The organism is Streptomyces sp. CRN 30 (assembly GCF_034105845.1).
This window is the reverse complement of record NZ_JAVRHI010000138.1, coordinates 1-56907: the sequence shown is the minus strand read 5'-3', so window position 1 is coordinate 56907 and position 56907 is coordinate 1. Positions and strand designations below refer to the sequence as shown.

The following is a 56907-nucleotide window of genomic DNA, read 5'->3' as shown; positions in this document are numbered from 1 at the left end:
CAGTGCAGGTCGGCCAGGACCGTGGAGTAGGGCAGGGCCGTGAACTCCTCGTGGGTCCAGCAGTGTTTCCCGCCGTCCGCGGTGGCGCCGAAGACCCGGAAGTCCCAGCGCTCGGGCCGGAACTTCGGGACGGGCCCGTAGTGGGTGACCGGCCAGCCGCGCTGGAGTCGCTGTCCCGGCGGGAGCTGCGGCCGCGTCGCACCGTCCGGGGCGCGATCTCCGGGTGTACGAGCTCCAGATTCGCGTTCCACCGGCTGACCCATGGCTCCATCCTGACAGACACGGAACGGTGGAGATGACCCGGGTCTCTGTTATTTCAGGACAATCCTGATCAATCCGACTAAGCATGCCCTTACTAACTAAGTATGCACTTACTGGACGCCCCTCCACCGCGGTGCAATCATGCGGCGCAACCGGCCCCTCTTCCCACGTCCGGAAGGAGCCTCTGCCATGCAGGGCGACCCCGAGGTCCTCGAATTCCTCAACGAGCAGCTGACCGCCGAGCTGACCGCGATCAACCAGTACTTCCTGCACTCGAAGCTGCAGGACCACAAGGGCTGGACGAAACTCGCCAAGTACACGCGGGACGAGTCCTTCGACGAGATGCGCCACGCCGAACTGCTCACCGACCGCATCCTGCTCCTGGACGGCCTGCCGAACTACCAGCGGCTCTTCCACGTCCGGGTCGGACAGACGGTGACGGAGATGTTCCAGGCCGACAAGCAGGTCGAGGTCGAGGCCATCGACCGGCTGCGGCGCGGCGTCGAGGTGATGCGGAACAAGGGCGACATCACGTCCGCCAACGTCTTCGAGGCGATCCTCGCCGACGAGGAGCACCACATCGACTACCTGGACACCCAGCTGGAGCTGATCGACAAGCTCGGCGAGGCGCTGTACATCTCGACCGTCATCGAGCAGTCCCAGCCGGACCCCTCGGGACCGGGCACCGGCGGTTTCACGACGCCCTAGGTGTACTGATCGGGCACGCCGCGGCCGCTAGGCCGCCTCGGGCAGCTCCGCGAGGCTGGACCCGCCCTGGTCGATCAGCTGCCTGCGGGGGCACGCGCCACGGCCCAGCAGCGCCTGGATGCGCCGGACGCAGCCACCGCAGTCGGTGCCGGCCTTGCAGGCGGAGGCGATCTGCCGGGGGGTGCAGGCACCGGCTTCCGCGTGCTTCCTCACCTGCTCCTCGGTCACACCGAAACAGCTGCAGACGAACACGCGGTCCACCTCCCGACAGGTTCCATGGTCATGATCGTGCCGTACCGATGGACCGCGGGCGACTGACCAGGGCCCCGAACTGTTCGGTGAGGCAAACCTAACCTTACCCGTCACGCAAGTGCCGCAAAAGCCGGAAGGGGCGCGGATCGTCTGTGATCCGCGCCCCAGTGGACACTTCGGTAACGGGCGACGCCCCTACTGGTCCCGGTACATCTCGGCCACGAGGAACGCCAGGTCCAGCGACTGGCTGCGGTTCAGCCGCGGGTCGCAGGCCGTCTCGTACCGCTGGTGGAGGTCGTCCACGAAGATCTCGTCGCCGCCGCCCACGCACTCGGTGACGTCGTCGCCGGTCAGCTCCACGTGGATGCCGCCCGGATGGGTGCCCAGCGCCTTGTGCACCTCGAAGAAGCCCTTGACCTCGTCGAGCACGTCGTCGAAGCGGCGGGTCTTGTGCCCGGAGGCCGCCTCGAAGGTGTTGCCGTGCATCGGGTCGGTGACCCAGACCACGGTCGCGCCCGAGGCGGTGACCTTCTCGACCAGCTCGGGCAGCCGGTCGCGGACCTTGTCGGCGCCCATCCGGACGATGAAGGTCAGCCGGCCGGGCTCCCGCTCGGGGTCGAGCCGCTCGATGTACTGGAGCGCCTCCTCGGCCGTCGTCGTCGGGCCGAGCTTGATGCCGACCGGGTTGCGGATCTTCGACGCGAACTCGATGTGCGCGTGGTCCAGCTGCCGGGTGCGCTCACCGACCCACACCATGTGGCCGGAGACGTCGTACAGGTGTCCGGTGCGCGAGTCCACCCGGGTCAGCGCCGACTCGTAGTCGAGCAGCAGCGCCTCGTGCGAGGCGTAGAACTCGACGGTCTTGAACTCCTCCGGGTCGGTGCCGCAGGCCCGCATGAAGTTCAGCGCGTTGTCGATCTCGCGCGCCAGCTGCTCGTAGCGCTGCCCGGACGGCGAGGACCGCACGAAGTCCTGGTTCCAGGCGTGCACCTGCCGCAGGTCGGCGTAGCCGCCGGTGGTGAAGGCGCGCACCAGGTTCAGCGTGGAGGCGGACGCGTGGTACATCCGCTTCAGGCGCTCGGGGTCCGGGACACGGGCCGCCTCGGTGAAGTCGAAGCCGTTGACCGAGTCGCCGCGGTAGGTCGGCAGGGTGACGCCGTCGCGGGTCTCGGTCGGCTTGGAGCGCGGCTTGGAGTACTGGCCCGCGATCCGGCCCACCTTCACCACGGGCACGGAGGCCGCGTACGTGAGGACGGCGCCCATCTGCAGCAGCGTCTTGAGCTTGTTGCGGATGTGGTCGGCGGACACGGCGTCGAAGGCCTCGGCGCAGTCGCCGCCCTGGAGCAGGAACGCCTCTCCCTTGGCGACAGACGCCAACCGGGCGCGCAGCTGGTCGCACTCGCCCGCGAAGACGAGCGGCGGATACGACTCGAGGTCCGCGATCACTGCGCGCAGAGCCTCGGGGTCGGGGTACTCGGGCTGCTGCGCCGCGGGCAGGTCTCGCCAGGTGTTGCCGGCGCTCGCGCCGGTCTTAGCGTTCACGGTCACGACGTCAACATTACGGGGTCGGGTCGGGCGTCCATCCCCGTGCTCATCAAGTGAGACACGTTCCGCCCGTGGGGAACGGCCCGTTTCCGGTAGGGTGCCCACCATGTACGCGCATCCGATCCCGCACCGGAACTGGTGGTGGACCGCTCACCCGGCGGCCCGCTGATCGCGCGTACTCGAAGACTTCGCGAAGGCCGCCCGAGGGGCGGCCTTCGGCGTTTCCCGCCGGAACGCGGCCGCTTCCCTCCCCACCGGGCTCAGTGAGCCCCACCGAGAGGAACCAGCCATGCACCTGCTCGACCTGCTGGACGACCCCCGACCGTTCGCCCTGCTGCACCGCCGTACCCCCGGACACGACCACAACACGGTGGAGCTGCTGGTCGGGCCCGTCACCGCGTACGAGCACCTCGCCGACCTGCCGAGCGAGGGACTCGCCCTCGTGCCGTTCCGCCAGATCCGCGAGCGCGGTTTCGACGTCCGCGACGACGGCACCCCGCTGGCCTTCCTCACCCCCGAGGAGACCCACCGCCTGCCGCTGGAGCGAGCCCTCGCCGAGCTGCCCGGGCACCGGGTCCGGGTCGAGGACGGCGGCTTCGACGTGAGCGACGAGGAGTACGCCGAGACCGTCGGGCGGGTGCTGCGTGAGGAGATCGGGCGGGGCGAGGGCGCGAACTTCGTGATCCGGCGGACGTACGAGGGGCGGGTCCCCGGCTTCGGCCGGGCGGACGCGCTGGCGCTGTTCCGGCGGCTGCTGGCGGGCGAGCGGGGCGCGTACTGGACGTTCGTCGTGCACACCGGTGACCGCACCCTGGTGGGGGCCAGCCCCGAGGTGCACGTGCGGATGTCGGGCGGGACGGTCGTGATGAACCCGATCAGCGGGACCTACCGCTACCCTGCGGACGGGCCGACGCCGGAGCACCTGCTGGACTTCCTCGCCGACGGCAAGGAGATCGAGGAGCTCTCCATGGTCGTCGACGAGGAGCTCAAGATGATGTGCACGGTCGGCGACATGGGCGGGGTCGTGGTCGGCCCCCGGCTGAAGGAGATGGCCCACCTCGCGCACACCGAGTACGAGCTGCGCGGGCGGTCCTCGCTGGACGTGCGGGACGTGCTGCGGGAGACGATGTTCGCGGCGACGGTCACCGGCTCGCCCGTGCAGAACGCGTGCCGGGTGATCGAGCGGTACGAGTCGGGCGGGCGCGGCTATTACGCGGGCGCGCTGGCGCTGCTCGGGCGGGACGCGGGCGGCGCCCAGACCCTCGACTCCCCCATCCTCATCCGTACCGCCGACATCGCCGCCGACGGCCGGCTGGAGGTGGCGGTGGGGGCCACGCTCGTCCGTGGTTCGGACCCGGCGGGCGAGGTCGCCGAGACGCACGCCAAGGCGGCGGGCGTGCTGGCCGCGCTGGGCGTACGCCCCGGCAGGCCGCGTACGGAGGGGGCGCGGCCGCGGCTGGCGGACGCCCCCCGGGTACGGGCGGCACTCGACGGACGGCGGGCCTCGCTGGCGCCGTTCTGGCTGCGGATGCAGGCCCCGTCCGCGGACCTGTCCGGGCACGCGTTCGTGGTGGACGCCGAGGACACCTTCACCGCGATGCTCGCGCACGTGCTGCGGTCGAGCGGCCTGGACGTCACCGTCCGGCGGTACGACGCGCCGGGGCTGCGGGAGGCGGTGCTCGCGCACGAGGGCCCGGTGGTGCTGGGCCCGGGTCCCGGCGACCCCTCCGACATGGACGACCCGAAGATGCGGTTCCTGCGCGGACTGGCCGCCGACGTCATCAGGGGGCGGGGGGCGGACCGGCACGGTGTGCTCGGCGTCTGCCTGGGCCATGAGCTGATCGCGGCCGAGCTGGGGCTGGACATCGTGCGCAAGGAGGTCCCGTTCCAGGGGGCCCAGACGGAGATCGACCTGTTCGGACGCACCGAGACCGTCGGCTTCTACAACAGCTTCGTGGCGGTGTGCGACGACGCGGCGGCGGCGGAACTGGCGGCGCACGGGGTGGAGGTCAGCCGAAGCGGGTCGGGCGAGGTGCACGCGGTGCGCGGTCCCGGGTTCGCGGGGATCCAGTTTCATCCCGAGTCGGTGCTGTCCCTGCGGGGCGCGGCCGTCGTACGGGAGCTGATCGGGCAGCTGAGCGGCACGGGCGCGGTGCCGCGGTAGGCGGCGGACACGGATGCCCGGGTGCCGTACGGGACGATCTCGCGTCCCGTACGGCACCCGGGCGAGCTCTGCGGGAGGGGGCCGGCGGGCCGGCCTCAGCCGAAGAACACCCCGACCTCCTCGTACAGCTTCGGGTCGACCGTCTTCAGCTTCGCCGTGGCCTCCGCGATCGGGACGCGCACGATGTCCGTGCCGCGCAGGGCGACCATCTTGCCGAAGTCACCGTCGCGGACGGCCTCGATCGCGTGCAGGCCGAAGCGGGTGGCGAGCCAGCGGTCGAAGGCGCTCGGGGTGCCGCCGCGCTGGACGTGGCCGAGCACGGTGGTCCGCGCCTCCTTGCCCGTGCGCTTCTCGATCTGCTTGGCCAGCCACTCGCCGACGCCGGACAGCCGGACGTGCCCGAAGGAGTCGAGGGTCTCGTCCTTCAGCACCATCTCGCCGTCCTTCGGCATGGCGCCCTCGGCGACGACCACGATCGGCGCGTACGAGGCCCGGAACCGTGAGGTCACCCAGGCGCACACCTGCTCCACGTCGAACCGCTGCTCGGGGATGAGGATGACGTTGGCGCCGCCGGCGAGGCCGGAGTGGAGGGCGATCCAGCCGGCGTGGCGGCCCATCACCTCGACGACGAGGACGCGCATGTGGGACTCGGCCGTGGTGTGCAGCCGGTCGATCGCCTCCGTCGCGATGCCGACCGCCGTGTCGAAGCCGAAGGTGTAGTCCGTGGCCGAGAGGTCGTTGTCGATGGTCTTGGGGACGCCGACGACGGGGACGCCGTAGGAGTCCGTCAGCTCGGCCGCCACCCCCAGTGTGTCCTCGCCGCCGATGGCGACGAGCGCCTCGACCTCCTGCTTGGCGAGGTTCTCCCTGATGCGCCGGATGCCGTCGTCCCGCTTCAGGGGGTTGGTGCGCGAGGAGCCGAGGATGGTGCCCCCGCGCGGCAGGATCCCGCGCACGGCGGGGATGTCGAGCCGCACGTTGTCGTTCTCGAGGGGACCCCGCCAGCCGTCCCGGAAGCCGGTGAAGTCGTAGCCGTACTCCTGCACGCCCTTGCGCACGATGCCCCGGATGACGGCGTTGAGCCCGGGGCAGTCGCCGCCTCCGGTCAGTACTCCGACCCGCATGGAAATGTCCCTTCGCCATACGCGTGCCTGACGCGCGTCATGGACGCACGACACCTGACACCGGTCACGCTAATAGTGATCCAGCTCACTCGGGCATGGTGCGAAAGGTCAATTCCGATGCGATTTGGGCGAGTTGATCAGTCGCGTATCACTCTATGAGGTGAAACCGACGGTTTACGCCTCGTCGAGCCCTCTCTCTATGGCGTAGCGCACCAGCTCCACGCGGTTGTGCAGCTGCAGCTTGCCCAGGGTGTTCTGCACGTGGTTCTGGACCGTGCGGTGGGAGATCACCAGCCGCTCCGCGATCTGCTTGTAGCTCAGCCCCTTGGCGACCAGCCGGAGCACCTCCGTCTCGCGCTCGGTGAGCCGGGGCGCGTCCGGCTCGTCCGCTCCCGGGGCGGGCGCCGGCTCGGAGGCCAGGCGCCGGTACTCGCCGAGGACCAGGCCCGCGAGGCCGGGCGTGAAGACGGGGTCGCCGACGGCCGTCCGGCGCACCGCGTCGATCAGGTCCGTCGTGGAGGCGGACTTGAGCAGGTAGCCGGTGGCCCCGGACTTCACCGCCTCCAGCACGTCCGCGTGCTCGCCGCTGGCCGACAGGACGAGGACGCGCAGCGCCGGGTCGGCGCCGACCAGCTCCTTGCACACCTGCACGCCGGGCTTGGCGGGCAGGTTCAGGTCCAGCACCAGGACGTCCGGCGCGACGGCCCGGGCACGGCGCACCGCCTGCTCGCCGTCGCCGGCGGTGGCGACCACGTCGAAACCGGCCTCGGCCAGGTCGCGGGCGACGGCGTCGCGCCACATCGGGTGGTCGTCGACCACCATGACCCTGAGGGTCTCCTGCCGTCCGTCCCGCCGCTCGTCCGCCCGGCGCTCCGTGCCGCCCGTCATCCCCGCTCCGCCTTCCCCCGTGTGCCGCCGGTGCCCGTACGGGCCCTCGGTATCTTCAGTTCCACTTCGGTGCCCTGCCCCGGGACCGAGATGACCTCGGCCGTGCCGCCGATGTCGCGCAGCCGTCCCCGGATGGACAGGGCCACGCCGAGCCGCCCCTCGCCCTCGGCCTGGGCGAGCCGCCCGTCCGGGATGCCGGGGCCGTCGTCGCGCACGGTCACGATCACCTCGTCCGGCTCGTCCTCGACCAATATCCAGGCGCTGGCGTCCGCGCCGGCGTGACCGCGGACGTTGTCCAGGGCGGCGCCGACCGCGGCGGCCAGCTCGCGCGCGGCGTGCGGGCCGAGCGGCACCGGGGCGCCCGGCTCCGAGAGGGTGACCCGGGCGCCGGCGTACGGGGTGAGCAGCGCCCGCAGGTCCACCGGGCCCCGGGCCGCCCCCGCCCCGTCCGCCCCGTCCCGCTCCCCGGGGTCGTCGGACTCCTCGACCACCCGGACCACCGCACCCTCGGACGCGTCCTCCGACGCGTGGGAGACGGGGACGAGCCCGCCCGAGACCAGGCTGCGCAGCGCCACCTCCTGCTCGCCCGCCATCCGGCCCAGCTCCGCCGCCTCGCCGCCGAGCGCGTTCCCGCGGCGCTGCACCATGGCGAGGACCTGGAGCACGCTGTCGTGGATGTCGCGGGCCAGCCGCTCCCGCTCCCGCGTCGCGGCCTCGATCTCCAGGGCGCGGGCGAGGGTGCGCTCGGAGGCGCGGGCGACCTCGACCACGTAGCCGATGGCGACGGAGGCGATGCAGACGAGCAGCACGTTGTGGACGGTGTCGCGGGTCGGGGCGCCGCGCTCGACCAGGTTGGCGACGGCGACCAGCGTGGAGGCGAAGGCGGCCCAGCGCCAGCCGCCCTTGATCGCGAACGCCAGCACGGCGCCGGCGGTCCAGATCGACGGCAGCGTGGGTCCGCCGGCCTCGATCCGGGACGCGTCGTCGGCGACCCGGGTGAGCAGGATGCCGGCGAGCGCGATGGTGAGGTCGGCGGCGAGGAACCGCTTGGTGCAGCCGGCCGCGTTCGCCACCTTGGGCAGGGTCGCCAGCGTCCACCCGGCCAGGACCGCGAAGTAGGCGATGGCCACCCAGGGGCGCACGAACGCGTCGTACGCGCTGATGAACAGGCCGATCGCGTACAGCAGGGTGAGGATGCGGTAGCCGGTCAGGGCCCGCCACAGCGGCTGCTCGACCGACATCCTCATGACTCTCTCGCGCCCGGGCACCCGGTTCCCCCTTCTCGGCCGCTCGCTCCCCTCCCCTGACGGACGCGGCTACGAACCGGAGCGTTCCCTCTCCGCGCCCGCCTCCTGCTCCTTCGCCGGCTCCCGGTGCGCCTTCTCCGCTTCCTTCTGCGCCTGCTTCTCCGCCTTGGCCGCCTCCGCGATCTGCCGCTTGGCGGCGGTCGCGTAGATGTCGACGTACTCCTGGCCGGAGAGCTTCATGATCTCGTACATGACCTCGTCGGTCACCGCGCGCAGCACGAACCGGTCGTGCTCCATGCCCTGGTAGCGGCTGAAGTCGAGGGGCTTGCCGATCCGGATGCCGGGGCGCATCAGCTTGGGGACGACCTTCCCCGGCGGCTGGATCTTCTCGGTGTCGATCATGGCGACCGGGATCACCGGGGCGCCGGTGGCGAGCGTCACCCGCGCGAGACCGCCGGGCTTGCCCCGGTAGAGGCGGCCGTCGGGCGAGCGCGTGCCCTCGGGGTAGATGCCGAACAGCTCACCGCGCTCCAGGACCTCGATGCCGCTCTTGATCGCCGCCTCGCCCGCGCCGCGCGTACCGGAGCGGTCCACCGGGAGCTGGCCGACGCCCTTGAAGAAGGCGGCGGTCATCCGGCCCTTGACGCCGGGCGTGGTGAAGTACTCCGCCTTCGCGATGAACGTCACCTTGCGGTCGAGGACCGCGGGCAGGAAGAACGAGTCGGAGAACGAGAGGTGATTGCTCGCGAGAATCGCCGGGCCCTCGGCGGGAACGTTCTCCAGGCCCTCCACCCAGGGCCTGAAGGCGAGCTTCAGCGGCCCCCCGATGCCCACCTTCATCGCGCCGTACAACAACCGAGTGCCTCCTGTGTCTGTCGGTCAGACCTTAACCCGGCGCGGGGCCCCGGGGCCGGACGGCCCGTATCGCGGACCGCGCGGAGCCGGTCCGGCGCGGTTCCGGCACGGTCGCCGGCGGTCGTCCCGGGTGGGCGAAACCCCTGGTCGGTGTCAGTGGGGTCGCGTACGGTGAAGTACGCCTCGTCGGCCCGCGACGCCTCGGGGCGGCGTCCCGTGGCCCGTGCGCCGCAGGGCGTGTACCGGTCCCCGACCGGCGAAGCTCTGACCACCCCCGTTCCGACCGCCCCACCTCACCGAACAGGAGACCGAACGTGCGGGTCCTCCCTGGAGCCGAGCCGTACCGCCACGAGGGCGGGGAGGTCGGCGTCCTCCTCTGCCACGGCTTCACCGGTTCCCCGCAGTCACTGCGCCCCTGGGCCGAACACCTCGCCGAGCGCGGTCTGACCGTCTCGCTGCCGCTGCTGCCCGGGCACGGCACGCGCTGGGAGGACATGCAGCTCACCGGCTGGCAGGACTGGTACGCGGAGGTGGACCGCGAGCTGCGCGCCCTGCGTGAGCGCTGCGCGCGGGTCTTCGTCCTCGGGCTGTCCATGGGCGGTGCCCTGGCGCTGCGGCTGGCCGCGCGGCACGGCGACGACATCTCCGGGATCGTCCTCGTCAACCCGGGGAACAGGGTGCACGGCCTGGCCGCGCACGCCCTTCCCGTGCTCCGCCACTTCGTCCGTACGACGAACGGGATCACCAGCGACATCAGGAAGGAGGGTGCCGCCGAGGTGGGCTACGCCAAGGTGCCGCTGCACGCGGCGCACTCGCTGCGGACCTTCTTCCAGCTGGTCGACAAGGAACTTCCGCAGGTCACCCAGCCGTTGCTGCTGTTGCACAGCGTCGAGGACCACGTGGTGCCGCCGGCCGACTCGGCGCGCGTCCTCGGCCGGGTCTCGTCCACGGACGTCACCGAGATCCTGCTGGAACAGAGCTACCACGTCGCGACGTTGGACAACGACGCAGACCTGATCTTCGAGGAGAGTCACGCCTTCATCGGCCGGCTCGCCCCCTCGGCCGACGCCGGCGAGGAGGCGACCGCGACGCCGGCGGAACAGCGGGAAGGGACGGCCACTGGTGGCTGAGCACGACTCCGAGCGCGAGCCGGAGGAGAAGGAGGCGCCGCCGGGCGGGGACCGCGGCGACTTCGGCGGCTCCTCCCCAGGCGACTCCTCCGGCACCTCCGGCGCCGGCGGCACCCCGTCCGCCGGTCTTCCTTCCGCCGTGCCGCCCGGCGACACGCCTTCCGGTACGCCGGCCGGTACGCCGCCGCCCGGTGCGGAGCCGGGCGTTCCGTTCGACGAGGACGCCGCCTGGCGGGCCATCGTCGCCGGGTACGGGGACGAGCCGCCGGACCCGCCCGGGGCGAAGCCGTTCAAGTCGGTGGAGGACCTGGCACTGCTGGAGACGGACCCGAACGACTCCGCCGAGGAGTCCGCCGGAGAGCCCGGCGGGGGACGTCCCGGCAGATCCGCCGAGAAGAAACCCTCCGGGACGTCCTCCGACGAGCCGTCCGAGCAGTCCGCGAGGTCCGAGGACGCCGAGAAGGGCGGGGACTCCGCCGAGCAGGGCGGTCCCGCCGCGACCCTGCCCCTGGGCGGCTCCGTCGCCTTCGCGCCCGGCGTCGGCGGCCCGCGTGACTACCGGCTGGCCGAGCCCGAACCGGACAGGTCCGGCAAGGGCGGCGCGGAGGACGACGACGAGGACGGCGAGGGCCACTTCGTGCCGCCCGAGCCGCCCCCGCTGCCCGCCGCCGACACGACGGCCAAGTTCGCCTGGCTCGGGGTGGTGGGCGGCCCCCTCCTGCTGCTGCTCGCCGTGCTCCTCGGCTGGCACATGACCTGGTGGCTGGCCACCCTGGGCATCGGGGGCTTCCTCGGCGGCTTCGCCACGCTGGTGCTGCGCATGCAGGACGACGACGAGGAGAACGACGACCCGGGACGCGGGGCGGTCGTCTGAGCGGTCGCGGGACCGCGCGCCGCCCGCGCCGCCCGCGCCGGTCAGGATGCGGCGGGCACCCTGAGGGCGGCCAGCACCGGCAGGTGGTCGGTGGCCGCCCGCAGGTCCGCCTCCGTCACTCCGGGGTGCTCCCGGGGCACGCCGCAGCCCAGGACCTCGACGCCCGGGGTGGCGAGGACCGCGTCGATCCGCTTGACGGCGTCCGTCGCCGTGGAGGTGTACTCCCCGCCCCACGGGGCCGTCGCCCAGCCGTCCTGGAGCTCGGCGGCCAGGCGCTGGAAGCTCCGCCCGTCGGGGGTGTCGTTGAGGTCGCCGCCCGCGACCGCGTGCTCCACGCCCATCCCGGCCAGCCGGTCAAGGAGCATGCCGGACTGCTCGTACCGCTCGTCCTTCCGCAGGCTCAGGTGCGTGCTGAGCACCCCGAGCCGGGCGCCGCCGAACCGGACGACCGCCGTGGCGAGGCCGCGCCGGTGCAGGCCGGGGGTGAGGGGCAGCAGCACGTCCTCGGTGCGTTCGACCCGCGCCCGCAGCGAGCACAGCAGGGCGGGGCCCGCGGCGGTGGCGCCGCCCGAGAGGTGGACGAGCCCGGAGGCCGCCGCCAGCCGCGCCAGCTTCTTGCGCCAGCGGAAGAAGCGGGGGGCCTCCTGGAGGAGCACCAGGTCCGGGGCGCAGGCGGTGATCACCCGGGCCAGCGCGGCGGTGTCGTCCTGCATCGAGCGGATGTTGTAGCTCAGCACCCGCACGACGGCGGAGCCGTCGGCCTCGGTCCGGGAGCCGGGAAGCACCGTGGTGGTCACCATGACGATCAAGATACGCCGCGCCCGCCGCCCCGGGCGGGGCGGCGGGCGCCGTCGTACGTGTCAGCGTGCGTGGTGAGCCGTCGTCCTACATGATCGGGTCGGGCTCCCGGGCCAGGTCCGCCGCGCCCACCAGGCCCGCCTTGTTGCCGAGCTGGGCGGCGATCACGTCGGCCACCGGACGCCAGTTGCCGCCGACGAGCCAGCGCTTGTAGGACTTGCGGATCGGGTCGAGGACCAGCTCGCCCTCGTCCGACAGTCCGCCGCCGACGATGAACGCGGACGGGTCGAACAGCGAGGCCAGGTCGGCGAGGCCGGCGCCGGCCCAGCGGGCCAGCTCGCGGTAGGAGTCGACGGCCACCGGGTCGCCCTGCCGCGCGGCCATGGAGATGTGCTTGCCCTCGATGCCCTCGTGGGTGCCGTCGCCCAGCGAGAGCAGCACCTCGGCGCGCTCCGGCGTGGCGTTGGCGCGCTGCTTCGCGTACCGCACGAGGGCGCGGCCGGAGGCGTACTGCTCCCAGCAGCCCTGCGAGCCGCAGCCGCACAGCAGGCCGTCGGGCACCATCCGGATGTGGCCGAACTCGGCGGCCACGCCGAAGTGGCCGCGGCGCAGCTTGTTGCCGATGATGATGCCGCCGCCGAGGCCGGTGCCGAGCGTGATGCAGATGACGTTGCGGTGGCCCTTGCCCGCGCCGAACTTGTACTCGCCCCAGGCGGCCGCGTTCGCGTCGTTCTCCACGACGACCGGCAGGCCGACGCGCGCCTCGACCTTCTCCTTGAGCGGCTCCTGGCGCCAGTCGATGTTGGGCGCGAAGTAGACCGTCGAGCGCTGGCGGTTCACGTAGCCGGCGGCGCCGATGCCGACACCGACGATTTCGTGCCCGGCCCGCGCGCCGTCGACGGCGGAGGCGATGGCGTCCACGATGCCCTCGGGCGTGCCCGGGGTCGGCACCTTGTGGGTCGAGAGGATGTTGCCTTCCTCGTCGACCACGCCGGCCGCGATCTTCGTGCCGCCGATGTCGACGCCGATGGTGAGTCCCATGAATCCCTCAGTTCGGTCGAGCCCCGCTACGGCCAACCGTACCCGAGGGGACCCTCAGTCCACGTCGATGCGCTCACTCGGGCCGGGGCCCTCACCCTCGTCCCGGCGCGCGGTCCCACGATCGGTCCAGCGGCGTTCCTGGGCCTGCACCGCGGAGCGGTAGGCGGCGAGCAGTTCGGAGCCGGCCGCGGCCAGGTGGTCGAAGACCTCAGGGTTGCGTTCGATCACGGGTTCCACCGCGGCCTTCGCCTGGCGCACCACCTGGTTCACCACCTGCTGGGCGGTGCCCGAGGCGGCGGCCCCGAGGAGCGGCGACTGCAGCCCGGACAGCTTGTCGGCGACGGTCTCGACCAGCTTGCGCAGCTCCTCGGCGGCCGATCCCGGGGGCGGCCCGTACCGGGCGCGGCGCCGGGCCTTCTCCGCCTCGAGGTCCTCCTCGCAGGCCGTCGCCCAGGCGTCCGGGTCGGTCGCGTCGGCGGCTCGCACCTCGTCGGCCGGCTCCTCGCGAGCGGCGTCGGACGGGGGGCGCTCTTCGCTCATGGCGGACTCCTGGGACGGGGATGCGTGCTTTCGACGGTACCCGAACGGCGGCCTCAGCGGCCCCTGGGCCACAGCTCCGGGTCGGGCGCGAACCGGATCCGCAGTGCGCCCTCACGCAGGGCCGCGCCCCGCACCGTGCACCGGCGCAGGGCCGACGGCAGCGGGACGATGCGGCGGAAGCCCCCGGCGGTGACGACGAGTTCGTCGCCGCGCCGGACCAGGTCGAGCTCCTCGCGTATCGCGCCGGGCAGCGGGAGGTGCCAGACCAGGACGCCCTCGTCGGCGAGCCGGTCGGTGACGGGCCACTCCGGCGGGGCGGGCGCCGGGCCGGCCCCGGGCACGTCGAGCGCCGTGAGGTCGTCGCCGCCGCGGGGGTCGCGCCCGAGGTGGGCGACCTCGTGCACCGGGAGGAGGGCGGCCGGTCCGCCGCCGTACGTGTCCCGCCAGTCCTCCAGGGTCTTGCGCTGCTGGGCGACGGGTCCGGCGAGCCAGGTGTCACCGGTGGCGGACGGCAGGACGCGGTTGGCGACCAGCGCGTCGGGGCGCAGGCCCCGCAGGGCGAGGCCGGTGGTGGCGGTGCGCACCTGGTCGGCGCCGCCCGGTCCGGGTTCGGCGACCAGCCGTACGGTCGTGGCGGGCCGTTCCAGGACGGCCTGTACGGCGGCGAGTTCGGTCTCCCAGCGGGCGGCCGTCTCGTACAGCCACTCGGCGGGCATCGGGACGCCCGCGAGGCGGCCGAGCATCGGGCGCAGGGCGCGGGCGGCCTGCCGCTCCGGGGGCAGCAGCCGGCGGAGGTAACGGCGCAGCTCCTCGGGGAGCGCGAGGAGGTCGAGGGCCTGCGGCGCCGGGGGCAGGTCGACGACGAGCAGGTCGTAGGCCCCGGAGAGGACGGAGTCGCGCAGGGCGCGCAGGAGGTTGAGCTCCGCGGCGCCGGGGAGCGGGGTGAGCTCCTCGGCGTCGAGCCGGGAGGCGCCCAGGAGGTCGAGGACCGTGGCCGCCCGTTCCTGGAGGCCGGCCAGGTCCGTGCGGAAGCCCTCGGCCGCGTCGGGACGCCACGCGGTGAGCCCGGGGGCCGCCTCGACGGGCCGGTCGCCGGTGGGGACGCCGAGCGCGGCGCCGAGGCCGTCGGTGCGGTCGGCGCTGAGCACGAGGGTGCGGGCGCCGTCGCGGGCGGCCCGCAGCGCGGTGGCCGCGGCGACGGTCGTACGGCCGCTGCCGCCGGGACCGGTGATCAGGATGGAGCGCATGAGGGTGAACGCTACCCGCGCGCCCCCGGAGGGGTCGTGCGCCGTCCGGCAGGGGGTGAGCGAGCGCCGAAGGGCGCGGGTCGCGCCGTGGGGTCCGTCACCCGCGACCGCCCGGCTACTTCGCCTCCGGGTCCCCCGACTCGACCCGCTTCTTCAGACCGGCCAGCGCGCGGTCGATGATGACCTTCTCCGCCTTGCGCTTGATCATGCCGAGCATGGGGATCTTGACGTCGACCGTGAGCCGGTACGTGACCTCGGTGGCGCCGGGACCGGCCGGCCTCAGCAGGTACGAGCCGTCGAGGGAGCGCAGCATCTGGGACTTCACCAGGGTCCAGGAGACCTCGTGGCCGCCGGTCCAGGTGTACGCGAGGACCTGGTCGTCCTTGATCGCGCCCGCGTCCATGACGAGGCGGACCTGCTCGGCGCGGCCCTGGTCGTCCGTCGCGAGCACGTCCGCCTCCTTCACCTCACCGGTCCAGTCCGGGTAGCGGGCGAAGTCCGCGATCACGCCCATGACGTCGGCCGGTGCCGCCTCGATCGTGATGCTCGAACTGGTGTGTTCCGCCATCGCCGTGGCTCCTCCGCATGCGGTCCGGATCGAACGTCGCCCCGGGCCGGCGGGACCTGGCCCGGGGAAGAAATCGGTACGCACGTGTGTGCAGCGTGAAGGCTACCGCGCGCCCGGTGGACCGTTCTCACCCGACCTGGCGTTCGTCCGGTTCACGGGTACCACCGGGTTCCGGCCGCCGTCCGCCGCGGGCCTCACCACGTGAGCACCCACGGCTTCCCGCTGCTCGCGAAGTGCCCGACGTTGACGCACTCGGTCGCCCCGATCCGCATCCGCCGTGCCAGCGGCTGGTGGACGTGCCCGAAGAGCGAGTAGCGCGGCCGGGTGCGGCGGATGGCGTCCAGCAGGGCGCGGCTGCCGCGCTCGAAGCGCCGGGCGACCGTGTCGTACACGAGTTCCGGCACCTCGGGAGGGATATGGGTGCACAGCACGTCCACCTCGCCGACGGCCTCGATCTTCGCCGCGTACTCCTCGTCACTGATCTCGTACGGGGTCCGCATCGGAGTGCGCAGGCCGCCGCCCACGAAGCCGAAGGTCCGCCCGCCGATCTCGACGCGCTGCCCGTCCAGCACCGTGGTACCCGGACCGGCGTACTCCGGCCACAGGGCCGGCACGTCGACGTTGCCGTAGGTGGCGTACGTCGGGGTCGGGAAGGCCGGAAACAGTTCCGCGTACTGCTTGCGCACCGCCTTCTCCATGACCGTCGCCCGGTCCTCCTCGATGCCCGCCCACAACCGGGTCCCGAAGGCCCGGGCCTCCTCGAAGCGGCGTGCCGTCCGCAGCGCGACGATCCGCCCCGCGTTCTCCGCCCCGAACAGGTCGGGGAAGATGCCCCGCGAGTGGTCGGCGTAGTCGAGGAAGAGGACCAGGTCACCGAGGCAGACCAGGGCGTCCGCGCCCTCGCCCGCCCGGGCCAGGTCCGTCGTGTTGCCGTGCACGTCGCTGACCACGTGGATGCGTGTTGCGGGGTGACCGCCGGTGGTGGATGCCATGACGATCAAGAGTAGGACGCACGGGACAGATGTGAACAGAGGCGGTCGGACCTGCGGTTACTCGCCAGTTGTCAAGGCTGTGGACTACTGTGCGCCGGGGAGGACCGCCGTGTGTGATGGAACAGACATCTCGCCGGGACCCCCTGTCGGAGAGGCCATACCGGCGGGTAACGTCCGGGCAGTCCAGTCGTGCCCGGGATTTCCCATGATTCCGGAGCACCTGCCCGAGCCTTGGACCGCACCGTCGCAGCAACACAGAGTCGTGGCGCCGGCGCCCTATGAGGAGCAGCAGTCTTGCGCGAGTTCAGCCTTCCGGCTTTGTACGAGGTCCCGACGGACGGCAACCTCACCGACATCGTCCGCAGAAACGCCGCGCAGCACCCGGACGTCGCCGTCATCGCCCGCAGGACGGACGCCGGCTGGCAGGACGTCACCGCCACCGCGTTCCTCGCCGAGGTACGGGCCGCCGCCAAGGGCCTGATCGCCGCGGGCGTCCAGCCCGGCGACCGGGTCGGCCTGATGTCGCGCACCCGTTACGAGTGGACCCTGCTCGACTTCGCGATCTGGTCCGCGGGCGCCGTGACCGTGCCGGTGTACGAGACGAGCTCGCCGGAGCAGGTGGAGTGGATACTCGGCGACTCGGGCGCCACCGCCTGCGTGGTGGAGCTGCCGGGGCACGCGGAGACCGTCGAGTCCGTGCGGGAGGGGCTGCCCGCCCTGAAGCACGTGTGGCAGCTCGAGGCCGGCGCGGTGGAGGAGCTCGGCCGGCTCGGCCAGGACGTCACCGACGCCACGGTCGAGGAGCGTGGCTCGCTGGCGAAGGCCGACGACCCGGCGACCATCGTCTACACCTCCGGCACCACCGGCCGCCCCAAGGGCTGTGTGCTCACCCACCGCAGCTTCTTCGCCGAGTGCGGCAACATCGTGGAGCGGCTGCGCCCCCTGTTCCGTACCGGCGAGTGCTCCGTCCTGCTCTTCCTGCCGCTCGCGCACGTCTTCGGGCGGCTGGTGCAGATCGCGCCGATGATGGCGCCGATCCGGCTCGGCTGCCTCCCGGACATCAAGAACCTCACCGACGAACTGGCGGCGTTCCGGCCCACGCTTATCCTCGGCGTGCCGCGGGTCTTCGAGAAGGTCTACAACTCGGCGCGCGCGAAGGCGCAGGCGGACGGCAAGGGACGGATCTTCGACTTCGCGGCGGACACGGCGATCGCGTACAGCCGCGCGCTGGACACCCCGTCGGGCCCGTCCCTCGGGCTCAGGGTCAAGCACTTCGTGTGCGACAAGCTCGTCTACGGCAAGCTGCGGACCGTCCTCGGCGGCCGCGGCGAGTACGCCATCTCCGGCGGCGCCCCGCTCGGCGAGCGTCTCGGCCACTTCTTCCGCGGCATCGGCTTCACGGTCCTGGAGGGCTACGGCCTGACCGAGTCGTGCGCCGCGACCGCCTTCAACCCCTGGGACAAGCCGAAGATCGGCACGGTCGGCCAGCCGCTGCCCGGCTCGGTGATCCGCATCGCGGACGACGGGGAGGTGCTGCTGCACGGCGAGCACCTGTTCAAGGAGTACTGGAACAACCCGGCCGCCACCGAGGAGGCCCTCGCCGACGGCTGGTTCCACACCGGTGACCTCGGCTCCCTCGACGAGGAGGGCTACCTCAGCATCACCGGCCGGAAGAAGGAGATCATCGTCACCGCGGGCGGCAAGAACGTCGCCCCGGCCGTGATCGAGGACCGCATCCGCGCGCACGCGCTGGTCGCGGAGTGCATGGTGGTGGGCGACGGGCGGCCGTTCGTGGGCGCGCTGGTCACCATCGACGAGGAGTTCCTGGCCCGCTGGTGCGCCGAGCAGGGCAAGCCGGCCGGTTCCACGGCGGCGACGCTGTGCGAGGACGCGGACCTGCTGGCCGCGATCCAGTCCGCGGTCGACGACGGCAACGCCGCGGTGTCCCAGGCCGAGTCGGTGCGCCGGTTCCGGGTGCTGACCGCCCAGTTCACGGAGGACTCGGGGCACCTCACGCCGTCCCTGAAGCTCAAGCGGAGCGTGGTGGCGCGGGACTACGCGGACGAGATCGAGGCGCTGTACCGGAAGTAGCCGGTGCTGCGGACCGCTGACGGCGCGCGTCCTCGCCGCGGGTGCGCGCCGTCAGCGGTCCGCAGCGGTGTTCGGAGCGGCGGCGTTCAGAGCAGCTTCTCCAGCCGCTCCGCCAGCAGGTCCCAGCGCCACTTCTCCTCGACCCACGCGCGCCCCCGCTCCCCCATCCGGCGGCGCAGTTCGGGGTCGTCGAGGAGGGCGAGGACGCGCTCGGCGGTCTCCTCCTCCGAGCCGCCGCGCACCACCCAGCCGGTCTCGCCGTCCAGCACCGCGTCCGGGGCGCCGCCCGAGTCGCCCGCCACCACGGGCAGGCCCGTCGCGGACGCCTCCAGGTACACGATGCCGAGACCCTCCACGTCGAGTCCGCCCCGGCGCGTCCGGCAGGGCATCGCGAAGACGTCACCGGCGCCGTAGTGGGCGGGCAGCTCCGACCAGGGCACGGAGCCGGTGAAGCGCACCGAGTCCGCGACCCCGGTGTCCCGCGCGAGGGTGCGCAGCTCCTGTTCGTACGGGCCGCCGCCGACCACGAGCAGCACCGTCTCCGGCTGCCGGGCGAGGATGCGGGGCAGGGCCCGGATCAGGGTGTCCTGCCCCTTGCGGCGCACCAGCCGGGAGACGCAGACGACCACCGGGCGGTCGGTGAGACCGAGCCGGGCGCGGACCTCCTCGCCGCCCGAGCCGGGGTGGAAGGTCTTCTCGTCGACGCCGGGCGGCAGTTGCACCATCCGCGCGGCCGCCTCGTCGCTGAGCGCGCCGGCGATCCGGGAACGCGTGTACTCGCCCAGGTAGGTGAGGGTGTCCGTGGACTCGCCGATCCGGCCGAGCAGTCGGCGGGCGGCGGGCAGCTGCGCCCAGCCGGCCTCGTGCCCGTGGGTCGTGGCCACCAGCCGCTCGGCCCCCGCCCGGCGCAGCGCGGGCGCCATCAGGCCGAGCGGGGCCGCCGCCCCGAACCACACCGAGGCGCAGCCGTGTTCGCGCAGCAGCGACACCGCGCGCCGGGTCGCCGCCGGTGTGGGCAGCAGCATCGTCGTCCGGTCGCGCACGACGGTGAACGGCTGCTCGGCGTCGAAGGCGGCCGTCGCCTCCACCCCCTCCCGGCTCCGCTTCCAGGTGGAGGCGTACACGACGATGTCCGCGGGGTCCAGGCGCAGCGCCATGTTGTGCAGGAACGCCTGGATACCGCCTGGACGGGGTGGGAAGTCGTTGGTCACGATCAGGGTCTTGTGCATCGCCGCCGACCTTAACCGAACCTCCCCGCACGGCCACGCCCGGCCGCGCTGCCGGGCCGCCGACGGACGGCCGGGAGATAATGCCGTCCCACCCGCGACATCTGGAGAACAGGGGCACACGTGGACATGGCGGGCATACGGCGGTTCCCGGTCCTGCTGCTGGTGACCTGGGGCGCGACCAGACTGCTCCTGCTGCTGTTCGTCTTCAAGGCGCTCGTCTTCCCCGGTCCGGACGTCACCACCGACGTGTCGTCCATCTACCGCGGCTGGTACGAGGTCCTGAGCACGGGCACGTATCCGCTGGACGACGTCACCTGGCAGTACCCGCCCGTCGCGGCGCTCCCCATCCTCTCCCCGGCGCTGCTGCCGTTCCTGGACTACGCGGAGGCGTTCTTCGTCCTGTGCTGCCTCGCCGACCTGGTGGTGCTGGCGCTGCTGCTGTCCGCGGGGCGCGGGCCGGGCAGGACCTGGCGCGGTGCCTGGGTGTGGGTGGTGGGCGTGCCCCTGATGGGGCCGACCGTGTACGCCCGGTACGACGTGATGGTGACGGCGGTGGCGGTCGCGGCCCTGGTCGCCGGGGTCCGGCACCCGCGCGTGATGGGCGCGCTCGTCGCGTTCGGCGCGCTGCTGAAGGTGTGGCCCGGGCTGCTCCTGCTGGGCGTGGTCCGGCTCCGGACCTGGGTGTCGGCGGCGGTGACCGCCGTGGTGCTGGCCGCGCTGTGCGCCCTGGCGATGCCCGGCGCGTTCGCCTTCCTGACCTTCCAGCGGGACCGGGGCACGGAGGTGGAGTCCGTGGGCGCGCTGGTGTTCCACGTGGCCCGCCAGTTCGGCTGGGAGGGCGGTGTGGTCTTCAACTACGGCTCGATGGAGTTCATGGGGCCGTACGTCGACGCCGTGAGCCGGGTGGCCCTGCTGCTGAGCGCGGTCGGGTTCGGCTGGCTGCTGTGGTGGCGGCTGCGGGTGCGGCACCTGGCGCCGCACACGTCCGCCGAGGCGGCGTTCGTGGCGGTCCTGGTGTTCACGGTCACGAGCCGGGTGATCAGCCCGCAGTACCTGGTGTGGCTGGTCGGGCTCGCGGCGGTCTGCCTGTGCTTCCGGGACAGCCGGATGGCGCGGCCCGCGTGGCTCGTCGTGGCCGCGAGCCTGGTGACGGTGCTGGAGTTCCCCGTCTGGTTCACGCACGTGGTCACGAGCGACTGGCGGGGCGTCGTCCTGCTGTTCCTGCGCAACGGGCTGCTCGTCGCCGCCACCCTGCTCGCCGCCCGCGAACTGTGGCGCTCCACGGTCACCGCACGGCCCTCGGCGCGGGTCCCCGGACAGACCGCGCGCACCCGGGCGCCGCTCGCGCGCTGAGAGCGCGTGAACGAGTGACGCGCGGGCTCAGCCGAGCTGGGCCCGCAGGTACTCCCGCCACTCACCCGTGAACTCCCGCGGTGTCGTGCCGAGCACCTCCCGCAGCGCCCCCTCCACGGCCCCCGCCCGTTCCCCGTGGTCGCCCACGGCCCGGTAGAACGCGTTCAGGCCGTCCTCGCCCCACCGTTCCGCGATCATCCGGCAGGCCAGCCAGCCACCCTCGTAGGCCACGGCGAGAGCGGTCGCGTCGCCGCCGAACGCGAAGTCCGCGTCCTCGGGCAGCGCGTGCGGCACCCGGCCCTCCCGCACCTCCCGCTGCAGCTCCGGTGCGATCCGGTCCGCGTCACGCCCGGTCGTCCGGTAGGCGGCCCAGTCGGCGTACCCCTCGGAGAGCCACAGGGGCGTGGCCGCGGTCGTACGGTCGCGGGTGGCGACGTGGGCCGTCTCGTGGGTGAGGACGACCTGCCCGCCGAAGGCGCCGAGTTCGCCGTACGCGTCGGGGTTGACGACGATCCGGTCCGCGGGCGCCCGCTCCGAACCGCCCGCCTGCCCCGTCGTGACCGCCGCGATGCCCCGGTACGCCGCGGCGGGCGCCCCGAGCAGCGCCGCCATCTCCTCCAGCGAACCGGGGACCAGCACGACGACGCGGCCCGCCCAGTCGTCGCCCCATGCCTCGCTCACCGCGGGCACGGCGCGGTCCGCCGCGTCGGCGTGGACGCGCAGGGCGGCCTCCGTGCGGCCGACGCCCAGGACGAGGCTGTGCCGCCCGCGCACGGCCCGGACGGCACCCTGTTCCCACAGCTGCTCGGCGGCCTCGGGGGCGGGCTCGTCGGAGGCGACGTACCAGGTGCCGTCGTCGTGGGTGAGGGTCAGGGCGCGCTCGGCGGTCGCGGGCGCCCGGTCGTAGCCGCGGACGCGGTAGCTCAGCTCCGCCTCGGCCGTCGCCCGGTCCCCCGAGCGCGCGAAGCCGGTCAGCCGGTACGCCCAGGAGGCGAGCGGCAGCTCGCGCAGGCGGGCGAACTCCGCCGTGCCCGTGGCCGGCCGGTCCGCGCCGCCGCCGGCCGCCGGCGCCACCGTCCCGCGGTACGCCGCCTCGTCCCGCTCCAGGACCGCCTCGGCCCGCCGGTCGAGCACCCGCTGGACGTCGTCACGGGCCGGATCGGGCGCCGGGTGCCCGCCGCAGCCCGCCAGGAGCACGCACAGCACGGACAGCACCGTCCCCGTCCCACGCCCTCTGCCGGCCACGTCCCGATCGTACGGCGGCCGCGCCGCGGTGTCGCAGCCCAGCCCTTCAGACCCGCGTGACCGCCGCGATCGGCATCATCCCGACCGGGTCGTAGCGGACCGGGGCGCCCGGGTACGGCGCGTGGATCACCTGGCCGTTGCCCACGTACATCCCGATGTGGCTGGCGTCCGACCGGTAGACGACCAGGTCGCCGGGGAGCACCTCGGACAGCGGCAGCCGCCGGCCCGCGAACTGCTGGGCCTGCGAGGTGCGCGGCAGTCCGATGCCGGCCCGGGCGTACGACCACTGCATCAGGCCCGAGCAGTCGAAGCCGTGGGGCCCGCTGGCGCCCCACATGTACGGCTTGCCGAGGGCGGAGCGGACGGCGGCGAGGGCGGCCGCCGCGCGGCCGTTCGGGGCGACGGCGCCGGCGGGGCCGGGCGCGTCGGCACGGTCGGCGCGCGAGGCGCGGTCGTAGGCGGCGCGGTCGGTGCCGGAGAGGGAGTTGAGGAGCCGGCGGGCCTCGGTGAGCTTGCGCTCGACGCTGCGCTTGTGCCGGGCGACGGCCCGGCGGCTGCGCTCCAGTTCCACCAGCTTGCCGGTGGCCTCCTCGCGCTGCCGGGACATCTCCCGCAGGGCCCCGTGCAGCTCTCCCAGCTCGTCCGCCTGGTGGGCGCTGATCCGCTCCAGGGTGGCGGCCCGGTCGAGGTAGTCGTCGGGGTCGGTGGAGAACAGCAGGGCGAGGGTGGGGTCGAGGCCGCCGGAGCGGTACTGGGCGCCCGCGAGCGAACCGATCGCCTCCCGCATGCTGTTGACGCGCTGCTGCTGGCGGGCGATCAGGTCCTGCGCGTCGCCGACCTGTCCCCGCAGGGTGTCGGCGCGCTCGTCGGCCCGGTTGAACGCCTCGGTGGCCCGCTCGGCCGCCTCGTAGAGACGGTCCACCTCGGCGCGGGTGGGGTCGGACGGGGCGGCGGCGGCCGGGACGGCGCCGAGGGCCGCGGCGGCGGACAGCGCGCAGAGGGCGGCACTGACGCCCCGGTCGAACCCGGACGGGGCAAGGCGGCGTTGGAACCCCACAGGTAGCCGCACTCCCTTCGCTGTCGCCACACGGACCGTTCCCGCGACGCCGGGAGGACGGCCCGGCCGGCCGCGGGCGCCCGGCTGCCGGGACCGCGGGCACGGGGGCCGCTGGTGTCGGGGAAACGCGCCAGACAGTAGCCGCGCGTCCCGCGACGGCCAAAGACCTCGGTGTGCACGCAGCGTGACGCCCCGCCGTGGAGCCAGGTGATCAGCGGGGCGTGGGGTCAGCCGGGGGCACCGGATTTCGCCCGTTCGGGCGGCCCGGTGTGGCGAACGAGAAGGCCCCCCGGGGGTGTCCCTCACCCGGGGGGGAGGGGTGCCGCCGGGGGACCGTTCCGCGTCGGGCGGGAGGGATCGGAGCCCGTGTCAGATGCGGACGCCGAACTGGTACGGCATGTTGTTGATCGACTCGTAGCGGACGACCGTGCCGGTGCGCGGGGCGTGCAGGACCTGGCCGTTGCCCGCGTAGAAGCCGACGTGGTGCAGGTCGCCGTAGAAGATGACCAGGTCGCCGACCTTGAGGTCGCTCTGCGAGTAGATGCGCTGACCCGCGTTGGCCTGGGCCTGCGAGGTGCGCGGGATGGACATGCCGGCCTGGGCGTAGGCCCAGGAGGTGAGGCCGGAGCAGTCGAAGGAGCTGGGGCCGGAGGCGCCGTAGACGTACGGCGAGCCGATCACGCTCTGCGCGGCGGCGTACGCGGAGGAGGCGCGTCCGGAGGCGGGCGCGACGCTGCCGCCGCCACCGCTGCCGGTCTGGGCCTCCAGGGCGGTGCGCTCGCTGGCGCGGGTGGCCCGGGACTCCTCCTCCTCGAGCGCCGCCTTCTCGGCCGCCGTCAGGGAGTTGAGGAGCTTCTGCGCCTCGGCGAGCTTGGCCTTGACCTCGTTCTTCTTCTTGCTGAGGGTCTCGCGTGTGTCGGCGAGGCTCTCGAGCTTGGTGGAGGCCTCCTGGCGCTGCTGGGCGAGCGCGCGCTGCTTGTCCTGGATCTTCTTCAGCGCGTCGACCTGCTGGGCGCTGAGCTGGTCCAGGGTGGACGCCTTGTCGAGGTAGTCGTCCGGGTCGGCGGAGAGGAACAGCTGGAGGGAGGAGTCGATGCCACCGGAGCGGTACTGGGCGCTGGCGGCGAGACCGATGTTCTCCCGCAGCTCGTTGAGCTCGTCCTGGCCGCGGGCGACGTTGTCCTGGAGGGTGGAGATCTCCTTCTCCAGCTTCTCCTGGTCCTCCTTGGCGCCGTTGTACTTCTCGGTGGCCTTCTCGGCCTCCACGTACAGCGCGTCGACCTTGGACTTGACCTCGTCCTTGCTCGGCTTCTCACTCGGAGCGGCGTTGGCGGTCTGGGAGCCCAGGGCCACGGCAGCGGCGGCGGCGGTGGTGAGCACGGTCACACGGGCGCGGCTCGGCTGCTTGGGTCGACGGTGGGACGCCACGGGGGCGATCTCCTTCTTCCTCCAGCCGCCTACCGACACGCCGGTGGGCGGTGCCCCTCCGCCGTCACTCCCGATAAGTGATCACCCGAGCGGAGGTTCGACGCCAGACCCTAGTGACCTTCTTGTGATCAGTTCAAATCCTCAGGTGAAAAAAGTATGTGACGCTCGGCATTCTTTGCGCGCAACGCACGGGCAGTGACCTTCTGTTGACGCTGTGTCGCATGATGCGCCGGTCAATTCCGGCATTGCTTGCGTACGTTGCGCTCGGGACCTACGTCACCCATTGGTGTGTACGGGGCGCACGGGCCAGAAGGTGCACGGCGCGCGGAAGGGGTTCGCCTCAGCCCCGCGAGAGGCGCTTGAGCAGCACCACCGACGCGACCGGCCGGGCGCCCGCCCGCGCCACGCCGTCGGCCACCTCACGGTCGGTGGAGACGACGATGACCGGCCGGCCGGGCGGTTCGGCGCGCACCAGCTGGCGGATCAGCTCGTCCGCGGTGACGCCGGGCTTGGAGAACAGCACGCGCACCCCGCGCGGCGGCGCGAGCAGCACCGGGGCGGCCAGTTCGGCCCCGTCGAAGACGCAGGTCGTCTCGGCGCCCGTCTGCGCGGCGAGCTGCGAGAGCTGGCCGAGCAGCCTGAGGCGCTGCTTCTCCAGCGGCATCTGCGGATAGCCGGTCTTGGTGACGTTGTAGCCGTCGACGACCAGGTGCGCCTGCGGCAGCGCGAGCAACTGGTCGAGGATCGCCGGGTCGTGCTCGGACAGCGCGCGGGCGGCGATGTCCTTGGGCGTCATCCGGCCCGGCTCCACCGCGTCCACGGTCTCGGCGGGCCGTACGGACACCGGTGGCAGCGCGAGCTCCCGCCGCAGTCCCTGCGCCGCGTCCAGGACGGTGTCCAGGAGCAGTCGTACGCGCATGTCCTCGACGCTGCGCCCCTCGCGCGCGGCCCGGCGGGCGGCCTCCAGGGCGGCCTCGCTCTCGCCGAGGCGCGCCTTGAGCCGCCGGCCCTCGCTCTCGGCCGCGGACACCTGCGCCTGGCCCTCGGCGCGCACGGTCTCCATCTCGCTCTGGATCTTGCGCATCGCGGCCTCGCCGCGCTTGACGTCGCTGAGGGCGGCGCGCAGCTTCCGGTGAAGCGATTCGGCTTCCTTCTTCGCCGTCTCCAGCTCCGCGCGCAGCCGCTCGGCCTCGGTCCGGGTCTGGGTGCGCGCCCGGTCCAGCTCCTCGCGCAGCCGCTCCAGTTCGGCGCGGCTCTCGTCGTCGGCGCGCTCGGCGTCGGCCCGCTGCGCCTCCTCGCCGGCGGCGGTGACCAGCTTGACCCAGCCGGGGGGCCGCAGCACGTAGGCCGCGGCCGCCACGTCCAGCGGGTCCGCGGCCGGGGGCGGCGAGCCGGCGTCGAGGGCTCCGGTCAGCTCCGGCTGGGCCTCTCTGAGCCGTTCCCCGATGCGCTGCCGGAACAGCGTGTCGGCCTCCAGGGCGGCCGCCATGGCGTTGCCCGCGAACTTGGTCCGGCGGTTCGGTGCGAACCGGGCGTACTGCCGCAGCTGTGCGGGCAGTTCCGCGACGGTCAGTCCGCCGAAGCCGTCGGAGACGATCTGCACGACGCGCTTGCGCACGCCCTCGGGCAGCGGACGGTCGAGCACCTCAGCGGCGCCGTCGCCCGGCCCCCCGCCTGCGCTCTCCACCATCCGTCACCCCACTATCCGTGCGGGACCCGCTCCGTTCAGGAGCCGGCACCCGGCCTGTCCACGAGTTCCACCTGGTCCACCGCGTTGCACCAGCGGCAGCGCACCGACTCGATGGTCTCACTGACCGTCTCGCGCTCCTCGACCTTCGGCTCCCCGGCGAGGTCGAGGTGCACGTACTCGACGACCTTGGCGGAGCGGGTGACGTCGAAGCGGGTCAGGTTGCCGCAGAGGGTGCAGCGCCAGCGGGTCGTCGCGGTCGGCAGGGGAACCGTCATCGTGGCTGTTCTTCCTTCTTCCGGTTCGCGTGACGCACCGGCTTCCCTGGTGCGTGTGGCTCGTAACCCTACGGCCTGCCGGACACTCGACGCCCGTCCGTCCACAGCGGCGAGGCGGTCTGTGCGGTTCGGTCCTGTTACGTCATGCTCTGTTCATGATCGGCAAGTGGAGCGCGGCGCGCGGCCGGGCGGGACGGGAACAGTCGGCACCGGTGACGTACGGACTGATCGCGGCCTGCTCGCTGATCTTCGTGATCGGCCCGGCGTCCGGCCTGAACCCGTCGTACGGCACCGGGGACGCGCTGCTCGCGGCACAGCGGCTGTACTTCCGCCGCTGGGGCGTCGTACCCGCCGAGCTGCTCGCCGGTGACCCGGGCGCGCTGCTCACACCGGTGACCGCGCTCTTCGTGCACGGCACCTGGCTGCACCTCCTCGGCAACATGCTGTTCCTCTACGTGTTCGGGACGATGGCCGAGGAACGGCTGGGCCGCGTCCAGTTCGCCCTCTTCTACGTGGGCTGCGGTTACCTCGCCCTGGTGGGGTACGCGGCCGCCCACGCCGGCTCGTCGCAGACACTGGTCGGCGCGTCGGGCGCGATCTCCGCGGTCCTCGGCGCGTTCCTGTACCTGTTCCCCGGAGCGCGGGTCACGAGCCTGTTCCCGTTCCTTTTCTTCCTGCCGCTGCGCTTCCCGGCCTGGGTGACCCTGCCGTTCTGGGTGGCCCTGCAGTGGGTGGCGGCGGGGCGGGAGGCGCGCGGGCCCGGGGTCGCCTACCTCGCGCACGTCGTGGGGTTCGCCCTGGGCTTCGCGTACGCGTGGGTGCGGTACGGGCGCCGGGCCGCCGCTCCCGCCGCGTCCGGCGAGGGACCCGCGGACGGCCCCGCGGCCGGGCGGCCTCGCCCCGGCGAGGCTGAGTAAGGTGAGAACCCAGCGTCGGCCACCAGGGAGAGAACCAGCCGTGATCACCGCGATCGTGCTCATCAAGACCAGCGTCGACCGGATCCCCGAGATCGCCGAGTCGATCGCCGCGCTGGACTCCGTCAGCGAGGTGTTCTCCGTCACCGGCACCTACGACCTGATCGCCATGGTCCGGGTGCGCGCGCACGACGACCTCGCCGAGATCATCCCGGGGCGGATCAGCAAGATTCCCGGCGTCGAGGGGACGGACACCCACGTCGCGTTCCGCACGTACTCGCAGCACGACCTCGAGGCCGCGTTCGCCATCGGGCTCGACAGCTGACGACCGGGCGCCGGTGGGAGCCGCGGCGGCCGGAGATGAAGAGTTCCTCATCTCCGGCTCATCCTGGCCGCGGGCGGCGCGCGCACGATTCCCGTATGGCCTTCACACGCAGAATCGCGGCCCTGGCCGCGGTCGTGGTGGTCCCGCTGGGGATCGCCGCGACCAGTTTCGCCCTCACCGACAGCCCCGAGTCACCGAAGATCCCACCCAAGGTGGAGGTGGGGAGCAGCTCCCCCACCGCCACGCCCGATCCGGGCCGGCCCACGCCGACGCCGAGTGACGAGGTCGTGTCGCCGCCCGCGGTGACCGACAGCTCCTCGGACGATGACGATGACGACGACCGCGGCCGGGACGCAGGGGACGACGGATCCAGTGACGACGACGGACCCGACAACGAACCCGCCGGACCGGACGACGACGCGTCCGACGACGGACCCGACGACGACAACTGACGGGGCGCGCCGGCGGATCTCCGCCCGGGTCCGCATCCTGCTGTGGCTGCTGCTGGTGATGGCGGTCGCCCTCACCTCGGTGGCCACGACCACCCGGTCGATCCTGCTGCGGGAGGCCGAGCACCGCATCAACGGTCTGCTCGCCCAGGAGACCGGCGAGTTCGCCAACTTCGAGAAGCGGGGTGTCGATCCGGACACCGGCCGCCGGTTCGACGACCCGGCCCGGCTCGTGCGCGTGTTCCTGGAACGCCAGTACGCAGACCCGGACGAGGAACTGCTCGGACTGGTGGGCCGGACCGACCGGGACCCCGCGCAGTTCATCCAGCCGCGCGACATCCCGGTCGCCGTGCCGCTGCACGAGGACGCGGACGCCCGGCGCCGCATCTACGACTCGCCCGACGCGACCGGCGTCCTGGACCGGCCGTCGGGTGAGATCCGCTGGGCCAAGGTGTCCGTCGCCCGGCCCGGCGGCGAGCCGGAGGCCGCGTTCGTCGTGGCCTTCCACCCGGCCCGCGAACTGCGCGGCGCCGACGACGTGTTCCGCGTCCTGCTCGCCATCTCCGCGGTGGCCCTGCTGCTGACCACCGGCATCGGCTGGGTGGTCGCCGGGCGCATCCTGCTGCCCGTACGCCTGGTGCGCACCGCGGCCGCCGAGATCACCGAGCAGGACCTCACCCGCCGCATACCGGTGCGCGGCCGGGACGACGTGGCCGCGCTCGCCGAGACGTTCAACGCGATGCTCGACCGGCTGGAGCGGGCCTTCGCCGCCCAGCGCGAGTTCGTGGACGACGCGGGCCACGAGCTGCGCACCCCGATCACCATCGTCCGCGGCCACCTGGAGCTGATGGGCGACGACCCCGCCGAGCGCGAGGAGACCGTCCGGCTGGTCACCGACGAGCTGGACCGGATGAGCCGCATCGTGGAGGACCTCCTCCTGCTCGCCAAGGCCGAACGCCCCGACTTCGTCACCCCCGAGCCGGTCCAGCTGGCCGAACTCACCGCCGACGTCTACGTCAAGGCCCGCACCCTGGGCGAGCGCGACTGGCAGCTCGCCGAGGTCGCGGACCGGGAGACGCACGCGGTGGATCCGCAGCGGATCACCCAGGCGATGGTGCAGCTCGCGCAGAACGCCGTGCAGCACACCACCGCGGGCCAGACCATCCGCATCGGGTCGCGCGCCGACGACACGCACGTGGAGCTGTACGTCGCCGACTCCGGGCCCGGCGTCCAGCCGCAGGACGCCGAAGTCATCTTCGAGCGGTTCCGGCGCGGCACCGCCCGGCGCGGCGCCCGCGGCTCGGGCGCGGGCCTCGGGCTCTCCATCGTCCGGGCGATCGCCGAGGCCCACGGCGGCCGGGTCCGCCTGCACGACACGGAGGGCGGCGGCGCCACCTTCGTACTCACCCTGGAAGAGGCACGTACGTGAACCGCATCCTCATCGTGGAGGACGAGGACCGCATCGCGTCCTTCGTCGAGAAGGGCCTGCGCGCCAACGGCTTCACCACCACCGTGGTGGGTGACGGCGACGCGGCCTACGAGTACGCCCTGACCGGCGGCTTCGACCTGGTCCTGCTGGACATCGGGCTGCCCGGCCGGGACGGTTTCACCGTGCTGCGCGCGCTGCGCGAGGAGCGGGTGACGGTGCCCGTGATCGTGCTGACCGCGCGGGACTCCGTCCGGGACACGGTGGCCGGCCTGGAGGGCGGCGCCGACGACTGGATGACCAAGCCGTTCCGGTTCGAGGAGCTGCTGGCCCGGGTGCGGCTGAGACTGCGCACGGCGGCCCGGGCACCCGAGGTGACGGTGCTGCGCAGCGGCGAGCTCAGCCTGGACCTGCGCACCCGCCGGGCCCGCGCGGGGGAACGGACGGTGGACCTGACGGCCCGCGAGTTCGTGCTGCTCGAACTGTTCCTGCGCCACCCGGGCCAGGTCCTGTCGCGCGAGCAGATCCTGTCGCACGTGTGGGGGTACGACTTCGACCCCGGCTCCAACATCGTCGACGTGTACGTGCGCGCGCTGCGGAAGAAGCTGGGGGCGCAGCAGGTGGAGACGGTGCGGGGGATGGGGTACCGGCTGCCGGGGTGACGCGCCCCTCGGGGCATCGCGCGTCGCACCGGCCTCGCGTGAAGTTTTCCTCATCCACGGCTCATAAAGGGCTCACCGCTCCCGTGAAGTCTGGATGACGTGACCCTGAACCTCCGCCTCGCCCTCGCCCTGTGCGTGTCGCTGTCCCTGTGCGCGCTGCTCGCGGTGCCCGGCAACTTCCCCTCACTCGGCACCGACGCCCGGCTCACGCTCGCCGTCTTCGCCCTGGCGACCTGTGCCTGGATCGGCACGCCGATCGACGACACGTACATCGCGCTCGGCGCCGGGCTGGCGCTGACGGTGACCGGGGTGATCAGCAGCGACACGCTGTTCGGCACCCTGGGCGACTCGACCGTGTGGCTGCTGATCTGCGCGTTCGTGCTGGCGGCGGCGGTGACCCGGACGGGCCTCGCGGGGCGCGTGGCGGTCTTCCTGGTCGGCGGGGCGCGTACGGTACGGCAGTTGACGCACCTGACCACGGCCGCGCTGGTGGTCACGGCGTTCGCGGTGCCCGCCACCTCGGGCCGGGCCGCCCTCGCGCTCCCGGTGTTCCTCGCCCTCGCCAAGGCCCTCGCCGACCGGAAGAGACTGGTCGTGATGCTGGCCCTGCTGTTCCCGACCGTAATTCTTCTGTCGGCGGTGGCGACCCTGATCGGTGCGGGAGCGCATCTGATCACCGTGTCGGTGCTGTGGGAGGCCACCGGGAACCGGATCGGCTTCACGGAATGGCTGCTGCTGGGGCTCCCGCTGGCGGTCGTCAGCTCCCACCTCGCCGCCGAGTGCGTCCTGCTGACGACCACCCGGCGCGAGGACCGCCAGGGCCCCGTGCACATCACACCCGAGCAGATCCAGGAGCACAGCGACCGGCCGGTCACCGGCGCCTGGTCGCAGGCCGAGATCCGGTGCGCGGCGCTGCTCGGCACGGTCGTGCTGCTGTGGTGCAGCGAGCCGCTGCACCAGGTCTCTCCCGCCGTGGTCGCGCTGATCGGCGCGGTCGTGGCCTCCTCGCCGGCCCTCGGCACCGTCCGCCTGAAGGACGCCCTGAGGACCGTCCCCTGGTCGCTGCTGCTCTTCATGGCCGCGACGATGGCGATGGGTGTCGCGCTCGCCGACTCGGGCGCGGCGAAGTGGCTGGTGGGCGGGTTGCCCGCGGGCGGGGTCCCGCCGGCCCTGTTCCTGACCGTGGTGATCGTCGTCAGCACGGCGGCCCACCTGGTGCTCCAGTCCCGTTCGGCGCGCTCCTCGGTGCTGGTCCCGCTGGTGGTCGCGGCCGCCGTGGGCGCCGGGGTCAACCCGGTCGCGGCCGCCCTCGCCTCCACCGCCGCCGCGGGCTTCTGCCACACCCTGCCGGCCTCCGCGAAGCCGGTCACGCTCTTCGCCGACATCCCCGGTACCCCCACCTACACCCCGCGCGACCTGCTCCGGCTGTCCGCCGTCCTGGCGCCGCTCACGGCCGCCCTGGTCCTGCTCTTCGCCGTCGCGGTGTGGCCGCTGCTCGGCGTCCCCGTCCTCCGCTGACCCATCGTTGGGAGACCGTCCCATGTCGCACTCCATGCTCACCCGTATCGCCGTCGCGCCCAGCGGCTTCAAGGAGTCCCTCTCCGCCCAGGCCGCCGCCGACGCCATCGCGGACGGTGTCCGCCGGGTCCTGCCCGACGCCGAACTCGACCTGATCCCGCTGGTGGACGGCGGCGAGGGCACCGCCGCCGCACTGGCCGCCTCGACCGGGGGCCGGCTGGTCGCGCTCCCCGCCACCGGCCCGGTCGGGGAGCCCCTGGGCACCCACTTCGCGCTGCTCGGCGGCGCCCGGGACACCGCCGTGGTGGAGATGGCGGCGGTCGCGGGCCTCTCCCTCGTCCCGCGCGGCCTGCGCGACCCCGGCGCCACCACCACGTACGGCGTCGGCGAACTGATCCGCGCCGCGCTCGACACGGGCGTACGGCGGATCCTCGTCGGCTGCGGCGACTCGGGTACGTCCGACGGGGGCGCCGGCGCGCTCCAGGCCCTGGGGGCCCGGCTGCTGGACGCGGACGGCCGCGAGCTGCCCCCGGGCGGGCGGGAGCTGAACCGCCTGCGCCGCGTCGACCCGGCCGGCCTGGACCCCCGCCTCGCGGACACCGAACTGCTCGTCGCCTGCAACCCGTACAACGTGCTGTGCGGGGAGCGCGGCGTCGCCCGGGTCTTCGGCCCGCAGAAGGGCGCGACGCCCACGCAGGTGGAGGAGCTCTCGGCGGGGCTGGAGAACTGGGCGCGCGTCCTCACCCGCGACCTCGCCGTCACCGGCACCGATCTGCGCCACGGCCCCGGCACCGGCGCCTCCGGCGGCCTGGGCGCGGGGCTGGCGGCGCTGGGCGCCCGGCTGCTGCCCCGCTTCGACGTGCTCCTGGACAGCCTCGACCTGGACGCCCGGCTGGCCCGCGCCGACCTGGTCCTGACCGCGGAGGGCGCCCTGGACCACCAGACGCCCCGCGGCAAGGTCCCGGCCGAGGTGGCCCGGCGCGCCAAGCTGCACGGGCGGCCGGTGCTGGCGCTGGCGGGCACCCTCGGCGAGGGCGCCCACGACGTACCGGGCGTGGACGCCTGTCACGGCATCCTGCCCGCGCCGATGGCCCTGGCCGAGGCCCTGGTCCGCGCCTCCGAACTGCTCACCGACGCCACCGAGCGCGCCCTGCGGATGATCCTGCTGGGCGCCCGGCTACCGGCGCCCGCCTCCGTGACGGCCCCGTTGCCCGCCCCGCTGACCGTCCCGGCGGCTCACGCGGCGGTGTCGGGCACGCAGCGCCCGTTCTCCGTCCGGTAGCCCCACTTGGCACCGTCCCGCACGAGCTCGGCGACCGCGGCCGTGAACCGCTCCACGTGCTCGTCGGGCGTGCCCGCGCCGAAGCTCACGCGGATGGCGTTGAGCGACTTCTCGCCGGGCGCGGCCTCGGGCGCCCCGCACTCCCCCTGCGCCCCGGGCGCGGTGCCGAGCAGCGTGCGCACCAGCGGGTGGGCGCAGAACAGGCCGTCGCGGACGCCGATGCCGTACTCGGCGGAGAGCGCGGCGGCGAAGTGCGAGCTGTTCCAGCCCTCGACGACGAAGGAGAGGACCCCCACGCGCGGGGCGTCGTCGCCGAACAGCGACAGGATCCGCACCCCGGGAACCGCGGTGAGCCCCGTGCGCACCTTCTCGACCAGGTGCCGCTCGCGGGCCACGAGACGGTCGAAGCCCTCCTCGGTGAGCGCCTTGCAGGCGGAGGCGATGGCGTAGGCGCCGATGACGTTCGGGGAGCCGGCCTCGTGGCGGGCGGCCCCCTCGTGCCACTCGACGTCCACGCCGCCGTCCGCGCGGCGCGAGACGGTGCGGGAGGCGCCGCCGCCCGCCAGGTAGGGCTCGGCCTCGCGCAGCCAATCGGCGCGCCCGGCGAGGACCCCGGAGCCGAAGGGCGCGTACAGCTTGTGCCCGGAGAAGGCCACCCAGTCGACGTCCAGGTCACGCACGGACACCGGGTGGTGCGGGGCGAGCTGCGCGGCGTCCAGCACGATGCGCGCGCCGTGCGCGTGCGCGGCGGCGGCCAGCTCGCGCACCGGCCACAGCTCTCCGGTGACGTTGGAGGCGCCGGTGACGCACACCAGCGCGGGGCCCTGGGGGACGCGGGCGGCCAGGGCGCGCTCCAGGGTGGCGACGGCCTCGTCCGGGGTGCGCGGGGCGTCCAGGTACGTCACCCGGGCGTCTCGCCAGGGCAGCAGCGAGGCGTGGTGCTCGGTCTCGAAGACGAACACCTGGCAGCCGGCGGGGAGCGCGGTGGCCAGCAGGTTCAGCGAGTCGGTGGTGGAGCGCGTGAAGACGATCTCGTCCTCCTCGCGGCAGCCCAGGAACTCCGCGACCGTCACCCTGGCGTTCTCGAAGAGGTCCGTCGACAGCTGCGACAGGTACCCGGCGCCCCGGTGCACGCTGCCGTAGTACGGGGCGTAGGCCGCCACGTCGTCCCACACCCGCTGGAGGGCCGGGGCGCTCGCGGCGTAGTCGAGCGCGGCGTAGGTGACCTCGCCGCCGGTGACGAGCGGGACGGTGACATCCCGGCCCAGAACGGGCAGCGGAGTACAAATGGACTGGTCGGCGGCAACGGTGGAGACAGACATGGGTGCACTCCTGTGCGAGCAGACGGAACTCACCGCGCGAGCGGGGGCGCTCGAGCGCGGACGAGAAGAAAAAGGGTGTGCGGAGGCGGGGCTCTGCGGCCCTATCGCATTCGCTTGCTCAACAGAAGGCTCCTCGAGGACCAGGACCCCTGGCCCCGCACTTACCGAGAAGTGCGCGAGGGGTCCGCGCTTGCCGCAGACCTCGCTGCCTGCGGCCTGGTCTTCACCCGGGGCACCCCGCCACGGACGGAGGGTTGCCGGACAGTCGGCCGGGGCCTCATGACTGTCGCTCATGACCTGGTACGGGAACGTACGTGAAGTGATCGTCGTCCCGCAACCCGTGTCCGGATCGCGGGACGACGAACAGCTGGGCGCTACGCGTTGCTGGCGGCCACCCAGCGTTCCAGGGTCCGCTTCGCCGCGCCGGAGTCGATGGACTCGGCGGCCTCGTCCATGCCCGCGCGGATCTGCTCGGCCAGCGTGCCGGCGCCCGGCTCCAGGGCCACCAGGGCCGCCGCCGAGTTGAGCAGGACGGCGTCCCGTACGGGGCCCTCCTCACCGTTCAGCAGACGGAGCGCCACGTCGGCGTTGTACGAGGCGTCCGCGCCCCGCAGCGCCTCGACCGGCACCAGGTCCAGGCCGACGTCGCGCGGGTCGAAGGACTCCTCCGTCACCTCGCCCGCGCGCACGACCCACACCCGGGACGTGGCCGTGGTGGTCAGCTCGTCGAGGCCGTCGTCGCCGCGGAAGACCAGGGAGGAGTGGCCGCGCCGGGCGAAGACGCCCGCCATGATCGGCGCCATCCGCGGGTCGGCGACGCCCACCGCCTGCGCCTGCACCTGTGCCGGGTTGGCCAGCGGGCCGAGGAAGTTGAACACCGTGCGGATGCCCATCTGGCCGCGGGCGGCGGCCACATGGCGCAGCGCCGGGTGGAACTTCACCGCGAAGCAGAAGGTGATCCCGGCCTCCTCCGCCACCTGCGCCACCCGCCGCGGGGTCAGCTGCAGGTTGACGCCGAGCTCCTCCAGGACGTCCGAGGCCCCGGAGGCCGAGGAGGCGGCGCGGTTGCCGTGCTTGACGACCTTCGCGCCGGTGCCGGCGACGACGATCGACGACATGGTGGAGATGTTGACCGTCTTCGCGCCGTCCCCGCCGGTGCCGACGATGTCCACCGTCCTCCCCGGCACCTGGATGACGTTGGCGTGTTCGTACAGCGCCCGCACGCAGCCGGAGATCTCCTCGACGGTCTCGCCCTTGGCGCGCAGCGCCACCGCGAAGGCGGCGATCTGCGCGTCCGTCGCCTCGCCGCGCATGATCAGGTCCATCGCCCAGGCGGTGTCGTCCGCGGTCAGGTCCCGCCCCTCGAGCAGTCCGTTCAGTACGGCGGGCCAGGAGCGGCCCGCCGCGGTGTCGCCTCCAGCGGGGGTCACAGCGCTCATCAGCCGCTCCTGGGTGTGTCTCTCCGGGGAGAGTGAGTAAAGACGCCTCCACCCTATCCACCCCCGGAGACGGGGAAGGGCCCCGTCCGGTGTCCGGACGGGGCCCTTCCTGTGGCGTGGCTGAGGCAGCGATCAGTGGTGGCCGTGGCCGCTCGTGATCTCCTTGTACTCCTCGACGGTCGGCTTGGCGATCTGGTTCTCCTCGCCGTAGTAGCCCTTGCTGAGCTTGGCGCGGAGCCTCTCGATCGGCGACACCTTGCGCTTGACGCCGTTCTCGTCGACCTCGGGGCCGATCGCGGCCGGCTGGTACTGCTCGTGCGCGGTGAGCGTGTACAGCTGCTCCTGGCTGAGCGGCTCGTGCACCTCGACGAACTCACCGTGCGGCAGGCGCTTGATGATGCCCGTCTCACGGCCGTGCAGCACCTTCTCGCGGTCCCGGCGCTGCAGGCCGAGGCAGATCCGCTTGGTGACGATGAACGCGATGACCGGTCCGGCGAAGAACCCGATGCGGACGAACCAGGTGACCGCGTTGATCGACATGTGGAAGTGGGTCGCGACCAGGTCGTTGCCACCGCCGATGAGGCCGATCATGTACCAGGTGATCCACGCGACACCGAAGGCGGTGCGGGTCGGGGCGTTGCGCGGGCGGTCCAGGATGTGGTGCTCGCGCTTGTCGCCGGTGACCCAGGACTCGAAGAACGGGTACAGCGCGATCACGGCCAGCACCAGACCGAAGACGACCAGCGGGATGAACACGCCCAGGGCGAGCGTGTGGCCCCAGAGGTTGATCTCCCAGCCCGGCATGGCGCGGACCAGGCCCTCGGCGAAGCCCATGTACCAGTCGGGCTGTGCGTTGGTGGACACCTGGTCCGGACGGTACGGGCCGAGCGCCCAGATCGGGTTGATCGTGACGAGTGCCGAGATGATGGCGATGACACCGAAGACCAGGAAGAAGAAGCCTCCGGCCTTGGCCATGTACACCGGCAGCAGCGGCATGCCGACGACGTTCTTGTTGGTCTTTCCGGGGCCCGCGTACTGCGTGTGCTTGTGGTAGAAGACCAGGATCAGGTGCGCCACCATCAGGCCGAGCATGATGCCCGGCAGCAGCAGGATGTGGATCGAGTAGAAGCGGGCCACGAAGTCGTCGCCCGGGAACTCGCCGCCGAACAGGAACATCGAGATGTACGTGCCGACGATCGGCACGGACAGGATCGCGCCCTGCGTGAAGCGGACACCGGTGCCGGAGAGCAGGTCGTCCGGGAGCGAGTAACCGGTGAAACCGGTGAACATGCCCAGGGCGAACAGCAGGAAGCCGAACAGCCAGTTGATCTCACGCGGCTTGCGGAACGCGCCGGTGAAGAAGACGCGCATCATGTGCACGAACATGCCGGCGAGGAAGATCAGCGCGGCCCAGTGGTGGATCTGCCGGATGAGCAGACCGCCCCGTACCTCGAAGCTGATGTCCAGCGTCGACTTGAAGGCCTCACTCATCAGCTGGCCCTGCAGCGGCACGTAGACGCCGTGGTACTCCACCTCGTTCATCGAGGGGTGGAAGAACAGCGTCAGGTACACACCCGTGAGGATGATGATGAGGAAGCTGTACATGCAGATCTCGCCCAGCATGAACGACCAGTGGTCGGGGAAGATCTTGCGCATATTGGCCTTGGCCAGGGAGTAGATCCCCAGTCGGCCGTCGGCCCAGTCGGCGACGCGCTCGCCGGCCGGTGCCTTCCCGCGCGGGCGCGGGTCGGCGGCGGTGGTGTTCGTAGTGCTCATCCGCGCTCCCAGAAGGAAGGACCGACGGGCTCCTCGAAGTCGCCGAGCGCCTCGAGGTAACCCTCACCGTTCACACCGATGCGCAGCTGCGGCAGAGCGTGACCGGCCGGGCCGAAGATGACGCGGGCACCGTCGGAGAGGTCGAAGGTGGACTGGTGGCAGGGGCAGAGGACGTGGTGCGTCTGCTGCTCGTACAGGGAGATCGGGCAACCGACGTGGGTGCAGATCTTCGAGTACGCCACGATGCCCTCGTGGGACCACTCGAGCTCGCGCTTGTCCTTGATGTCGTTCGGGTGGAGCCGAACGATCATCAGGGCCGCCTTGGCGATCTCGTTCATGTAGCCGTGCTCGTGCGGGTCCAGGCCCTCGGGCGCGGCGAACGTGAGCGAGCCGACGGCGACGTCCGAGGGACGCATGGGCTCGCCGGTGTTGTGGTTGATGAGCAGCTTGCCCTTTTCCCAAGCCGTGTGGCGCAGCTTGGTCCCGGGCGCGGGGCCGAGGCCGCCCAGCAGGAAGACGCCGGAGAGCGGCACCAGGGCCAGCGCGCCGAACATCGTGTTGCGGATCAGCTTGCGGCGGCCGAGCTGCGACTCCGCGGCACCCGCCCGGAAGTCGGCCATGACCTTGGCCTTGACCTCGGGCGACGCCTCGATCGGGTGACGCTCGTCGGCGACCTCCACGTCCGACATCAGCGTGCGGGCCCAGTGGACCGCGCCGGCGCCGATGCAGAACAGGGCGACGCCGAGCGTGGTGCCCAGCGCCAGGTTCAGCGCGCTGACGTGGCCGAGCGTCCAGACGTAGACGTGCTTGTCGACCGGGATCGCCAGGTACGCGACGATGAAGCCGACGGTCGCCAGCATCGAGAGCGTGAACAGCATGGCGACCGTGCGCTCGGAGCGCCTGGCGGCCTTCTCGTCGATGTCCTGGATGCGGTGCTCGTGGGGCGGCAGACCCGGATCGCTGAACGGGTGCTTCTCGTCCGCCACGTCCACGGCGCCGTGCGCGGTGTCCTGCGCTGCGGGCAGGTTCTCTTCTGGAATGTCTTGGCTACTCATGACTTCTTGGCCTTTGCGGTCCGAGCGGCGACCCAGACGGCGACGGCGATCAGCGCACCGAGACCGAAGACCCAGGCGAACAGGCCCTCACTGACCGGGCCGAGGGCGCCGAGGCCGATGCCGCCGGGCGTCTCGGTGTCGTCGCTGTTGACCGCGTCGAGGTAGGCGATGATGTCCTTCTTGTTCTCCGCCGTCAGCGTCGTGTCGGGGAAGGAAGGCATGTTCTGCGGGCCGGTCTGCATGGCCTCGTAGATGTGCTTCGGGTCGACGCCGTCGAGGCTGGGCGCGAACTTGCCCTCGGTCAGCGCGCCGCCCTTGCCGGTGAAGTTGTGGCACTGCGCGCAGTTGGTGCGCCACAGCTCACCGCCGTTGGCGATGTCGGCGTCCGCGGGGTCGTACTGCTCCTCAGTCGGGACGGTCGGTCCGGCGCCCAGCGAGGCGACGTAGGCCGCGAGCTGGTCGATCTGGGCCTGCGTGTAGATGTTCTTCTTGCGCGGGACCTGCGCGCCCGGCTGCTGGGCCGGCATGCGTCCGGTGCCCACCTGGAAGTCGACGGCTGCGGCGCCCACACCCACGAGGCTCGGCCCGTCGGAGGTGCCCTGACCACCGGTGCCGTGGCAGCTGGCGCAGCCGACGGCGTAGAGCTTCTGGCCCTCTTCGATGGCCAGGGACTGGGCGGTTTCGTCGGCCTGCGCCTTGTCAGCGGGCGCGAAGACGGCGTACAGCCCCCCGGTGGCCGCCAGCGCGATGAGTAGGACGACGATCGCCGCCAGCGGATGGCGTCGTCGTGCGGAGAGCTTTTTCACGGATTACCCCGGTGTCAGGATCTTCTGCGTCGATGCTTCTGGTAGTGGATCGGTCCGTCGCGGCCTTCGGTGTACCGCCGACGGCAGCCCGATTTACTTGATGATGTAGATCGTGGCGAAGAGGCCGATCCAGACGACATCGACGAAGTGCCAGTAGTAGGACACGACGATGGCGGCGGTCGCCTGCTCGTGGGTGAACCTGCGGGCCGCGTAGGTGCGCCCGAGGACCAGCAGGAAGGCGATGAGACCACCCGTCACGTGCAGGCCGTGGAAGCCGGTCGTCAGGTAGAAGACCGAGCCGTACGGGTCGGACGAGAGCGAGAGGCCCTCGTGCTTGACCAGCTCGGTGTACTCGAAGACCTGGCCGCCGATGAAGATCGCACCCATGATGAAGGTCACGACGAACCACATCCGGAGCTTCTTCACGTCCCCGCGCTCGGCGGCGAAGACGCCGAGCTGGCAGGTGAGGGAGGAGAGCACCAGGATCGTGGTGTTCGTCAGCGAGAACGGGAGGTTCAGGCTGTCCGCCTTCTCGCTCCAGAACTCCGGACCGGTCACCGATCGCAGGGTGAAGTACATCGCGAAGAGGGCCGCGAAGAACATCAGCTCGGAGCTCAACCAGATGATGGTTCCGACGCTGGTGAGGTTCGGTCGGTTGACCGACGGGTGCGCGTGCCCGGTATCTACTGTCGTTGCTGTCGCCACGACCGACATTATGTCGGTCGCTTATCCCGCCCTCACTCCGGGGGGTGCCGTTCGGGGTGTCCGCGCCCCGTGCGCTGCCCGTTCGGCCCATCGAAGCCCTGTCAGAACCCGTGCTGACGGGGTGTTCGGAGGGGTAGCATCCGCGCATCGGTCCTGTTGCCGTGCCCGTATCTCGTACGTACGACGCCGACGTCCCGGAGGAAGCATGCAGCCGACCGCAACGGTGCTGGTCTACAGCGACGACTCGAGCACCCGCGAGCAGGTGCGGCTCGCGACCGGGCGCAGGCCGGCCCCGGACGTCCCCGCCGTCACGTTCGTCGAGTGCGCCACGCCCGCCGCCGTCGTGCGGGAGCTGGACAAGGGCGGTGTCGACGTCTGTGTCCTGGACGGCGAGGCCGTGCCGATGGGGGGCATGGGGGTGTGCCGCCAGATCAAGAACGAGGTCTTCGACTGCCCGCCGGTGCTGCTGCTGATCGGCCGCCCGCAGGACGCCTGGCTGGCCACGTGGAGCCGGGCGGACGCGGCGGTGACCCTGCCGGTGGAGCCGGTGGAGTTCGCCGGCGCGCTCGCCTCCCTGCTGCGCCGTCGGGCGGCCGTGAGCGCCTGACAGCCGCCCGTACCGCCCCACGGGGTGGTACGGGCCGTGTAAGGGCCCCGTAAGGCGGTCGCGGGCCGTGTGCGGCCGTCACGCGGACTCGGGGCGGAGCCTGGCCCGTTCGTCGGGGCGGGGGCCGTCCACGTCGGTCACCAGGGCGCTGCCCGCGCGCCAGGCGCGCCAGTCGAGGTTCCAGTCGCCGAAGCCGTTGCCGAAGGGCGTCATCGTCTCGCCGCCGGAGTTGACGACCTGCACGATGTCGCCCTCGCGCACGGTGTCGAAGAACCACTCGGCGTCGTCCGTGCTCATGCCGGTGCAGCCGTGGCTGACGTTGGCGCTGCCCTGGGAGCCCACCGACCAGGGGGCCGCGTGCACGTACTCGCCGCTCCAGGTCACCCGGGCGGCGTAGTAGACGGGCAGGTCGTAGTCGTCGGAGCTGTCCCGCGCTATGCCGATGGTCTCGCCGCGCATCCGGACGAAGTACTCCTTGCCCAGCACGACCTTGACGCCGTTGCGGGTCTCGAAGCCGGGCTTGCCGGTGGTGACCGGGATCTCGTTGACGACCTCGCCGTTGCGGTGGACCGTCATCCGGTGCGCGGCGGCGTCGGTGACGGCGATCAGCCGGTCGCCGGTGGTGAGCTTCAGCGGCTTGGCGCGGCCGCCGCGCAGGCGGTCGCCGATCCGCATGCCCTCCAGGTTGCTGCGCACCCGGATCGTGGCGTGCGTGGGCCAGTACTCCGCGGGGCGGTAGTGCAGCTTCCGGTCGTCCACCCAGTGCCAGGCGCCGTCCACGGCGGGCGTGGCGTCGACCTTGAGGGCGCGTTCCACGACGGCCCGGGCGGCCCGGTCCCGGACGGGGGCGCCGAGCTCGGCCACCACGGGCTGACCGACGCCGTACTCGCCCGCTTCGGGGCCGAAGGTGACGTCCAGCCGGCCGGTGGTGCGCGGCCGGCCGGTGCGGTGGGTGAGGGACTCGTGCCCGCGCCGGCCGTCGGCGTCCTCCGTGCTCACCCGGACCGTGTAGCGGGCGCCGGCGGCGAGCGGGGACGTGCTGTGCCAGCGGCGCCCGTCGGCGGAGAGTTCGCCCGCGACGTACCGTCCCGCCCCGTCCACGGCCGTGACGTCCGTGAGCGTCGCGCCGTCGGCGCTGATGTCCAGGGGCCGGTCCGGGTCGGCCTTCCCGCCGTCGCCGGCGGGGGTGTTGAGCGAGACGTGGTCCGCCGCGTCGTACGGCGTGGCCGCGAGCGGATGGCCGTCGGCCCCGCACGCGGTGACGGCCAGGCCCAGGACCACCAGCGACACGGTTGTACCGGCGACCGTGCGGTGACGCGGAGTGCGGTTCATGGCCTCACGGTAGGGAGGCCCGTCCGGACGGGCGCGGCGGATGACCCGTACGGGGGAACGGGATACGGCATACGAAGGAGCCCGGACCTCCTGGCGGAGTGTCCGGGCTCCCGTGTGCTCGGCGCGTGCTACTGGTTCTGGTTCTCTCCGCGGTAGTACTCGAAGACCCAGCCCCACAGGCCGAACGCGAGGATCGGCAGCGAGAAGTACAGCAGCCACCAGCCGAAGACGACGCCCATGAAGGCGAGCGCGCCACCGGCGGCCAGGGAGAGCGGCTGCCAGCTGTGCGGGCTGAAGAAGCCCAGCTCGCCGGCGTCGTCCGCGACGTCCGCCTCCTTGTCGTCCTGGGCGCCCGCGTCGACCCGCTTGGCCGTGAAGGCCAGGTAGAAGCCGATCATGACGCTCAGGCCGAAGGCCAGGAAGAGTGCCGTGGTGCCGGCCGGCTCCTTGGACCACCAGCCGTAGACGATGGCCATGACCAGGATGAAGACGGCCAGCCAGATGAACATCTTGCCCTGGATCTTCACTTGCCGGCCTCCTTGCCACCGACGAGGGCCTTCTCGTCACGCTCGACGTTCTCGAGCTGGTCCAGCGCGGCGATCTCGGGGTGGTGCAGGTCGAACGCCGGGGATTCGCTGCGGATCCGCGGCAGCGTGGTGAAGTTGTGCCGCGGCGGCGGGCAGGAGGTCGCCCACTCGAGCGAGCGGCCGTACCCCCAGGGGTCGTCGACCTCGATCTTCTTGCCGTACTTGGCCGTCTTCCAGATGTTGTAGAAGAACGGCAGGATCGACAGGCCGAGCACGAACGACGCGATCGTGGAGATGGTGTTCAGCGCGGTGAAGCCGTCGGCCGCGAGGTAGTCCGCGTACCGGCGCGGCATGCCCTCGGCGCCCAGCCAGTGCTGCACCAGGAAGGTGCCGTGGAAGCCGACGAACAGCGTCCAGAAGGTGATCTTGCCGAGCCGCTCGTCGAGCATCTTGCCGGTGAACTTCGGCCACCAGAAGTGGAAGCCGGCGAACATCGCGAAGACCACGGTGCCGAAGACCACGTAGTGGAAGTGGGCCACCACGAAGTACGAGTCGGAGACGTGGAAGTCCAGCGGCGGCGCGGCCAGGATGACACCGGTCAGACCACCGAAGAGGAAGGTGATCAGGAAGCCCGTCGACCAGAGCATCGGTGTCTCGAAGGACAGCGAGCCCCGCCACATGGTGCCGAGCCAGTTGAAGAACTTCACACCGGTCGGGACCGCGATCAGGAAGGTCATGAAGGAGAAGAACGGCAGCAGCACACCGCCGGTGACGTACATGTGGTGCGCCCACACCGTCACCGACAGACCGGCGATGGCGATGGTCGCGCCGACCAGGCCCATGTAGCCGAAGATCGGCTTGCGGGCGAAGACCGGGATGATCTCACTGACGATGCCGAAGAACGGCAGCGCGATGATGTACACCTCGGGGTGGCCGAAGAACCAGAACAGGTGCTGCCAGAGCAACGCGCCGCCGTTGGACGGGTCGAAGATCTGGGCGCCGAACTTGCGGTCCGCCTCCAGGGCGAACAGCGCGGCCGCGAGGACCGGGAAGGCCAGCAGGACCAGCACACCGGTCAGCAGCACGTTCCAGGTGAAGATCGGCATGCGGAACATCGTCATGCCGGGGGCGCGCATGCAGATGATCGTGGTGATGAAGTTGACCGCACCGAGGATCGTGCCGAAGCCGGAGAGGGCCAGACCCATGATCCACATGTCGGCGCCGACACCCGGCGAGCGGACCGCGTCCGACAGCGGGGAGTAGGCGAACCAGCCGAAGTCGGCCGCACCCTGCGGGGTGAGGAAGCCGCCCACCGCGATGAGCGAGCCGAACGAGTACAGCCAGTAGGCGAACATGTTGAGCCGCGGGAACGCCACGTCGGGCGCGCCGATCTGCAGCGGCATGATCCAGTTCGCGAAGCCGGAGAACAGCGGGGTGGCGAACATCAGCAGCATGATCGTGCCATGCATGGTGAACGCCTGGTTGAACTGCTCGTTCGACATGATCTGCGTGCCCGGGCGGGCGAGTTCGGCGCGCATGAAGAGCGCCATCACGCCGCCGATGCAGAAGAAGGCGAACGACGTGACCAGGTACAGCGTGCCGATCGTCTTGTGGTCCGTGGTGGTCAGCCACTTGATCACCTGATTGCCGCGCTGCCGGTTCCGCGCCGGCTGCCCGTTCTCGTACGAGTCGGCCGCGGCACCCTGGGATGCGTTGAGGATGCTCACAGCTGGTTCGCCTCCCGGTTCTTCTCGTGTTCGGTCTGCTCGATGCCGGCCGGGGCGTACCCGGTCTGGCCCTTCTCCGCGAGCTCCTTGACGTGCTGCTCGTAGCGCTCTTCGGAGACGACCTTCACGTTGAACAGCATCCGGGAGTGGTCGACGCCGCACAGCTCGGCGCACTTGCCGAGGAAGGTGCCCTGCTTGTTCGGAGTCACCTGGAAGGCGTTGGTGTGGCCCGGGATGACGTCCTGCTTCATCAGGAACGGCACCACCCAGAAGGAGTGGATGACGTCACGCGAGGTGAGGACGAAGCGGACCGTCTTGCCCTCGGGGAGCCAGAGGGTCGGGCCGGGGTTGTTGGTCTGCTCGTTGCGGGTGCCCGGGATGCCGCAGTCGTAGACACCGCCGGCGTTGTCCGGGAAGTCGTTCTTGAACCGGTCCGGGATCGCGTCCAGGTTCTTGTCCGTCTTCGCGTCGCCGGTGGAGCCCTCGACGTTCTCGACGTAGTTGAAGCACCAGCTCCACTGGAAGCCGACCACGTTCACCGTGACGTCCGGCTTCTTGGAGGTGTCCAGGAGCTCGGACTCGTCGCGCGCGGTGAAGTAGAAGAGCACCGAGACGATGACGAGGGGGACGACCGTGTACAGCGCCTCGAGGGGCATGTTGTACCGGGTCTGCGGGGGAATCTCGACCTTGGTGCGGCTGCGCCGGTGGAAGAACGCACTCCACAGGATGAGGCCCCACACCAGCACGCCGACGGCGAGCGCGGCCGCCCAGGACCCCTGCCACAGGGAGAGGATCCGCGGAGCCTCTTCCGTGGTCGGGGTGGGCATACCGAGGCGGGGGAAGTCTTCCCAGTTGTACGAGCAACCGGTGGCTGTCGCCAGGACCAGCCCCGCAGTCAGTGCCTGCAGCAGCTTCCGCCGCATCGGGCGCCGCGGAACGGGGGTACCGCCCGCGCCCTCCTGGGCGTGGGGGAGGTCGGAGCCGTTGGGACTCACGTAGCGCCTTCCCGAGAGTCTCGCCCGCGCTTGTCGGCTGCGGCCTCGCTGGTCGGTCGCCGCCCTGCGTCGGGCAGGGGTTTGGATGTTTATGCGGACCAAACCCTACTGGACGCCATTTGGGGTCGCGCGGGGAGGGTGCCCAACGCGCCGCCGGACACCCCGAAGGGGTGGAATGCCCGGCTCCGCACCCCGTCTGACGGCCCCTTGGCGGCACCGGCCGGGGCGGCGGGGCGGTGCGGCGGGACGACACCCCCCGTACCGGCGGGCCCCGGTCCCTCGCGGGGTTAGCGTGGCGGCGTGTCCTACTTCGACGCCGCATCCGCCGCTCCCCTGCACCCCGTGGCCCGGCAGGCCCTGACCGCCTCGCTCGACGAGGGCTGGGCCGACCCCGCCCGCCTGTACCGCGAGGGGAGGCGGGCCCGGCTGCTGCTCGACGCGGCGCGCGAGGCGGCCGCCGAGGCGGTGGGCTGCCGCCCGGACGAGCTGGCCTTCACCTCCTCCGGCACGCGCGCGGTGCACTCCGCGATCGCGGGCGCGCTGGCGGGGCGCCGCCGCACCGGGAGCCATCTAGTCGTGTCGGCTGTCGAACACTCGTCCGTGCTCCACGCGGCCGAGGCGCACGAAGCCGGGGGCGGAACGGTTTCCCGGGTGCCGGTGGGCCGGACGGGTGCGGTCGACCCGTCCGGGTACGCCGCGGCGCTCCGCCCGGACACGGCCCTGGCCTGCCTGCAGTCGGCCAACCACGAGGTGGGCACCGAGCAGCCGGTCGCCGAGGTGGCCGCGGCGTGCCGGGCGGCCGGGGTGCCGCTGCTGGTGGACGCGGCCCAGTCGCTGGGCTGGGGGCGGGTGGCGGGCGACTGGTCCCTGTTGACGGCCAGCGCCCACAAGTGGGGCGGCCCGGCCGGTGTCGGACTGCTCGTCGTGCGCAAGGGGGTGCGGTTCGCGCCGCAGGGCCCGGCGGACGAGCGGGAGTCGGGGCGGGCCGCCGGGTTCCCGGACATCCCGGCGATCGTGGCGGCGGCGGCCTCGCTGCGCGCCGTACGGGCCGGGGCGGCCGAGGAGGCGGCACGGCTGCGGGAGCTGACGGAGCGGATCAGGGCGCGGGTGCCGGGGCTGGTGGCGGACGTGGAGGTGGTCGGCGACCCGGTGCGGCGGCTGCCCGGGATCGTCACCTTCTCCTGTCTCTACGCCGACGGGGAGACCCTGCTGCACGAGCTGGACCGGGCCGGCTTCTCGGTGTCCTCCGGCTCCTCCTGCACCAGCAGCACCCTGACGCCCAGTCACGTGCTGAGGGCCATGGGCGTGCTCAGCGAGGGCAACGTGCGCGTCTCCCTGCCGGTGGGCGCGGCTCAGGAGGACGTCGAGCGGTTCCTGGCGGTGCTGCCGGACGCGGTGGCGGCGGTGCGCGGGAAGCTGGGGGCGCCGGGGAGCACGGCGGCCGTCGGGGAGGACGCCCCCGCCGCGGACGTCCTCGTCGCGGAGTCCCCCACCGTGGAGGACCTCTCCGCGGACTCCCCCGCCGCCGGGGACTCCGCGGTGGACGACTCCGCCGCGGAGGCCCTCGTCGTGGACGCCCTCGGCAAGCGGTGCCCGATCCCGGTCATCGAGCTGGCCAAGGTGATCGGCACGGTGCCGGTGGGCGCGACGGTGCACGTCCTGGCCGACGACGAGGCGGCCCGGCTGGACGTCCCCGCGTGGTGCGAGATGCGGGGACAGGAGTACGTCGGGGAGGAGCCGGCGGACCGGGGCTCGGCCTACGTGGTCCGCCGGCTGGCGTAGTCCCCGGCCCGCTCAGCCCAGGTGGACCTGGACCTCGGCGGCGGCCTCGTCGCCGTACGCCTTGGTGAAGCGCTCCAGGAACTGGGGGCGGCGCAGCCGGTACTCCTGGGTGCCGACCGTCTCGATGACCAGCGTGGCGAGCATGCAGCCGATCTGGGCGGCGCGCTCCAGGGGGACGCCCCAGGCGAGGCCGGAGAGGAAGCCCGCGCGGAACGCGTCGCCGACGCCGGTCGGGTCCGCCTTGCGCTTTTCCTCCGGGGTGCCGACCTCGATCGGCGCCTCGCCGACGCGCTCGATGCGCACGCCCTGCGCGCCGAGGGTGGTCACGCGGTGGCCGACCCGGGACAGGATCTCGGCGTCCGTCCAGCCGGTCTTGGACTCGATGAGCCCCTTCTCGTACTCGTTGGAGAAGAGGTAGGCGGCGCCGTCCAGCAGGATGCGGATCTCCTCACCGTCCATGCGGGCGATCTGCTGCGAGAAGTCGGCGGCGAAGGGGATCGAGCGGGTGCGGCACTCCTCGGTGTGGCGCAGCATCGCCTCCGGGTCGTCCGCGCCGATCGAGACGAGGTCGAGACCGCCCACCCGGTCCGCGACGGTCTTCAGCTCGATGAGGCGGGCCTCGCTCATGGCGCCGGTGTAGAAGGAGCCGATCTGGTTGTGGTCGGCGTCCGTGGTGCACACGAAGCGGGCCGTGTGCAGCGTCTCGGAGATGCGCACGGAGTCGGTGTCGACGCCGTGCCGGTCCAGCCAGGCCCGGTACTCGTCGAAGTCGGCGCCCGCCGCGCCGACGAGGATCGGCCGCGTGCCGAGCTGGCCCATGCCGAAGGCGATGTTCGCGCCGACCCCTCCGCGGCGCACGTCGAGGGCGTCGACCAGGAAGGAGAGGGAGACCGTGTGCAGCTGGTCCGCGACGAGCTGGTCGGCGAAGCGGCCGGGGAAGGTCATGAGGTGGTCGGTGGCGATGGAGCCGGAGACTGCGATACGCACGGCGAGGACACGCTCCTGCGAGGGAGGGGAGGGAGTTGACAGTTCACGCTACCCGGTCGTCCGGGCGCACTGAAGCAGGCAAAATTACCCGATGGTAGGTCTTCTTCGGTGGCTGTGGCGGTGCGTACGGTTCCGCCATGACGAACCCCGAGGATCCGGGGAACCGTGGTTCCGCCACGCCCGGCCCCGGCGGCTCCCTCGCGGAGCTGCGCGGCGACTGCGCCCGGATGGTGCCGCACTGGGCGGTCCCCGAGGCGCCCGCTCCCCGGCCGGTGCCCCCGTCGCTGATCCACGGGGTGACGGTGCCGCCCGCGTCCGCTCGGCTGCTGGACGCGATGTCCGAGTACGGCGACTGAGCCGGACGGCCGTCCGGCCCGTCCCGCTCCCCGGCGCGCGGCTCCGGCCGGGCGCCTGATCAGGGAACCGCACGCTCCTCCGCCGCGTCCCATCGCTGTCCCCGCGCAGGGGACCCGGTACAGGACCCTTTCGTGCCCCTTTCTCCTGTCAGGACCGGGCCACCAGGGACAGCTGTGGAGCCGAAGGAGCGATGCGGTGAGCACCGAGCGACCCGAGCCCGAGGACTACGACGAGGACCACGACGCGACGCCCGACGCCTCCGGCGGTACGGGCGGTGCGGGTGATACGAGTGTCGCGGGCCCGGGAAGCGATGCCGCGGCGGGCGGGGAGAAGCGGAAGCGGCGGCGGCCCCCGGCGGTCGTCGGGGCCGTGGCGGCGGCGGTGCTGCTCGCGGGGGGCGGCGGCGCCTATGTGGCCGGGACCGCCGGCGGCGGTCCGGGCGGGGACGGCGGACCCGGTTCCTCCGGTGCCGGTGCCGACGGCACTCCCCCGCCGCTCGCCCTGGACGGCTACGCCGACGGCTCCGGCGAGGGGACGGTCCCGGCGGTCCCGCCGGACGGCACCACCTACCGCGCCGACGGCGACCTGCCCGGCGGTCCGCACTCCGCCCCCGTGTACCGCGCGGCCGGCGAGGTCACCTCCGCCGAGGTGGCCCGGCTCGCGCGGGCGCTCGGTGTCGAGGGCACGCCCCGGGCCGAGGGCGGGTCGTGGCGGGTCGGCGCCGCCGGGGACGGTGCGGGCCCGTTCCTCCGGGTGGACGTGCGGGCGCCGGGCACCTGGACCTTCAGCCGGTACGCGCCGGGCACGGACAACTGCGAGAAACCGGACGTCTGCGCCGCAGGCACCACCGGCGGCACCCCGGTGGGCGAGGCCGCGGCGAAGAAGGCGGCGGCCCCGGTGCTGGCGGCCGTGGGCCAGGACACCGCCGAGCTCGACGCCGGCCAGGTCATGGGCGGCCTCCGGGTGGTGAACGCCGATCCCGAGGTCGGCGGGCTCCCCACGTACGGCTGGACCACCGGCATCCAGGTCGGCGGGGACGGCCGGGTCGTCGGCGGGAGCGGCAACCTGAAGGCGCCGGTGGAGGGCGACACGTATCCCACGATCGGCTCGCGGGAGGCGCTGGACCTGATGAACGGGCCGGGCCGCGTCGACGGCGGCGGGCGCCAGGGCATCGGCGGCTGCGCCGGACCCGTGCCCCTGCGGCAGGACGAGGAGCCGTGCGAGAGGCCGACACTGGCGCCGGAGCCGGAGCCCGTCGCCGTGACGGACGCCGTGTTCGGGCTCGCGGCGCACCACGTGGACGGCGAGCGGGCGCTGGTGCCGTCCTGGTTGTTCGAGGCGCGGCCGGACGGAGCGGGCCGGAGCTTCACGGTGACGCATCCGGCCGTCGAGCCGGACCGCCTGGCCACGGCGGAGCCACCCGCGTCGGCCCCGGCCGGGTCGCCGACCCGGGTCCCCGGCAAGCCGGGGGGTGACGTACCGACCTCGGCACCGGCGACGCGCGAGGTCGACATCGAGGGCTGGACGGCCGACGGCAAGGACCTGACCGTCAGCTTCTGGGGCGGGGTCTGCCACACGTACGCGGCGTCGGCGGACGAGGAGACCGGCCGGGTGACGGTCACGGCGACCGAGAAGCCGTCGCCGCCGGACAAGGTCTGCGTGCTGATCGCCAAGGCGGTCGAGCGGACGGTGCGCCTGGACGCGCCGGTCGGCGACCGCGAGGTGGTGGGCCCGGACGGCAAGGAGATACCCGAGGGCGGCCTCAGCGGCGCCTCCGAGGGGAAGAAGTAGGACGGCGCGGGCGACGGGTGCGGGAGCGTCCCGGGCCCGGAACGACGCGAAGGCGGCGCCCCCGGAGGGGTCGCCGCCTTCCTACGCGTGCGGGCAGGGGCCGTCGGCTCAGCTGAAGGAGTCGCCGCAGGCGCAGGAGCCCGTCGCGTTCGGGTTGTCGATCGTGAAGCCCTGCTTCTCGATGGTGTCCACGAAGTCGATGGACGCGCCGCCGAGGTAGGGGGCGCTCATGCGGTCGGTGACGACCTTGACGCTGCCGAACTCCTTGACGACGTCGCCGTCGAGGGAGCGCTCGTCGAAGAAGAGCTGGTAGCGCAGGCCGGAGCAGCCACCGGGCTGGACGGCGACACGCAGGGCCAGGTCGTCACGGCCTTCCTGGTCGAGCAGGGCCTGGACCTTCGCCGCGGCGGCGTCGGACAGGATGATGCCGTCGGTGACGGTGCTGGTCTCGTCCGATACGGACATCTACATCTCTCCCGGGTTGTACGGAGACTGCTTGCCGACGAGTGCAACCGGCCGGGCCGCGGATTCATTCCTGGGCCGGGCGATTTCCCCGCGTCTCCTCATGCTCGCACATGGGCCGGGGACCCGACAGCGTCCCGGGAGCGGGTGGGTCCGGCCCCACGGACACCATGCGCCACACGGGTTCCGAGGGATCACAGCCGGCCGGGCGCCCCGCGCGCCACACGGGCGCCGCCGGGATTCACGTCACATCGACGCTATGGGCATCGTCAAAGTGACGTGAACCAGTTATGATAGATAGCGTCAATTCGACGAAAAGGTCGGCCGCACGTTCCGTCGCCCCGCAACCCGGGCCGGCGAGCGAGCCGCAGAACAGAAAGGGTGCGTGTCGTGACCACCGCCCAGACCCAGGAGCTCGACGTCCAGCCGACGCCCCTCGCCCTGCTGCTGCTCGGCCGCGAGGCCGACCCCAGGAGCGAGCGCGGCGTCGAGTGCCCCGGCGACCTGCCCTCGCCGTCCGACCCGGACCTGGTGGAGCGCGCCCGCGCGGCCAAGGAGAAGCTCGGGAGCAAGGTCTTCGTGCTGGGCCACCACTACCAGCGCGACGAGGTCATCCAGTTCGCCGACGTCACGGGTGACTCGTTCAAGCTGGCGCGGGACGCGGCGGCGCGCCCGGAGGCCGAGTACATCGTGTTCTGCGGTGTCCACTTCATGGCGGAGTCCGCGGACATCCTGACCGGCGACGACCAGAAGGTGGTCCTGCCCGACCTGGCCGCGGGCTGTTCCATGGCCGACATGGCCACGGCCGAGCAGGTCGCCGAGTGCTGGGACGTGCTGACCGAGGCGGGAATCGCCGAGCAGGTCGTGCCCGTCTCGTACATGAACTCCTCCGCGGACATCAAGGCGTTCACCGGCAGGCACGGCGGCACGATCTGCACCTCCTCCAACGCGAAACGGGCGCTCGACTGGGCGTTCGAGCAGGGCGAGAAGGTCCTCTTCCTCCCCGACCAGCACCTGGGCCGCAACACCGCCGTGCGGGACATGGGCATGTCGCTGGAGGACTGCGTCGTCTACAACCCGCACAAGCCGAACGGCGGGCTCACCGCCGAGCAGCTGCGCGCCGCGAAGATGATCCTGTGGCGGGGCCACTGCTCCGTCCACGGCCGCTTCTCGCTGGAGTCCGTGGAGGACGTACGGGCCCGGATCCCCGGCGTGAACGTGCTGGTCCACCCGGAGTGCAAGCACGAGGTGGTCGCCGCCGCCGACCAGGTGGGCTCCACGGAGTACATCATCAAGGCGCTGGAGGCGGCCCCGGCCGGTTCCAAGTGGGCGATCGGCACGGAGCTCAACCTCGTCCGCCGCCTGGCGAATCGTTTCGCGCCCGAGGGCAAGGAGATCGTCTTCCTCGACAAGACGGTCTGCTTCTGCTCCACCATGAACCGCATCGACCTGCCCCACCTGGTCTGGACGCTGGAAAGCCTGGCCGAGGGGACCCTCGTCAACCGCATCGAGGTCGACAAGGAGACCGAGGCGTTCGCCAAGCTGGCGCTGGAGCGGATGCTGGCGCTGCCGTAACCGCCCTCGGGGCCGTGCGCGCACCGGCACGAAAGGGGGCGCCCCTCGCATGAGGGGCGCCCCTTCGTCGTGCGTACGCACGGCCGTACCGGTCAGACCTTGGCCGGCTCCGGCTCGCCGGACTCCGCGCCGGCCGGGTCCTCGGCCGGGCCGCCGGACCCGCCGTCCCGCTTGGCCGCCTTCTTCGCGGCCCGCCGCTCCTTGCGGAGCTCGACCATCGTGTAGAGGGTCGGGACCAGCAGCAGGGTCAGCAGCGTCGACGTGATCAGACCACCGATCACCACGACCGCCAGCGGCTGCGAGATGAAGCCGCCCTCGCCCGTGATGCCCAGGGCCATGGGGACGAGAGCGAAGATCGTCGCCAGGGCCGTCATCAGGATCGGGCGCAGACGGTGCCGGCCGCCCTCCATGACGGCCTCGATCACGCCGTACCCCTGACTCCGGTACTGGTTGATCAGGTCGATCAGGACGATCGCGTTCGTCACCACGACACCGATCAGCATCAGCATGCCGATCATCGCGGGGACGCCCAGCGGGGTGCCCGTGACCAGCAGCAGACCGAGCGCGCCCGTCGCCGCGAACGGGATGGAGACCAGCAGGATCAGCGGCTGGATCAGCGAGCGGAAGGCCGCGACCAGCAGCATGAAGACGATCGCGATCGCCGCCAGCATGGCGAGGCCCAGGTTGGCGAACGCCTCGTCCTGGTCCTCGGTGACACCGCCGATGGTGGCCGTGGCGCCCGCCGGGAGGTCCAGCGCGTCGATCTTCGTCATCAGGTCCGCGCTCACCGCGCCCGTGTTGTCACCCGTCGGCCGCGCCGTGACGGTGGCCGACCGCTGGCCGTCGATGCGGGTCATCGAGACCGGGCCGTCGACCAGTTCCACGGTCGCGACGTCGCCCAGGGTCACCGGGCCGAGCGGCAGCGCCTTCAGCCCGGCCAGCGTGTCGGCCGGCCGCGCGGACTTGATGACGATGTCCCGCTCGGTGTCGTCGAGGGTCACCGTCCCGCTCGTCGTGCCGCGCACCGCCTGGCCGACGACCGCGCCGAGCGTCTGGTCGTCGAAACCGGCCGCCGCGGCGTTCTCGTTGGCCCGGACCGAGATCCGCGGCACGCTCTGCGAGAGGTCGCTGGTGACGTCGCTGACGTCGTCCAGCGACTCCACCGCCTCCTGGACCTGCTCGGCCGCCTCACGCAGGACGTCCGCGTCGGCCGCCTTCACGATGACGCTGAGGTCCTGGGAGCCGAAGCCGCCACCGGCCCCGATCGTCGTCGTGCCGATGCCGAGGAGCTTGCCGAGGCCCTCCTCGATGCGCTCCTGGACGTCGTCGGAGGAGGCGTCCTCCTCGAGCATGACCGTGTAGGTCGCCTGGTTGGTGTCCGTACCGCCGCCGAAGGCCGCCATGAAGCCGGAGGAGCCGATCGTGACCTGGTAGTCCTTGACGCCCTCCGTCCCGTCGAGCATCTTCTCGACCTTCTGGGCGGCCTCGTCGGTCACCGCCAGGCTGGTGCCGGGCTGCAGCTCCTGGGAGACGCTGAGGACCTCCTGCTCGCCCATGTCGAGGAAGTTCGTCTTCAGCAGCGGCGTCATGCCGAACGTGCCGATCAGGACGACGACCGCGATGCCCACGCTCGCCATCCGGCGGCGCGTCGCGAACCGCAGGACCGGGCCGTAGATCCGCTGGAGACGGCTCTTGCGCTCCTTCTCCTCGGCCTGCCGGCGCGCCTCCTCGGCGTCCTCGGGCGTGCCCTTCGGGGCGCGCAGGAACCAGTACGACAGCACCGGCACGACCGTCAGCGAGACGAGCAGGGAGGCCAGCAGCGCCGCCGTCACCGTGATGGAGAAGGACCCGAACAGTTCGCCGACCATGCCGCCGACCAGACCGATCGGCAGGAAGACCGCGACCGTCGTGAGGGTGGCGGAGGTGATGGCACCCGCCACCTCGCGCACGCCCTGGATGATCGCGTCCCGGCGTTCCTCGCCGTAGCCGAGGTGGCGCTTGATGTTCTCCAGGACCACGATCGAGTCGTCCACGACCCGGCCGATGGAGATGGTGAGCGCGCCGAGCGTGAGCATGTTCAGGGACAGGTCACCGATCCACAGCACGATCAGCGCGAGGACGACCGACAGCGGGATCGACACCGCGGTGACGAGCGTGGAGCGGATCGAGGTCAGGAAGACCAGGATGACCAGGACCGCGAAGACCAGGCCGAGCATGCCCTCCGTGGTCAGGCCCTCGATGGACTTGGCGACCGCCGGGCCCTGGTCGCTGACGACGGTGATCTCCGCGCCGGACCCCAGGTCCTCGCGCATCCCGGGCAGCGCCTCCTCGACGGCGTCCGAGATGGCGACCGCGCTGCCGTCGCGGTCCATGGTGACGGAGACGGCGAGACTGGGCTCGCCGTTGGTCCGGGCGAGGGAGGTGGCCGCGGCCTCCTCCTCCTTGACGGTGGCGACGTCACCGAGGCGTACCGGCTCCGCGTCCTCGCCCTCGCCGGTGACCCGCAGGTTCTCGATCTGCTCGAGCGAGGTGAGGCCCCCGCCGACCTGAACCGTACGGTTGCCGCCGTCCTCGTCGAAGGAGCCCGCCGGAACGGTGGCGCCGGCCGACTGGAGCGCCTGGCCCAGGGCGGCCGTGGTCAGGCCAGCCCGCGCGAGGTCGGCGTCGTCGGGCGTGACGGTGACCTGGAGGTCGCGCACTCCGTCGACCGTGACCTGGCCGACGCCGTCGATGCCCTCCAGCTCGGGCACGACCGTCTGGTCGAGCCGCTCGGCGAGGGCCTGCTGGTCCTGGTCGGAGGTGACGGCGAGGACGACCGCCGGGAGGTCGTCCGTGGACCCGGCGACGACCTGCGGGTCGACGGAGTCCGGCAGCATGACCCGGGCCCGGTTGACGGCCTGCTGGACGTTGCCGACGAGCGTGTCGGTGCCGGGGCCGTAGTCGAAGGTCGCCATGATCACGGCCGTGCCCTCGGCGGCCGTGGAGGTGACACCGGTGACGCCGTCGACGGCCTCCAGGCTGTCCTCGAGGGGTTCGACGACCTGCTTCTCGACCACGTCCGGGGACGCGCCCTGGTACGGCGCCAGCACGGACACCATGGGCAGTTCGATGGTGGGCAGCAGCTGCTGCTTGAGCTGCGGTATCGCGATCGCACCGAAGACGATCGCAATGATCGACATCAGCCCTATCAGGGCCCGTTGCGCGAGGCTGAATCGGGACAGCCAGGACATGGGTCAGCGTCTCTCTTCTGTGGCCTACAAGCGGAGAAGGGGCGCAGATGAGCGCCACTCCTACACCCTGGGCCATCGGACGGCGCCGATCCGTCGCCCCTGGGTCCATTTCCGTGCGGGACGCGTACTGCGGGCGCAGTAGGGCGGGGCCGGGAGCGGTCCACCCTTGGGCGGACCGGTGGACGGGGCGGCTCGTCAGCGGCCGGTCAGCGGATCGTCAGCGGTTCAGGGCCCGTCCGGTTCCCGGCCACCTCGGCGTCACTCCGCGCGCGGGCGGACCAGCCCGGACTCGTACGCGGTCACCACCAGCTGGGCGCGGTCGCGGGCGCCCAGCTTGGCCATGGCCCGGTTGACGTGCGTCTTCACCGTCAGCGGGCTCACTTCGAGGCGTTCGGCGATCTCGTCGTTGGAGAGTCCGCCGGCGACCTGGACGAGGACCTCGCGCTCCCGGCCGGTGAGGGACTTCAGCCGCTCGGAGCGGGCGGTGTCGCGGCCGTCGTCCTCCGCGCAGCCCTCGTGCGCGAGGAACCGGGCGATCAGTTTCTTGGTCGCGGCGGGCGACAGCAGTGCCTCGCCGCCCGCCGCGACCCGGATCGCGTTGAGCAGTTCGTCGGGCTCCGCGCCCTTGCCGAGGAAGCCGGAGGCGCCCGCGCGCAGCGACTGCACCACGTACTCGTCGACCTCGAACGTCGTCAGCATCACCACGTGGACGTGGGCCAGCGCGGGGTCGGCGGTGATGAGCCGGGTGGCGGCGAGGCCGTCGGTGCCCGGCATGCGGATGTCCATCAGGACGACGTCGGCGCCTGTCCCGCGGGCGAGCCGGACGGCCTCCGCCCCGTCCGAGGCCTCCCCGACGACCTCCATGTCCGGCTCCGAGTCGACGAGCACGCGGAAGGCGCTGCGCAGCAGCGCCTGGTCGTCGGCGAGCAGGACACGGATGGTCATGCGGTCTCCCCTGGGGCGGTACGGGTGGTGGCGCGGTGTCCGGCTGGGCGGACGGTCACCGGCGTGGCACTGGCGGAACGTTTCGGCCGGCCGACTGCGGGCGGGGTCGGCCGGCCGTGGGCGGAGCGACCGGATGCCCGCACCGCCGCGTCACACGGTGTCCGGGCCGGCGGCCGTCCGGCCGTCGACCGGCAGGATCGCATGGACCCGGAAGCCGCCGCCGTAGCGGGGGCCCGCGGTGCAGCGGCCACCGAGCGCCGTCACCCGCTCGCGCATGCCGAGCAGCCCGTGCCCGCCGCCGTCCTCGCC

52 protein-coding genes, 1 pseudogene and 1 riboswitch (1 of these 54 only partly in view) are annotated in these 56907 nt (G+C 72.4%); of the genes and pseudogenes, 19 read left to right on the top strand and 34 right to left on the bottom strand.

Features of this window, described 5'->3' with window-relative positions:
* Positions 1-263, bottom strand: partial view of a sulfite oxidase-like oxidoreductase gene (locus tag UW392_RS13415; RefSeq protein ID WP_320775177.1) — the beginning only. The gene continues 400 nt to the left of window position 1, outside the view; 263 of the gene's 663 nt are visible here — the first part of the coding sequence; it begins with the start codon at positions 261-263; its stop codon lies beyond the left edge, outside the window.
* A 187-nt stretch (positions 264-450) separates the two neighbouring features.
* On the opposite strand from UW392_RS13415, the gene bfr reads away from it, so the two are divergent.
* Positions 451-969, top strand: a complete 519-nt coding sequence (gene bfr, locus UW392_RS13410; protein WP_320775176.1) for a bacterioferritin — start codon at positions 451-453, stop codon at positions 967-969.
* 27 nt (positions 970-996) lie between these two features.
* On the opposite strand, the gene UW392_RS13405 is transcribed toward bfr, so the two are convergent.
* Together UW392_RS13405 and UW392_RS13400 are read right to left on the bottom strand one after the other, a co-directional pair.
* Positions 997-1230, bottom strand: a complete 234-nt coding sequence (locus UW392_RS13405; RefSeq protein WP_320775175.1) for a (2Fe-2S)-binding protein — start codon at positions 1228-1230, stop codon at positions 997-999.
* Between the two features lie 186 nt (positions 1231-1416).
* Positions 1417-2769: a class II 3-deoxy-7-phosphoheptulonate synthase gene (locus UW392_RS13400; RefSeq protein ID WP_320775174.1), complete on the bottom strand. Its 1353-nt coding sequence runs from the start codon at positions 2767-2769 to the stop codon at positions 1417-1419.
* A gap of 103 nt (positions 2770-2872) precedes the next feature.
* On the opposite strand from UW392_RS13400, the gene UW392_RS66950 reads away from it, so the two are divergent.
* Entirely contained in the window at positions 2873-2935 is a 63-nt protein-coding gene (locus tag UW392_RS66950; RefSeq protein ID WP_414496058.1) for a trp operon leader peptide, read from the top strand.
* A 120-nt stretch (positions 2936-3055) separates the two neighbouring features.
* Positions 3056-4930, top strand: a complete 1875-nt coding sequence (locus UW392_RS13395; RefSeq protein ID WP_320775173.1) for an anthranilate synthase family protein — start codon at positions 3056-3058, stop codon at positions 4928-4930.
* 95 nt (positions 4931-5025) lie between these two features.
* Here UW392_RS13395 and UW392_RS13390 read toward each other — a convergent pair whose 3' ends face one another.
* The 4 genes from UW392_RS13390 to UW392_RS13375 form a co-directional block, all read right to left on the bottom strand.
* Positions 5026-6054, bottom strand: a complete 1029-nt coding sequence (locus UW392_RS13390; protein ID WP_320775172.1) for a 6-phosphofructokinase — start codon at positions 6052-6054, stop codon at positions 5026-5028.
* Positions 6055-6228: 174 nt separating this feature from the next.
* Positions 6229-6876, bottom strand: coding sequence for a response regulator (locus tag UW392_RS13385; RefSeq protein ID WP_414496056.1), 648 nt, complete (start codon positions 6874-6876; stop codon positions 6229-6231).
* A gap of 62 nt (positions 6877-6938) precedes the next feature.
* Complete coding sequence (gene macS, locus UW392_RS13380; protein ID WP_320775170.1) at positions 6939-8210, bottom strand: MacS family sensor histidine kinase; 1272 nt, start codon at positions 8208-8210, stop codon at positions 6939-6941.
* 48 nt (positions 8211-8258) lie between these two features.
* Positions 8259-9044, bottom strand: coding sequence for a lysophospholipid acyltransferase family protein (locus UW392_RS13375; protein ID WP_320775169.1), 786 nt, complete (start codon positions 9042-9044; stop codon positions 8259-8261).
* A gap of 314 nt (positions 9045-9358) precedes the next feature.
* On the opposite strand from UW392_RS13375, the gene UW392_RS13370 reads away from it, so the two are divergent.
* Together UW392_RS13370 and UW392_RS13365 are read left to right on the top strand one after the other, a co-directional pair.
* On the top strand, positions 9359-10174 hold the full coding sequence (locus tag UW392_RS13370) for an alpha/beta hydrolase (protein ID WP_320775168.1): 816 nt from the start codon (positions 9359-9361) through the stop codon (positions 10172-10174).
* On the top strand, positions 10167-11048 hold the full coding sequence (locus UW392_RS13365; RefSeq protein ID WP_320775167.1) for a hypothetical protein: 882 nt from the start codon (positions 10167-10169) through the stop codon (positions 11046-11048). The genes UW392_RS13370 and UW392_RS13365 overlap by 8 nt, the downstream gene beginning before the upstream one ends.
* Positions 11049-11089: 41 nt before the next feature.
* Here UW392_RS13365 and UW392_RS13360 read toward each other — a convergent pair whose 3' ends face one another.
* The 6 genes from UW392_RS13360 to UW392_RS13335 form a co-directional block, all read right to left on the bottom strand.
* A complete protein-coding gene (locus tag UW392_RS13360; RefSeq protein WP_320775166.1) occupies positions 11090-11848 on the bottom strand; it encodes an endonuclease/exonuclease/phosphatase family protein in 759 nt (252 codons plus the stop codon).
* Positions 11849-11933: 85 nt separating this feature from the next.
* The gene (locus UW392_RS13355; protein WP_320775165.1) at positions 11934-12887 is read right to left on the bottom strand and encodes an ROK family glucokinase; all 954 of its coding nucleotides are present in this window, start codon (positions 12885-12887) and stop codon (positions 11934-11936) included.
* A 54-nt stretch (positions 12888-12941) separates the two neighbouring features.
* Positions 12942-13427 carry a DUF5304 domain-containing protein gene (locus tag UW392_RS13350; protein WP_320775164.1) on the bottom strand — a complete coding sequence of 162 codons (486 nt, stop codon included), beginning with the start codon at positions 13425-13427 and terminating at the stop codon, positions 12942-12944.
* Between the two features lie 53 nt (positions 13428-13480).
* Complete coding sequence (locus UW392_RS13345; protein WP_320775163.1) at positions 13481-14674, bottom strand: ArsA family ATPase; 1194 nt, start codon at positions 14672-14674, stop codon at positions 13481-13483.
* 115 nt (positions 14675-14789) lie between these two features.
* Positions 14790-15242: an SRPBCC family protein gene (locus UW392_RS13340; RefSeq protein ID WP_320775162.1), complete on the bottom strand. Its 453-nt coding sequence runs from the start codon at positions 15240-15242 to the stop codon at positions 14790-14792.
* A gap of 194 nt (positions 15243-15436) precedes the next feature.
* A complete protein-coding gene (locus UW392_RS13335) occupies positions 15437-16234 on the bottom strand; it encodes a metallophosphoesterase family protein (protein WP_320775161.1) in 798 nt (265 codons plus the stop codon).
* Between the two features lie 294 nt (positions 16235-16528).
* On the opposite strand from UW392_RS13335, the gene UW392_RS13330 reads away from it, so the two are divergent.
* Complete coding sequence (locus tag UW392_RS13330; protein ID WP_320775160.1) at positions 16529-18325, top strand: AMP-dependent synthetase/ligase; 1797 nt, start codon at positions 16529-16531, stop codon at positions 18323-18325.
* A gap of 86 nt (positions 18326-18411) precedes the next feature.
* On the opposite strand, the gene UW392_RS13325 is transcribed toward UW392_RS13330, so the two are convergent.
* Positions 18412-19554, bottom strand: a complete 1143-nt coding sequence (locus tag UW392_RS13325) for a glycosyltransferase family 4 protein (RefSeq protein WP_320775159.1) — start codon at positions 19552-19554, stop codon at positions 18412-18414.
* Between the two features lie 126 nt (positions 19555-19680).
* Here UW392_RS13325 and UW392_RS13320 point away from each other — a divergent pair, with 126 nt between their 5' ends.
* Complete coding sequence (locus tag UW392_RS13320) at positions 19681-20907, top strand: glycosyltransferase 87 family protein (RefSeq protein WP_320775158.1); 1227 nt, start codon at positions 19681-19683, stop codon at positions 20905-20907.
* 27 nt (positions 20908-20934) lie between these two features.
* Here UW392_RS13320 and UW392_RS13315 read toward each other — a convergent pair whose 3' ends face one another.
* The 5 genes from UW392_RS13315 to UW392_RS13295 all read right to left on the bottom strand — a co-directional run bounded on the left by UW392_RS13315 (position 20935) and on the right by UW392_RS13295 (position 26602).
* Positions 20935-22152: a hypothetical protein gene (locus UW392_RS13315; protein WP_320775157.1), complete on the bottom strand. Its 1218-nt coding sequence runs from the start codon at positions 22150-22152 to the stop codon at positions 20935-20937.
* A gap of 46 nt (positions 22153-22198) precedes the next feature.
* The gene (locus UW392_RS13310; RefSeq protein WP_320775156.1) at positions 22199-23209 is read right to left on the bottom strand and encodes an NlpC/P60 family protein; all 1011 of its coding nucleotides are present in this window, start codon (positions 23207-23209) and stop codon (positions 22199-22201) included.
* Between the two features lie 369 nt (positions 23210-23578).
* On the bottom strand, positions 23579-24637 hold the full coding sequence (locus tag UW392_RS13305; RefSeq protein ID WP_320775155.1) for an NlpC/P60 family protein: 1059 nt from the start codon (positions 24635-24637) through the stop codon (positions 23579-23581).
* 340 nt (positions 24638-24977) lie between these two features.
* Positions 24978-26327: an NYN domain-containing protein gene (locus tag UW392_RS13300; RefSeq protein ID WP_320775154.1), complete on the bottom strand. Its 1350-nt coding sequence runs from the start codon at positions 26325-26327 to the stop codon at positions 24978-24980.
* 35 nt (positions 26328-26362) lie between these two features.
* Complete coding sequence (locus tag UW392_RS13295; protein ID WP_320775153.1) at positions 26363-26602, bottom strand: hypothetical protein; 240 nt, start codon at positions 26600-26602, stop codon at positions 26363-26365.
* 155 nt (positions 26603-26757) lie between these two features.
* On the opposite strand from UW392_RS13295, the gene UW392_RS13290 reads away from it, so the two are divergent.
* The 7 genes from UW392_RS13290 to UW392_RS13260 all read left to right on the top strand — a co-directional run bounded on the left by UW392_RS13290 (position 26758) and on the right by UW392_RS13260 (position 33178).
* Complete coding sequence (locus tag UW392_RS13290) at positions 26758-27519, top strand: rhomboid family intramembrane serine protease (protein WP_320775152.1); 762 nt, start codon at positions 26758-26760, stop codon at positions 27517-27519.
* A 40-nt stretch (positions 27520-27559) separates the two neighbouring features.
* Entirely contained in the window at positions 27560-27841 is a 282-nt protein-coding gene (locus tag UW392_RS13285) for an Lrp/AsnC ligand binding domain-containing protein (protein WP_320775151.1), read from the top strand.
* Between the two features lie 95 nt (positions 27842-27936).
* A complete protein-coding gene (locus UW392_RS13280) occupies positions 27937-28293 on the top strand; it encodes a small secreted hydrophilic protein (RefSeq protein ID WP_320775150.1) in 357 nt (118 codons plus the stop codon).
* 58 nt (positions 28294-28351) lie between these two features.
* Positions 28352-29719 carry an ATP-binding protein gene (locus tag UW392_RS13275; protein WP_320775196.1) on the top strand — a complete coding sequence of 456 codons (1368 nt, stop codon included), beginning with the start codon at positions 28352-28354 and terminating at the stop codon, positions 29717-29719.
* Positions 29716-30378, top strand: a complete 663-nt coding sequence (locus UW392_RS13270) for a response regulator transcription factor (RefSeq protein ID WP_320775149.1) — start codon at positions 29716-29718, stop codon at positions 30376-30378. The genes UW392_RS13275 and UW392_RS13270 overlap by 4 nt, the downstream gene beginning before the upstream one ends.
* A 99-nt stretch (positions 30379-30477) precedes the next feature.
* Complete coding sequence (locus UW392_RS13265) at positions 30478-31896, top strand: SLC13 family permease (protein WP_320775148.1); 1419 nt, start codon at positions 30478-30480, stop codon at positions 31894-31896.
* Between the two features lie 34 nt (positions 31897-31930).
* Complete coding sequence (locus UW392_RS13260) at positions 31931-33178, top strand: glycerate kinase (RefSeq protein WP_320775195.1); 1248 nt, start codon at positions 31931-31933, stop codon at positions 33176-33178.
* On the opposite strand, the gene UW392_RS13255 is transcribed toward UW392_RS13260, so the two are convergent.
* The 6 genes from UW392_RS13255 to UW392_RS13230 form a co-directional block, all read right to left on the bottom strand.
* Positions 33133-34500: an aminotransferase class V-fold PLP-dependent enzyme gene (locus tag UW392_RS13255; RefSeq protein WP_320775147.1), complete on the bottom strand. Its 1368-nt coding sequence runs from the start codon at positions 34498-34500 to the stop codon at positions 33133-33135. The genes UW392_RS13260 and UW392_RS13255 overlap by 46 nt on opposite strands.
* Positions 34501-34681: 181 nt before the next feature.
* Positions 34682-34798: riboswitch (SAM riboswitch) on the bottom strand.
* A 76-nt stretch (positions 34799-34874) separates the two neighbouring features.
* On the bottom strand, positions 34875-35939 hold the full coding sequence (gene trpD / locus UW392_RS13250; protein WP_320775146.1) for an anthranilate phosphoribosyltransferase: 1065 nt from the start codon (positions 35937-35939) through the stop codon (positions 34875-34877).
* Between the two features lie 132 nt (positions 35940-36071).
* On the bottom strand, positions 36072-37715 hold the full coding sequence (locus UW392_RS13245) for a cytochrome bc complex cytochrome b subunit (protein ID WP_320775145.1): 1644 nt from the start codon (positions 37713-37715) through the stop codon (positions 36072-36074).
* Positions 37712-38770 (bottom strand): ubiquinol-cytochrome c reductase iron-sulfur subunit, encoded by a 1059-nt coding sequence (locus UW392_RS13240; RefSeq protein ID WP_320775144.1) that lies wholly within the window; start codon positions 38768-38770, stop codon positions 37712-37714. Before UW392_RS13240 ends, UW392_RS13245 begins: the two co-directional genes overlap by 4 nt.
* Positions 38767-39576 carry a c-type cytochrome gene (locus UW392_RS13235; protein WP_320775143.1) on the bottom strand — a complete coding sequence of 270 codons (810 nt, stop codon included), beginning with the start codon at positions 39574-39576 and terminating at the stop codon, positions 38767-38769. The genes UW392_RS13240 and UW392_RS13235 overlap by 4 nt, the downstream gene beginning before the upstream one ends.
* Positions 39577-39669: 93 nt before the next feature.
* Positions 39670-40290, bottom strand: coding sequence for a heme-copper oxidase subunit III (locus tag UW392_RS13230; RefSeq protein ID WP_320775142.1), 621 nt, complete (start codon positions 40288-40290; stop codon positions 39670-39672).
* A 196-nt stretch (positions 40291-40486) separates the two neighbouring features.
* On the opposite strand from UW392_RS13230, the gene UW392_RS13225 reads away from it, so the two are divergent.
* A complete protein-coding gene (locus tag UW392_RS13225) occupies positions 40487-40888 on the top strand; it encodes a hypothetical protein (RefSeq protein WP_320775141.1) in 402 nt (133 codons plus the stop codon).
* A 78-nt stretch (positions 40889-40966) separates the two neighbouring features.
* Here the strand turns inward: UW392_RS13225 and UW392_RS13220 are convergent, their stop codons facing one another.
* The 4 genes from UW392_RS13220 to coxB all read right to left on the bottom strand — a co-directional run bounded on the left by UW392_RS13220 (position 40967) and on the right by coxB (position 45469).
* Positions 40967-42220 (bottom strand): L,D-transpeptidase, encoded by a 1254-nt coding sequence (locus UW392_RS13220; protein WP_320775140.1) that lies wholly within the window; start codon positions 42218-42220, stop codon positions 40967-40969.
* A gap of 128 nt (positions 42221-42348) precedes the next feature.
* Positions 42349-42747, bottom strand: a complete 399-nt coding sequence (locus tag UW392_RS13215; RefSeq protein WP_320775139.1) for a cytochrome c oxidase subunit 4 — start codon at positions 42745-42747, stop codon at positions 42349-42351.
* The gene (gene ctaD, locus UW392_RS13210) at positions 42744-44474 is read right to left on the bottom strand and encodes a cytochrome c oxidase subunit I (protein WP_320775138.1); all 1731 of its coding nucleotides are present in this window, start codon (positions 44472-44474) and stop codon (positions 42744-42746) included. Before ctaD ends, UW392_RS13215 begins: the two co-directional genes overlap by 4 nt.
* Positions 44471-45469, bottom strand: coding sequence for a cytochrome c oxidase subunit II (gene coxB, locus UW392_RS13205; RefSeq protein WP_414496043.1), 999 nt, complete (start codon positions 45467-45469; stop codon positions 44471-44473). Before coxB ends, ctaD begins: the two co-directional genes overlap by 4 nt.
* 300 nt (positions 45470-45769) lie before the next feature.
* Between coxB and UW392_RS13200 the strand changes: the two genes are divergently transcribed.
* Positions 45770-47251: a cysteine desulfurase/sulfurtransferase TusA family protein gene (locus UW392_RS13200; protein ID WP_320775137.1), complete on the top strand. Its 1482-nt coding sequence runs from the start codon at positions 45770-45772 to the stop codon at positions 47249-47251.
* Between the two features lie 12 nt (positions 47252-47263).
* On the opposite strand, the gene UW392_RS13195 is transcribed toward UW392_RS13200, so the two are convergent.
* The gene (locus UW392_RS13195; RefSeq protein ID WP_320775136.1) at positions 47264-48238 is read right to left on the bottom strand and encodes a carbohydrate kinase family protein; all 975 of its coding nucleotides are present in this window, start codon (positions 48236-48238) and stop codon (positions 47264-47266) included.
* A 137-nt stretch (positions 48239-48375) separates the two neighbouring features.
* Here UW392_RS13195 and UW392_RS13190 point away from each other — a divergent pair, with 137 nt between their 5' ends.
* Complete coding sequence (locus UW392_RS13190; RefSeq protein ID WP_320775135.1) at positions 48376-48594, top strand: hypothetical protein; 219 nt, start codon at positions 48376-48378, stop codon at positions 48592-48594.
* 196 nt (positions 48595-48790) lie between these two features.
* Positions 48791-50386: a hypothetical protein gene (locus tag UW392_RS13185; protein ID WP_320775134.1), complete on the top strand. Its 1596-nt coding sequence runs from the start codon at positions 48791-48793 to the stop codon at positions 50384-50386.
* A gap of 108 nt (positions 50387-50494) precedes the next feature.
* On the opposite strand, the gene UW392_RS13180 is transcribed toward UW392_RS13185, so the two are convergent.
* Entirely contained in the window at positions 50495-50851 is a 357-nt protein-coding gene (locus tag UW392_RS13180) for an iron-sulfur cluster assembly accessory protein (protein ID WP_320775133.1), read from the bottom strand.
* 387 nt (positions 50852-51238) lie between these two features.
* On the opposite strand from UW392_RS13180, the gene nadA reads away from it, so the two are divergent.
* Positions 51239-52423, top strand: coding sequence for a quinolinate synthase NadA (gene nadA / locus UW392_RS13175; RefSeq protein WP_320775132.1), 1185 nt, complete (start codon positions 51239-51241; stop codon positions 52421-52423).
* Between the two features lie 92 nt (positions 52424-52515).
* Here the strand turns inward: nadA and UW392_RS13170 are convergent, their stop codons facing one another.
* The 3 genes and pseudogenes from UW392_RS13170 to UW392_RS13160 form a co-directional block, all read right to left on the bottom strand.
* On the bottom strand, positions 52516-55653 hold the full coding sequence (locus tag UW392_RS13170; protein ID WP_320775131.1) for an efflux RND transporter permease subunit: 3138 nt from the start codon (positions 55651-55653) through the stop codon (positions 52516-52518).
* Between the two features lie 258 nt (positions 55654-55911).
* Positions 55912-56598, bottom strand: coding sequence for a response regulator transcription factor (locus UW392_RS13165; RefSeq protein WP_320775130.1), 687 nt, complete (start codon positions 56596-56598; stop codon positions 55912-55914).
* 150 nt (positions 56599-56748) lie between these two features.
* Positions 56749-56907, bottom strand: a pseudogene (locus UW392_RS13160) (two-component sensor histidine kinase); the annotation flags it as partial.

Bases quoted from the DNA above. Each gene is read 5' to 3' on its own strand.
- UW392_RS13240 (WP_320775144.1), bottom strand. From the start codon at position 38,770: ATGAGTAGCCAAGACATTCCAGAAGAGAACCTGCCCGCAGCGCAGGAC.
- UW392_RS13340 (WP_320775162.1), bottom strand. From the start codon at position 15,242: ATGGCGGAACACACCAGTTCGAGCATCACGATCGAGGCGGCACCGGCC.
- UW392_RS13280 (WP_320775150.1), top strand. From the start codon at position 27,937: ATGGCCTTCACACGCAGAATCGCGGCCCTGGCCGCGGTCGTGGTGGTC.
- UW392_RS13320 (WP_320775158.1), top strand. From the start codon at position 19,681: ATGGCGGGCATACGGCGGTTCCCGGTCCTGCTGCTGGTGACCTGGGGC.
- trpD (WP_320775146.1), bottom strand. From the start codon at position 35,939: ATGAGCGCTGTGACCCCCGCTGGAGGCGACACCGCGGCGGGCCGCTCC.
- UW392_RS13255 (WP_320775147.1), bottom strand. From the start codon at position 34,500: ATGTCTGTCTCCACCGTTGCCGCCGACCAGTCCATTTGTACTCCGCTG.
- UW392_RS13385 (WP_414496056.1), bottom strand. From the start codon at position 6,876: ATGGTGGTCGACGACCACCCGATGTGGCGCGACGCCGTCGCCCGCGAC.
- UW392_RS13350 (WP_320775164.1), bottom strand. From the start codon at position 13,427: ATGAGCGAAGAGCGCCCCCCGTCCGACGCCGCTCGCGAGGAGCCGGCC.
- UW392_RS13190 (WP_320775135.1), top strand. From the start codon at position 48,376: ATGACGAACCCCGAGGATCCGGGGAACCGTGGTTCCGCCACGCCCGGC.
- UW392_RS13335 (WP_320775161.1), bottom strand. From the start codon at position 16,234: ATGGCATCCACCACCGGCGGTCACCCCGCAACACGCATCCACGTGGTC.
- UW392_RS13225 (WP_320775141.1), top strand. From the start codon at position 40,487: ATGCAGCCGACCGCAACGGTGCTGGTCTACAGCGACGACTCGAGCACC.
- UW392_RS13180 (WP_320775133.1), bottom strand. From the start codon at position 50,851: ATGTCCGTATCGGACGAGACCAGCACCGTCACCGACGGCATCATCCTG.
- UW392_RS13300 (WP_320775154.1), bottom strand. From the start codon at position 26,327: ATGGTGGAGAGCGCAGGCGGGGGGCCGGGCGACGGCGCCGCTGAGGTG.
- UW392_RS13230 (WP_320775142.1), bottom strand. From the start codon at position 40,290: ATGTCGGTCGTGGCGACAGCAACGACAGTAGATACCGGGCACGCGCAC.
- UW392_RS13390 (WP_320775172.1), bottom strand. From the start codon at position 6,054: ATGCGGGTCGGAGTACTGACCGGAGGCGGCGACTGCCCCGGGCTCAAC.
- UW392_RS13170 (WP_320775131.1), bottom strand. From the start codon at position 55,653: ATGTCCTGGCTGTCCCGATTCAGCCTCGCGCAACGGGCCCTGATAGGG.
- UW392_RS13275 (WP_320775196.1), top strand. From the start codon at position 28,352: ATGGCGGTCGCCCTCACCTCGGTGGCCACGACCACCCGGTCGATCCTG.
- UW392_RS13245 (WP_320775145.1), bottom strand. From the start codon at position 37,715: ATGAGCACTACGAACACCACCGCCGCCGACCCGCGCCCGCGCGGGAAG.
- UW392_RS13360 (WP_320775166.1), bottom strand. From the start codon at position 11,848: ATGGTGACCACCACGGTGCTTCCCGGCTCCCGGACCGAGGCCGACGGC.
- UW392_RS13355 (WP_320775165.1), bottom strand. From the start codon at position 12,887: ATGGGACTCACCATCGGCGTCGACATCGGCGGCACGAAGATCGCGGCC.
- UW392_RS13165 (WP_320775130.1), bottom strand. From the start codon at position 56,598: ATGACCATCCGTGTCCTGCTCGCCGACGACCAGGCGCTGCTGCGCAGC.
- UW392_RS13260 (WP_320775195.1), top strand. From the start codon at position 31,931: ATGCTCACCCGTATCGCCGTCGCGCCCAGCGGCTTCAAGGAGTCCCTC.
- UW392_RS13220 (WP_320775140.1), bottom strand. From the start codon at position 42,220: ATGAACCGCACTCCGCGTCACCGCACGGTCGCCGGTACAACCGTGTCG.
- UW392_RS13395 (WP_320775173.1), top strand. From the start codon at position 3,056: ATGCACCTGCTCGACCTGCTGGACGACCCCCGACCGTTCGCCCTGCTG.
- UW392_RS13295 (WP_320775153.1), bottom strand. From the start codon at position 26,602: ATGACGGTTCCCCTGCCGACCGCGACGACCCGCTGGCGCTGCACCCTC.
- UW392_RS13345 (WP_320775163.1), bottom strand. From the start codon at position 14,674: ATGCGCTCCATCCTGATCACCGGTCCCGGCGGCAGCGGCCGTACGACC.
- UW392_RS13325 (WP_320775159.1), bottom strand. From the start codon at position 19,554: ATGCACAAGACCCTGATCGTGACCAACGACTTCCCACCCCGTCCAGGC.
- UW392_RS13290 (WP_320775152.1), top strand. From the start codon at position 26,758: ATGATCGGCAAGTGGAGCGCGGCGCGCGGCCGGGCGGGACGGGAACAG.
- bfr (WP_320775176.1), top strand. From the start codon at position 451: ATGCAGGGCGACCCCGAGGTCCTCGAATTCCTCAACGAGCAGCTGACC.